Genomic DNA, 56,317 nt, shown 5'->3' on the forward strand with positions numbered 1-56,317 from the left:
CCGAGCCGAGGATCGTGCGGATGACGCCGTTCATGCGGTCCGACCAGGCTTTTTCCTGCTCCTTGTCGCCCAGCGCACCGTAGGCGAACGACATGAGGTTGAGGATTTTGGGGCTGAACGGATCGCGTTTCAGGGCGTCGTTTCCCACCGAGACCATCGTTTCCAGTGTGGCCCTGTCGGGTTTGTCGGGGTCGATGCCCGAGGCCAGCATCAGCATTTTGTCCAGATCGGGGTTCACGGCCAGCGGCTTGTATTCGTCGCGGTAGGCGTATCCGTAGTAGAGGTAGTGGTAATCCTCGTCGGTCAGCGTCTCGTCGCCCGCGTTGTAGCGCATCATCAGCGCGGGGTAGTAGAACGCGGACTGGGCGTCCATCGTCCGGTCGAGGATCATGTCCTCGTCGGGGACTCCGGCGGCGGCCAGCGCCGGAACCAGCAGTGAGAAAAGCAGCAATCGTTTCATAGCGGTCGTTTCCGGTACAAACGCAAAATCAGCGCAAATCGTATCTGGCGATCAGCTCTTCGAACTTCGCGCGGAGTTTTTCCGATCCGGCGACCAGCGGCAGGCGCATCGTGTCGCCGATGCGTCCCATCACCGAGAGGGCGCATTTCACGCCCACGGGGTTGCCCTCCTCGAAGAGCGCGTGCACGGCTTCGTCCAGCGCGGCATAAGCCTTTTCCGCCGCGTCGAAGTCGCCCGCCTTGGCATGGTTCACGCACTCCATGAACCGCTGCGGAAAGGCGTTCGCCGCCACGGAGATCACGCCGTCGCCTCCGCGGCGCATCAGCTCGATGGCCATGCCGTCGTCGCCCGACAGCACGAGAAATCCCTCGGGACGGTTGTCCAGGATGCGCTGCATCTGCCCGATGTCGCCCGACGCCTCCTTGATGCCGATGACGTTGCGGAAGTCGGCGGCGCAGCGGAGCGTGGTCTCGGCGGTCATGTTGACGCCCGAGCGGCCCGGGATGTTGTAGAGGATCACCGGCAGGGGCGAATGCTCCGAGACGGTGCGGAAATGCTGGTAGAGCCCCTCCTGCGAAGGTTTGTTGTAATAGGGCGTCACGCTCAAAATGGCGTCGGCGCCCCGCAGGTCAAATTCGCGCAGCTGGTCCAGCACCTCCGAGGTGGAGTTGCCGCCGCAGCCCATCACTAGCGGCACGCGGCCTGCGATCTGGTTGGTGATGAACATGGCGATCACGGCGCGTTCGGGCATGTAGAGCGTGGGGGTCTCGGCCGTGGTGCCGAGTGCGACGATGTAGTCCACGCCGCCGTCGATCACGTAGTCGATCATGCGGGCCAGCGCCTTGTAGTCGACGCGGCCGTCTGCCGTGAAAGGGGTGATCATCGCGGCGCCCACGCCGGAAAGTTTGTGTCGTAGCATAATGTCTCTGATTGTCGTTTTATCTGTTGTCGTTTTGCGTCAGTCCTCAAAGCAGGCGTCTTGCGCCTGTCAGAATAATTCCTGTTGTGCGGCCTTTTCCACCGGGCCTCCGCCTTCGATCATGGCGATGAACTCCTCCTCGGAGATGATCCTTACACCCAGCTTCTCGGCCTTCTTCAGCTTCGCCGGGCCCATCTTGTCGCCCGCCACGAGGTAGTCGACGCTGCCCGACACCGCCGCGAGGTTCCGGCCCCCGTGCAGTTCGATCAGCTCCTTCATTTCGTCGCGGCTCCGCGTGAACTTGCCCGAGACCACGAAACTCCGGCCCGCCAGCGCCTCCGACGCCAGGCGGCGCGCCTCGGCTTCGAATTGCAGCCCCGCGGCGCGCAGGCGGCGGATGATCCGCAGGTTGTCCTCCTCGGCGAAGTATTCGATGATGGCGTCGGCGATGCGTCCGCCCACCTCGTCGGCCTCGACCAGCTCCTCGCGCGTGGCCCGCATCACGGCGTCCAGCGAGCGGAAATGCTCGGCGAGGTATTTGGCCGTGGTCTCGCCCACGAAGCGGATTCCCAGCCCGAACAGCACGCGCTGGAAGGGAACCGCCTTCGAGCGTTCCACCGAGCGGATGATGTTGTCGGCCGACTTCTCGCCCAGCCGGGGCAGGGGGGCCAGCTGTTCGGCCCGCAGGTCGTAGAGGTCCGCCACGTCGCGCACGAGTCCGTTTTCGTAGAGCAGTTCGACGGTCTCCTCGCCCAGCCCCTCGATGTCGAGGGCCTTGCGGCGGATGAAGTGGATGATGCGCCCGATGATCTGGGGCCGGCATCCGCTCTGGTTGGGGCAGTAGTGCTTGGCCTCGCCTTCGTAGCGCACCAGCGGCGTCCCGCATTCGGGGCATACGGTGATGTACTCGAACGGACGGCTGTCGGCCGGGCGCTGCGCGAGGTCCACGCCGATGATCTTCGGGATGATCTCGCCGCCCTTCTCGACGTAGACCGTGTCGCCCGGGCGGATGTCCAGCTGGGCCATCTGCTCGGCGTTGTGCAGCGTCGCGCGCCGCACGGTGGTTCCGGCCAGCAGCACCGGTTCGAGGTTGGCGACGGGCGTGATAGCCCCGGTGCGTCCTACCTGGAACGACACGCTGTCGAGCCGCGTGGCGGCCCGTTCGGCCTTGAACTTGTAGGCCACGGCCCACTTGGGGGCCTTGGCTGTGAATCCCAGCTGGCGCCGGACGGCGAAGTCGTTGACCTTGATCACCACGCCGTCCGTCGGGAAGGGCAGGCGGCGCCGTGCGGTGTCCCAGTGTTCGATAAATGCGTCGATCTCGGCGACGCTGCGGCAGATGCGCGCCGCGTCCGAGACCTTGAACCCCCACTGGCGGGCCTTTTCGAGGCTCTCCCAATGGCTCGAGAAGGGCAGCTCGTCGCCCGCCAGCTGGTAGAGCGTGCAGTCCAGTCCGCGCCGGGCCACCACGGCCGACGACTGCTGCTTGAGCGTCCCGGCGGCGGCGTTGCGGGGGTTGGCGAAGAGCTGCTCGCCGTTGGCCTCGCGCTCGGCGTTGAGGCGGTCGAACGAGGCGTAGGGCATCAGGATCTCGCCGCGGATTTCGAAGAGGTCGGGCCAGTCCGTGCCCCGCAGGCGCAGGGGCACCGTGCGCACGGTGCGGACATTGGCCGTCACGTCGTCGCCCTCGACGCCGTCGCCGCGGGTCACGGCGCGCACGAGCCGTCCGTGCTCGTAGGTGAGCGAGATGGCCGTGCCGTCGAATTTCAGTTCGCAGACGTAGTCCGTGGCCCCGGCTTCGCGCTCGATGCGGCCGATGAACTCGTGCAGTTCGTCCAGCGAGTAGGTGTTGCCCAGCGACAGCATCGCGTAGCGGTGCTTCACGGTCCGGAACTCGGCCGTCAGGTCGCTTCCCACGCGCACCGAAGGCGAGTTGGGGTCGGCGTATTCGGGGTGTGCGCGCTCCAGATCCTGGAGTTCGCGCATCATTGCGTCGAACTCGAAATCCGAAATCTCGGGGGCGTTTTCGACGTAATATTTGAAGTTATGCAGTTCGAGCTGCCGGCGCAGCTCCTCGATCCGTTCGCGTACCATAATCCTTAAATAACGTGTGTAAAGTTACATATTTTGTCCTTAACAACGGGTGAATTTGGTGTAAAATCAAAAAAAATGCAAAAAAAAAATTGCAGATGTGGTGCGATATTCAAATTTTGCTTATAATTGCAAAAAATTTCGAGACACTACCATGACTAAACCGAATATCGTGAAGAAACATATTGCGACGAGTTTTCATAACCTCAGCCCCGAGTTGCAGGAGGCTGTGAAGGCGAAATACCCGCTGGGATTCACCGATGCGATGATCCGTGTCGACAAGCCCAACGGCGATTTTTTCTATGCCGTTCCCTATGATACGGACGAGATAGCCTACATGGTGAAGATCGACGTGAAGGTCGACGACAATTCGCACGACGACGACGACAAGGACTACTACGACGACGAGATCAAGGGGGCCGACGACATTCAGGGCGACGACGACAGCTCGGACGCTTCGGACGCCTCCGACGACGACGTGAACATCTGACGCCGCCTATGGTCCGCGCCCTTCCCGTCCTGCTCCTACTGCTCTCGGCGGCCTGCGGCCTTGCCGAGGACGAGCGCGACGAGAAGAACAGATACATCTACCTGACATTTTACGACAAGGCCTTCGAGGCCTACTGCCTGGGCGAATTCGACGTCGATGGCGACGGCCGCATCTCGCGCTACGAGGCGCAGCGTGTCCGCACGGTGGAGTGTCCGGAACGGGGTGTCGCGTCGCTCTCCGACCTGAAGGAGTTCACGCGTCTGGAACGGCTCGACTGCCGGGGCAACGCGCTCACGCGGCTGGACGTCACAATGACGCGCCTCGAATGGCTCGACTGCTCGGACAACGGCCTTGTGTCGCTCGACGTGAACGGCCTGCGCGGCCTCGCATACCTCGATTGCGGCGGCAACTCGCTGCCGCGCCTCGATTTGCAGTCGAACGCCTCGCTCGCAACGCTTCTTTGTCCGGACAATGCCCTCGCGGGGTCGCTGGACGTGACCTCCTGCGCCTCGGGGCTGCGTGCCGACGTGCGCGGCAACCCCTCCCTTGCCACGGTCTACTGCCTCGCCTCGCAAAGCGTCGACTTCAACGGACCGACGGAACTCGTCCGCAAGTGATTTCCGGCATGCAACGGCCCGCCGGGCCGTTGCGGGGATTTCGGTCCCGGGCGGAACGGCCCCGCTTCCGAGTGCGTTATTTCCCCCATTTACGACAAAAAACCGTCCGAAAAGGACGGTTTTTCTTCATAATTTGTTGAAAAGTCCGGCGGCGGCCTTGGGCTTTTCGGATAATAATTCGTACCTTTGGATGCAAAAAATGTCTTTTGCAAACATAAAACAGAACCGGATACAATGAAAAAAGTTGACGTTATCCTCGGCCTGCAATGGGGTGACGAGGGCAAAGGGAAGGTTGTGGACGTGCTGACGCCTCGTTACGAGGTGGTGGCCCGCTTCCAGGGCGGTCCCAATGCCGGTCACACGTTGGAATTCAACGGCGAGAAATACGTGCTCCGCTCGATTCCTTCGGGCATTTTCCAGGGCGGCAAGACCAACATCATCGGCAACGGCGTGGTGATCGACGCGGTGCTTTTCCGCGAGGAGGCCGAAGCGTTGGCTGCCAGCGGCCATGACCTGACCAAACAGCTCTGCATTTCGAAGAAGGCCCACCTGATTCTGCCCACGCACCGCATGCTCGACGCCGCGTACGAGGCGGCCAAGGGCAGCGCCAAGATCGGCACGACGGGCAAGGGCATCGGTCCCACCTATACCGACAAGGTAAGCCGCAACGGCATGCGCGTAGGGGATCTGTTGAGTCCCGATTTCGAAAGCATCTACGCTGCGGCCAAGGCGCGCCACGAGAAGATCCTGAAGAGTCTCGACTATCAATACGACATTGCCGAGCTGGAGAAGCAGTGGTTCGAGGCGGTCAAATACCTCCGCCGCTTCCACATCATCGACAGCGAATATTTCGTCAACGACTGCCTCTCGCAGGACAAGTCCGTTCTGGCCGAAGGCGCGCAGGGAACGCTTCTGGACGTGGACTTCGGCTCCTATCCGTTCGTCACCTCGTCGAACACCGTCTGCGCGGGCGTCTGCACCGGGCTGGGCGTCGCCCCGAACCGCATCGGCGAGGTCTTCGGCATTTTCAAGGCTTATTGCACGCGCGTGGGCAGCGGACCGTTCCCCACGGAGCTGTTCGACGAGACGGGCGAGCGGCTGTGCGACATCGGCCACGAGTTCGGCGCCGTCACGGGCCGCCGCCGCCGCTGCGGATGGCTCGATATGGTGGCCCTGAAATATTCGATCATGGTCAACGGCGTGACGCAGCTGATTATGATGAAATCCGACGTGATGAACGATTTCGACACGATCCGCGTGGCCACGGCCTACGAGATCGGCGGCCGCACCACCTCGGAGTTCCCCTACGAAATCACCGGCGACCTCTGTCCGGTCTACACCGAGTTCGAGGGCTGGAAATGCGACCTGCGCCGGTACGGCAGCTACGAGGAGTTCCCCGAGGCGTTCAAACGCTACGTGGAGTTCATCGAGCGGCAGACGGGCGTCCCCGTGAAGATCATCTCCGTAGGTCCCGACCGCGGCGAAACGATCGTCCGATAAGCAACCGCGCATCCCGGCTGCCCAGTGGCAGGTTAGGGATGCGTTTTTGTGTGATTTCCGCCCGTCCGCGTTTCGGTCGAAATCCCGGTTGACGACCCGGTCGCATTGCGACAACTGCGACAACTGCGGCGACAGGCGGGGGCAGTCGCTTACGGATTGCCGAACCGCCAAAGCAGAAACGGGGCGTGTTTTACGCCGTAAGTCCCTCCCGCGGGAGGGCTTGGGGCGGGGCAGATTCGCGAACGCGACGGAACGCCGCGACGACAGCGGTAAAAGAAGGAAAAGGATTCAATATATAACCATTACTTACTTATATGCAACAACAAAACCTCAAAATTCTTGTTTTGGCCAAGCAGGTTCCCGATACCCGCAACGTAGGCAAGGACGCGATGACTCCCGAAGGGACGGTCAACCGCGCGGCGCTTCCGGCCATCTTCAATCCCGAGGACCTCAATGCGCTCGAAGCCGCCCTGCGGCTCAAGGACCGTGTGGCGGGTTCCACGGTTCATATCCTTACGATGGGTCCGCAGCGCGCCGCCGACATCATCCGCGACGCGATGTTCCGCGGGGCCGACGGCGGCTACCTGCTTTCGGGCCGCGAGTTCGCCGGCTCGGACACGCTGGCCACCTCCTACGCCCTTTCGTGCGCGCTGAAGAAGATCGCCCCCGACGTGATTTTCGCAGGCCGTCAGGCCATCGACGGCGACACGGCGCAGGTGGGTCCGCAGGTCGCCGAGAAGCTCGGTCTTCCGCAGGTGACCTATGCCGAGGAGATTCTCGAAGTCCGTGAGGGCGCGCTGGTCATCAAGCGCCGTCTGGAGCACGGCACGGAGGTCGTCGAGTGCCCGATTCCGGCCGTTGTGACGGTCAACGCCTCGGCCGCCGAGTGCCGCCCGCGCAACGCCAAGCGCGTGATGAAGTACAAGGGCGCGCTGGCCGGTTCGGAGATCGCCGCTGCACCCGAATCGCCCGCCGCGCAGCGCGCCGCCGCGAAGGAGTACCTCCGCATCGTGGAGTGGGCCGCCGCCGATGTCGATCCCGATCCCGCGCAGCTCGGCCTCCAGGGTTCGCCCACGAAGGTCAAGAGGATCGAGAACGTGGTTTTCGCCGCCAAGGAGGCCAAGAAACTCACTGCCGCCGACAACGACATCAATGAACTTATGGTTGAACTCATCGCGAGCCACACGCTCGGTTAATGCGTTTTTTTGAGATGAACAATATATTCGTATATATCGAGATGGAGGGCGGCAAGGTCGCCGACGTGAGTCTCGAACTGCTGACCAAAGGCCGCGAACTGGCCACGACGCTCGGCGTGAAACTCGAAGCCGTCGTCCTGGGCCACAACCTCGCCGGCATCGAAAAGGAACTGGCCAAATACGGCGCCGATACGGTCTGGGTTGCCGATGATCCGTTATTTTCTCCGTTCCGCACGCTGCCCCACACGGCGGTCCTGTGCGGTCTGATCGGGCAGGAGAAGCCCCAGATCGCGCTGTTCGGCGCCACGCCCGTGGGCCGCGACTTCGCACCCCGCGTATCGTCGGCCCTGCACAGCGGTCTTACGGCCGACTGCACGCAGCTCGAAATCGGCGACCACAAGGACGCCAAGACGGGTACGGAGTATAAGAACCTCCTCTATCAGATCCGCCCGGCGTTCGGCGGAAACATCATCGCCACGATCGTCAACCCCGACCACCGTCCGCAGATGGCCACCGTCCGCGAGGGCGTCATGCGCAAGGAGTACGCCGCACAGCCCGGCGCGGGCGAGGTGAAGGCGATCGACTGGAAGAAGATGGTCACGGACGCGGACCTCGCGGTGAAGATCATCGACCGTCAGATCGAGGAGCGCAAGATCGACATCAAGGGTGCGGGCATCATCGTCGCCGGCGGCTACGGCATGGGTTCCAAAGAGAACTTCAGGCTGGTGCACGAACTGGCCGACGTTCTGGGAGGCGAAGTGGGCGCCAGCCGCGCCGCCGTCGATGCAGGTTTCACGGAGCATGCGCGTCAGGTGGGCCAGACGGGCGTCACGGTGCGTCCGAAGCTCTACATCGCCTGCGGCATCTCGGGTCAGATCCAGCACACGGCCGGCATGGACCAGTCGTCGATGGTCATCTCGATCAACTCGGACCCCGAAGCCCCGATCAACAAGATCGCCGACTACGCCATCACGGGCGATGTCAATGAGATTATCCCCAAGATGATCAAGTACTACAAACAAAACTCGAAATAGCGATGCGCAGGCTTCTGACGGTAATCTGTACGCTTCTCCTCTCTGCGTCCGTTTCCGGACAGCAGATCAAGAGCCGGCCTGTCGGGTTCGACGACTTCCGCTCCCTGCTGGAAGCTGCCGGTTACGAGGCGTTCGGTTTTGACCTGTCGGAATTGCTCGAAGGACCGGGCCGCTATGACATGACGGTATATATCAAGGAGTACGAATCGGGCGTGGAGATTCGTTCCCGGGAGTTTCCCTGCGGGCCGAACAAACTGCTCGTAAGCGATTTCCCCGAGAAGGTGCGCGGCGAAATCCTGCCCGGCGAGATGGCCGATCCGCAGGCGGGCATTTACATGCTGGCCAAAAAACTGACGATTGGATTCTATCCTTCGGGGACGGATTCGACGGCGATGCTGAATTTCAGTATCCCGGAGATGCGGGAGGCCAGTCAGCGGCTCAAGCTCCGCAGCGTGACTTCGTCGAGCGGTTATACGCTTACCAAGTACTGCACCCGTCCGTTCGGGATCGACTCGTTCGAGGCCGGAAAGTTCATTCCGCTGGTCTTTTACGGTTCGATGTGGTTCGATGCGGAGCACAATCTGTTCCGTTTCTGCGGCGAGAACGAGATCGCGCCCGACCTGTCGGGCGAAATTGTCGGCAACATTCCCCACTTCTATGTCATAGGTATTGAATTTACCCCAAAACAGGAGCCTACGAATCTTAAAAACAACTAATTATGGCTAATTTCTTTTCAGATAACAAGGATTTGCAGTTCCACCTCCAGCATCCGTTGATGCGCAAGATCGTGGAGCTGAAGGAGCGCGGTTTCGCGGAGAAGGACCTCTACGACTATGCGCCGCAGGATTTCGACGACGCGATGGACAACTACCGCCGCGTGCTGGAGATCGCCGGCGAGGTCTGCGGCGAGGTGATCGCCCCCAACGCCGAGGGTGTGGACCACGAGGGTCCGCGCGTGGTCGACGACCATGTGGAGTACGCTTCGGGTACGGTCGAGAACATGAAGGCGGTGGTTGACGCGGGGTTGAGCGGCATGACGCTTCCGCGCAAGTACGACGGACTGAACTTCCCGCTCATCTGCTTCGTGATGGCCAACGAGATGGTGGCCCGCGCCGACGCCAGTTTCGAGAACATCTGGGGGTTGCAGGACTGCGCCGAGACGTTGAACGAGTTCGCTTCGGAGGAGATCAAGCAGAAATACCTGCCGTGGGTTTCGGCGGGCGCGACGTGCGCCATGGACCTCACGGAGCCGGACGCCGGTTCGGACCTCGGAGCCGTGATGCTCAAGGCCACCTGGTCGGAGGAGCGGCAGACGTGGCTGCTGAACGGCGTGAAACGCTTCATCACCAACGGCGACGGCGAGGTTTCGCTCGTGCTGGCGCGTACCGAAGAGGGTACGACCGACGCCCGCGGCCTCTCGATGCTGGTCTACGACAAGCGCGACGGCGGCGTGAAGGTGCGCCGCATCGAGAATAAGCTCGGCATCAAGGGATCGCCGACGTGCGAGCTGGTCTTCACGAACGCCCCGGCGCAGCTGGTCGGCGACCGGAAGATGGGCCTGATCAAGTATGTGATGTCGCTGATGAACGCCGCACGCCTGGGCATCGGCGCACAGTCGGTGGGTCTCTGCGAGGCCGCTTACCGCGAGGGGCTGAAATACGCCCACGAGCGCGAGCAGTTCGGCAAGCCGATCATCCAGTTCGCCGCCGTTTCGGAGATGCTCTCGAACATGAAGGCCAAGGTGCAGGGCGTGCGCGCGCTGCTGTACGAAACGGCGCGTTTCGTCGAGGTCTACAAGCAGTACGGCCATATCTCCCACGAGCGTTCGCTCGAAGCGGAGGAGCGTCAGGAGATGAAGTTCTACAACCGCCTTGCCGACGGTTTCACGCCGCTGGTGAAGCTCTTCTCGTCGGAGTACGCCAACCAGCTGGCCTACGACGCCATCCAGATCCACGGCGGGTCGGGTTTTATGAAGGACTATCCCTGTGAGCGGTTGTACCGCGACGCACGCATTATGAACATCTACGAGGGAACCTCGCAGTTGCAGGTCGTTGCGGCGATCAACGCCGTGACGAAGGGCACGTTCCTGGAGCAGATCGGGCGCTATGCCGCCGAAAGCTACACGGAGGCGATGTGCCCCGTGGTGACGAAGCTCAAGGAGCTGACCGTCAAGTTCTCGGAGATGCAGGCCCGTGTCGAGGCCGGCGACAAGGAGGTCTGCGGATTCAAGGATTTCCATGCCCGCCGCCTGGTGGAGACCGCCGGACACATCATCATCACCTACCTGCTGGCCCGTCAGGCCGGTGAGGCGGAGGAGTATGCCGCTTCGGCGCGCGTGTTCTGCAAGCTTGCAGAGGCGAAGATCGCGGAGGCCTATACCTACGTGATGAACTCCACGACGGAGGACGTCGCGCTGTTCAAAGCTGTCGAAAACGAGGTTTAAACACACCGGACCGGATACGATGCGGGGGATCCTGAACAATCCTCCGCATCGTTTTTCATGCCGGGGCACAGCCTTGCTGTGCAGGGTCTTGCAGTCTGCTCCGGTATCCGGGTCCGATTGTCGGATCAACGTATGAAAGCGAGATTATTGGCATTGTATCTGCCTCAATTTCACCCCATCCCGGAGAACGACCTGTGGTGGGGAAAGGGTTTTACCGAATGGACGAACGTGGGTAAGGCCCGGCGGTATTTCAGAAATCACTATCAGCCCCGAGTTCCGGCCGATCTGGGGTATTACGACCTGCGGGTCGCCGAGACGCGGCAGGCGCAGGCGGATATGGCCCGCGAATACGGCGTCGAGGGCTTCGTCTACTGGCATTACTGGTTCGGCAACGGCAAGCGGTTGCTGGAACGTCCCTTCAACGAGGTGCTGGCCAGCGGCGAACCCGATTTTCCGTTCGCGCTGGCCTGGGCCAATGAGAGCTGGCGGGGCTTCGCCCACGGGATCACGAACCGGAACATGCTGATCGAACAGCTCTACGGAGGCGTCGAAGACTATACGGCGCATTTCCGGGCCGTGCTGCCCGCTTTCCGGGACCATCGTTACATTACGGTGGACGGCAAGCCGCTGTTTATGATCTACAGACCGCTGGCGGACCCCGAGGTGAAGGTTTTCATCGCCACGTGGCGGGAGCTGGCCGAAAAGAACGGCCTGCCGGGAATCTACTTCGTCGGGCACGAGAACGCCCCGGTTCCGAACGTCGGGGCCATTTTCTCTACGGGGGGCGACGCTGTCAATCCGCTGCGGCTGGTCGGGTATTTCAATGTAAGGCATTCGTTTTTCGAACGGCAGCGGGTAAAATTCGACCGCTGGCGGAAGATTCCGCTCAATTATCCCTATGAACGGATGGCCGCTTATTTTCTCAACGGGGACGAAGACACCCGGGAGAACGTGTTCCCCTCGGTCATTCCGAACTGGGACCACACGCCGCGCAGCGGGAAAGAGGGGTGGATCGTGACGGATTCCACGCCCGAGCTGTTCGGGAAACACCTCCGGGAGGCTGTGGAAATGGTCCGGGGAAAGGCTCCCGAACACCGGATCATCCTGCTGAAATCCTGGAACGAATGGGCCGAGGGAAATTATGTCGAGCCGGACCTGAAATGGGGTCGCGGGTATCTCGAAGCCATCCGGCGGGAGGTGATGGACGAGTGATTGTCCGTGATGCGTTGCCCGTTCCGCGCCCGTTCTGTGCCTGTCGCATGCTCGTTCCGCGCCTGTCGCGTGCCTGTTCCGCACCCGTCGCGTGCCTGTTCCGCGCCCGTCGCGCGCCTGTCCGCCGAACGGATTGATTTCGTTGCGTGATTTTTGCTATATTAGCAGTCGTAAAACCTGAAAAACAGAGAACAATGATCAAGAAATTGCTGATGGCGGCGGCCGTCGTCGTGATGGCCGTTCCCGCCGCCGCCCAGGGATCGCGCCGCAGCGAGGTTTCGGTGTCCTACGGCGTCGCTCCCGTCACCGATTGGATCGACTCGTACAGCGACATGCTGACCGGGCTTTTCACGAATGCGAATACCGATCTCAAGGGGTGGGGCGCCGTCACCGTGGGTTACAGTTTCCGCCTGATCGGCAGCCTGCGCCTCGGCGCGCAGGTCGTCTACTCCTCGAACACGCAGGAGGTCAGGGGCGCCGGCTCGGAGATCCGGAACCGCTACTGGTCGCTGCTGCCCAACGTGAAGTGGAACTGGATGAACCTCAAGGTGGTTTCGTTCTATTCGCGCCTCGGTGCGGGAGCCTCGTTCTCCAGATCCGAGGTCGGGGGCGAGAGCGGCAAATCCACGCAGTTCGCCTTCCAGGTGTCGCCCGTCGGCGTCGAAGTCGGGGGACGCGTCGCGGCCTATGCCGAGGCTGGTATCGGTACGTCGGGCTGCCTGCTGGTCGGCGTCCGCTACCGCTTCTGACACCCTGTCCGGATACGGAAAAGGGGCGCATTCCTCGCAGGATGCGCCCCTTTTCGTCGGCGGGTCTCCCCGCAGGGGAGTTCTTACGCCTTCACAGGCTCTTTTCCGGCCATCACGCAGCGCGTCGTGCCGAAGACGTTGAGGTTGAGGTGTCCGGCGATGAACGCCAGCGCCTTCTGGGCCTTCACCGAGTTGCCGGCCCCGTCGAGCGGGGGCGCGAACGCCGCAACGCCCATCACGCCCGGCACGACGCCCATGATGCCGCCGCCCACGCCCGTTTTGGCCGGAAGCCCCGTCGTGAAGAGCCAGTCGCCCGTGTGCTCGTAGAATCCCACGGTGGCCATCATCGAGGCGATCTTGGGCGTCAGCTCGGGCTTGAACACGGCCTTTCCGGTCACGGGGTTCACGCCGCTGTTGGCGATCGTCGCGGCCATCGTGGCCAGCTGCCGGGCCGTCACGCCGATCGAGCATTGGCGCGTGTAGATGTCCAGCGCCATGTCGGGATCGTCGTAGATGCGGTTGTAATTCTTCAGCAGCCACGCGATCGACTTGTTGTTGAAGTTGGTCGCCGTCTCCGATTTGTAGAGTTCGTCGATCACCGCGACGTCCGATCCCGCGAGGTCGGCGATGAACGAGACGATGGCTTTCCATTTGCCGTCGCTGTCGCCCACGGGCTTGATCATCGAGCAGGCCGAAATGGCTCCGGCGTTCACCAGTGGCGTCGAGGGGTGGTCGTTTTCGAGCAGGATGGCCATGATCGAGTTGAAGGGGAGTCCCGTGGCGTCGGCGCCGATCTTGCCGAGCACCTCCTGGCCGCCGTACTGGTTCATGGCGAGGATCGCCGTGGGGACCTTCGACACCGATTCGATGCCGAACTTGTAGTCCGTGTCGCCCACGGCCACCACGTCGCCGTCGGGAAGGCAGGCCGCGATGCCGAACAAGTTCGACGGCACATCGGCCAGATAGGGGATATAGTCGGCGTTTTTGCCGCCGGTTTCGTTTTTGCAGCGGTCGTATGCCATCTGCACGGCATCCTGAACCGCTTTTTTGTCGATCTTCTGAATCATGTTATGAAATTTGTAAAATGGTTTGTATCCTTTTTCCGCTGTGGCAGGCCGTAGTCACGGCGTTCCGCCGTGTTTGCAGGCCCGCCCCGTCCCCAAACCCCCGCCTCGACGGGGGTTTAAGGAGTTCGGAGGCATTTCTTCGGCTGTTATTTGTTGCTACCGGGTTTCTGCTGTGCAGGTGCGGCTGCCTCGGGGGCTGCGACCTTGGCCTGCGCTTCCCAGTGGAAGGGAGCGAAATCGGCGGCGGCCTCGGGGTCTTTCCACGACGGCTTGCGCATGGAGTAGATGACGAACGGGGCGCCCACGACCACCACGCAGCCGATGATCAGCACCGAGAACCAGACGGTGTTGCTGCCGGTCGAAATCTGACTGGGCGGCACGAAGCTCAAGACGAAGGCCAGCAGTGCGCCGCAGAAACCGAGGCATCCGAGGAACCACATCAGGCCGTTCTTTTTGCCCAGGCGGAACGGACGGGGCGTGCCCTTCATCTTGTAGCGCAGGACGATGGCGGCCGAGAACATCAGCATGTACATGATCAGGTACAGCAGCACGGTCAGCTGCGAGAGGATCTGGTAGAACGACTGCACCGAGGGCATCACGACGAACAGCAGCACCAGCAGCGTCACGACGCAGCCCTGGATCAGCAGGATGTTCTTCTGTACGCCGTTCTTGTTGGTCTTCTGGAAGAACGGGGGCAGGTAACCGGCCTTGCCCACGGCGAAGATACCCTTCGAGGGACCCGCCACCCACGTCAGCACGCCTGCCAGCACGCCGAACATCAGGGCGATGGCGATGATCGGGCCGGCCCACGAAATGTGGAGGTAGTGGAAGTAGTTGTCGAACCCGACTAACAGCGACTGCGTGAGGCTGATGTCCTTGGCGGGGATGATCAGGCCCAGCGAGAAGGTTCCCAGAATGAAGATCAGCACCGTGACCAGCGAACCGATGATGATGGCCTTGGGATAGTTTCGCGACGGGTTCTTCACGTCCATGACGTGAATGCCCATCATCTCCATACCCGCGTAGAACAGGAAGATACTGCTCGCCAGCACGAGGTTGTTGAATTTCGACAAGTCGGGGAAGAAGCCCTGCGACATGTCCATGTGGTTGTGTCCGCCGGTCGAAATGTAGATGATGCCCAGCACGATCAGCAGGCCCGCGGGAATGATCGTACCGATCATGCCGCCCCATTTGCTGATTTTCCCGACCCATCCGAGACCTTTCAGGGCGATCAGCGTGGCGATCCAGTAGATGGCCAGCACCATGCAGAGCGTGAAGACCTTGTTCGAGGCCAGCAGCGCGTCGTGCGTGTCGTTCATGCCGATGAACGCGATCGACACGGCGCCGAAGGTCAGCACCGTCGGATACCAGATCGTCGATTCGATCCATTGCAGCCAGATTGCGAGGAATCCCGTGCGTGCGCCGTAGGCTTCGCCGACCCAGCGGAATACGCCGCCCTGCTTGTCGGCGAACATCGCGGCCAGTTCGGCGGCGACCATCGCCGTCGGGATCAGGAACACGATGGCTGCAAACAGGTAGTAGAATGCCGACGAAAGTCCGTAGACCGCCTCGGCGGGCAGTCCGCGCAGACTCACTACGGCAGTCACGTTCATAATTGCCAGTGTCATAACACTCAATTTGAACCCTGTGCTTGTGGTAGTTTTCTTTACATCCATAATGAATTGATTTGGTTTTTTGTCGCTGTTGGGTGTTGCAACTACCGTGCAAAACCGCCGGGAAGTCGCCTTTGCAGCCTTCGGGTGTACGATTGTTGCCGGAAATTTCTATCTTTGCGTATAAATAATCTCCATGCCCATGCAACGCATCCTGATCATCCTCCTGGCAGCCCTGTGCGTCGCCGCGTGCGGCCGCCGCCGGAGCGCTCCCTCGCAGGAGACCGCGGTCTCCGCATCCCGTCCGCGGGTTTTTCTCCCGGCCATCGCCCCCGCGGGACTCTCTCCGGACGAGCAGCGCGACTATCTCCGCCGGCACTACTGGGACCGTTTCGACTTCACCGACACGCTTTTCGTCTCCGAGGCCGACACCGTGCAGATGATCGAGGCCTTTGCGCGCTACATTGCAGTGCTTTCCGACCGTCCGGCGGATTCCGCGCCGATGGATTCGCTGATGCGCCGGGCTTCGTCGTCGAAGCCGATGCTCGACTATTTCGCGATGCTCGCCGGGACGGTGCTGCACGACCCCAACTCGCCGCTGCGCAACGACGAGTTCTACATTCCCGTGCTCCGGGCGCAGCTCGCCAGCCCTTTCTACGACGAGTACGAACGCATCGCCCCGCAGTACGACCTCGAAATGGCCATGCAGAACCGCCTGGGCCAGCCTGCCAACGATTTCCGCTACACGCTCGCCTCGGGCGCCTCGGGGACGCTCTACGGACTGCAAGCCGAATACGTGCTGCTGTTCATCAACAATCCCGGCTGTGCGATGTGCCGTGAAATCCGCGAGGCGATCACCTCTTCGCCGATGCTTTCGGAGATGATCGAGCGGGGGCGGCTGAAGGTGCTGGCGCTCTATCCGGACGAGGACCTTACGGAGTGGCGCGACTACCGCGACCACATTCCGGCGTCGTGGATCAATGCCTACGACAAGGGGTGCGTCGTCCGCGAAAAGAGCCTGTACGACCTCCACGCCATTCCGGCCCTCTACCTGCTGGACAGCCGCAAGCGGGTGCTGGTGAAGGATTCGACCGACGTGGCGCAGATCGAAGAGATAATAGACCGCCGGGCGTAAAACGCTTGATAGACGGGCTTTATGGGCGATGGATGACCCGGCGCCTCTTGTCCTGTTCTGCGCTCCCCGGCTTAAAAAGCCGGTTTTGGGGGCGACCGGCGGTTCACACGCCTCCTGCCCGGTTCTGCGGTGCGGCTATAAGCGCAGCCTATCCCGCCATCAGAAAAGACAATCGGAAACCTATACGGATTCCGAACGGATTTGCTATCTTTGCACTACAAACAGAATACAATCACACACATTAAACAGTAGAAGATTATGGCAAAGAAATGGCGTTGTACCGTATGCGGTTACATTCACGAAGGTCCCGAGGCACCCGACCAGTGCCCGATGTGCAAGGTAGGCAAGGAGAAGTTCGTGGAACTCGTTGAGGCCGAGGGCGACCTCGATTTCGTAACGGTACACAAGATCGGCGACGGCAAGGGCGCCAGCAAGGAGCTTTGGGAAGGTCTCCAGAATCATTTCATGGGCGAGTGCACCGAGGTGGGCATGTATCTGGCTATGAGCCGTCAGGCCGACCGCGAGGGCTATCCCGAGATCGCCGAGGCTTACAAGCGTTACGCCTGGGAGGAGGCTGAGCACGCCTCGAAGTTCGCCGAGCTGATCGGCGAAGTGGTCTGGGACACCAAGACCAACCTCGAAAAGCGCATGAACGCCGAGTGCGGCGCCTGCGAGGACAAGATGCGCCTGGCCCGCATGGCGAAGGAGGAGAACCTCGACGCCGTTCACGACACCGTTCACGAGATGGCCAAGGACGAGGCCCGTCACGGCAAAGGTTTCGAAGGTCTTTACAAACGCTACTTTAAGTAGGTTTCGATTTTACAGGGCTTTTTGCCCTGACATGTCCGGCCCGAACGGGAATACGTTTGTATTTTTCGTCCGGGCCGGATTACGTTAGGCCGAAACACGAACCGCTGAAATCGGAAACGCAGTTCGGAGCAAGTTCGAAAGGCCCGTTCTGCGAAGGTCCGTGCGGAGATGGCGGCGCAACCCTTCGCGGAAGGCCTGAAAAAGCCGGAGCAGCTTGCTGCTCCGGCTTTTTTCATTTTTTCTGCAACTCCTCGCGGAGCTTCAGAAACAGAGAAACCTTTCCGGCGAGCCATTCGTAGCCCGTTTGCGCTGCATGGGCCACCTCGTAAACCGTTTCGGCCTGCCTGCGGATCTGTTCCACGGCGTCGCGGATCGCGAACAGGTAGACGAGGAGTGCGAGGACGGCGAAAAAGCCGCCTGCGATCAGCGCCGAGGCGATGAACGAACCCGTAACGGACGAAAGCCAGATAACCAGCGCCGTGAGCAGCAGCAGGATGGCAATGCCCGCAGTCGTTGCGAAAAACAGCAGCGCGGCTATGAAACGGCCGCCGGAAGGTTTATTCTCCATTGTTGCGTCGTGCCGGGAGGGTCATTTTTCGTCGCATTTGCAGCGGGCTTCCTCGATCTCCCTCTCGACTTTGCCGAGTTTGTCTTTCACCTTGTCGATCTCGTCATCGATCGAATCCTTGATTTTCTGGCGCAGTTCCGGACCGGACTGGGGCGTGAAGAGCATTGTGAGGGCCGAACCGATGATCATGCCGCCCACGAGCGATACGATGGCAATTCCTGTGTTTTTCATAGTTGCTGAAAGTTTTAATTCAGCAATGGGGCTTGCAAAGTCCGGGCCAAAGCCTTACCTTTGGACGCATGATCGCCGATCGCCGCACATCCGTCGCCTTTACCGGCCACCGCACCTATCGCGGCGTGGCTGCGGACGCCCTGCGCCGGACGGTGGGGGAGTTGTACGCGCTGGGTTTCCGGAACTTTTTGAGCGGCATGGCCGTGGGGTTCGATTTGGCGGCCGCCGAGGCGGTGCTGGAACTCCGGGAGCGTGCGCCCGGCGTGCGGCTCGTCGCTGCGGTTCCGTTCCGGGGGCAGGAGATGCGCTTCTCCCCGGCCGACCGCGAACGCTTCCGGCGCGTGCTGGCCGAGGCCGATTCCGTCGAAGTGCTTGCGCCGGCCTACCACCGGGGCTGCTATGCCGTGCGCAACGATTTTCTGGTGGACAACGCCCGCGTCCTGGTGGCGTGGTACGACGGTTCGCCCGGCGGCACCCGCTACACCGTCCGCCGCGCCCTCGGCCGGGGACTGGAGGTCGTCAACCTCTGTCCGGCGGCTCCCGTGCCGCCCGCTCCCGAACCGACGCTCTTCGGATAAAAAAGCGGCCCGGAGGCCTTGCGTGGTCGGCAGATTGTGACAAACTGTTACATTGAGTTTTACTCTTGAATAATCGCTCTGTTTTTCAACCCGAAGCCAGCGGAGTGGCTAAACATGTATGTTGCAGCCCTCCGCAGCCGGGGGCTTGCCTTCGGCTTCCTCCTTGCACCTCGGTAAAATCAGCGAGCTGTTTTACCCTCGGTCGCTGCGTCGGTTCGGGCTGCCGGACTTGCATTGCAAGAAAAAATAACAACCCCTCTGCCGGATTATTCTGAATATCTGTTGATTGCGATCTTTTGACCACTCATGGCCCGGAGGCTGCCCTTCTCTGTCGTGCGAATCATTTTTATTCTGCCGTTCCTGCCGTCTCCTCCGGCTGCGTCAGCTCAATGCCTCGGAGCAGTTCTTCGACGCGTCGGAGGGTACTCGTCTTGCCGTATTCCTTCGAGGGGTAGCTGATGCCGACGGTGATGAGCGACTGCCCCTGTTTGAGGTCGTAGGCCGTGAATACGAATCCCGGATATTCGGTCCGGCGGCCTTCGCTGTACAGCATGTCGGTGCCGTTCGATACGAGGGGGCGCGAGGCCTTGATGATCCCGCCGTCGTAGTAGGCCGAATCGCGGCTCGCGCAGTAGTCCGAGAGGTCGGCGATGCTCTTCGCCTCGGGATCGAAGACATCTTGCAGGGCGTCGATGTTGAATTCCCATTCGCCGTCGAGGACGTACATCGTGTAGCGGGCGTAGGTTGAGTCGGTTTCGGGTTCAATGCTCTCTTCGAGGGCGGAGTATCCGGCCGGAATCCGGATTCGCAGCCCGAGGTCCGTGCAATCATAGGTCTGTTCGGTGTCGAGCAGCGGCAGCTCGCCGCCTTCGTCCACCAGCTGCGTGGAGAGCACCGTGAGGTATCCGATGAGCAGGGCGGTGCAGACGGCTGTTGCGAGCATGCGCCAAAAGGCGGCGTATTCGCCGGCTCCATGCTTGATTTTCAGCCAGACGTATAATCCCATGATTGCCTGCCAGACACCCCAGAGGATGGCTCCCGTGGCGATGACGTAACGGCCTCCGGCTTCGGTGAAATAGTAGGAGATGAAACTGAAAGCCAGTCCGCCGACGCACCACAGCAGTCCGACGAGGATGTTCTTTTTCGCTTCGGCGAGCGATGCCGCCGGCTGTCCGGCGGATTCGGAGACCGTGGATGCCGGCTCCGCAGGTGTTTCGGGCATCGGCTCGAACACCGGTTTTTCGGTCTTTTCCATGATGAATTGGGTTATTCTGGGATGCAAATATACGAAATCCCCCCCCCGAGCAAATATTTTGCGAAAAAAATCCCCGCCCGCGATGGGCGGGGATCAGAGTATGGGATTGCGACCGGATTATTTCCAGTTCAGGATCTTGTGGAAGTCGTACTCCTCGGGATTGGGAACGTAAGCCTTGGCGGCTTCGTAGTCGGCCGGGGTGATGGCGTTGAGAATGGTCTCCACCACCGACGTGAACTTGTCCGACTTGATGTCCACCAGACGGGGCGGAATCTTGCCCGTCGTGGGGTCCTGCAAGTCCTTGAGGTAGAGCGGCGAGACGTTGCCCTCCGAATCCACGTAAACCATGCAGCCCGTCTTGCCCTCGGCGAAGAGCTTGTGCACGCCGATACCCAGCTCCGAGCAGTAGGTCAGGTCGTAGGCGATCGGGGTCTGGCAGCGGATTTCGTAGCCCAGCTCCACCGGACGGCTCTTGACCTTGAGACCCAGCTCCTTGAGCTTCATCTCGATCATCTCGTTGAAGATGTGCGCCTTCGACACCTTGCCCAGCTCGGGATGTCCGTGCTCGTCGTAGGTGAAGTGGATGCCGCTCTTGCGGATCTCCTCGTCCGACAGCGCGTGGAACACGCCTTCGGAAATCACCGCTGCGCCGTAGTCCATGCCCATGATCTTACGCTTGATGATCGACGAAATCACCAGGTTGACGATCTTCTCGACGGTGATTTCCGTCTTGTCGAACATCTCGGGAATGACGATCATCGGGTAGTGGCAGGCCTCGCCGATGCCGAATGCCAGGTGGCCGGCCGAACGGCCCATGGCAGCCAGCACGAACCAGTTGCCGCTCGTGCGTGCGTCGACATAGACGGCGCGGGCGATGACTGCGCCCTTGTCCTTGGCCGACTCGTAGCCGAACGTCGGCGTGCCCTTCGGAAGCGGCAGGTCGTTGTCGATGGTCTTCGGCACGTGGATGTTGGCGATGGGGTATTTCTTGGCCTCGAGGAACTTGGCGATACGGTTGGCGGTCGAAGCCGTGTCGTCGCCGCCGACGGTCACCAGCAGTTTGATGTTGTTGTCGGTGAAGAACTTGAGGTTGAAGTTGTTCTCGAAATCCGAGTCCTTGGGTTTGAAACGGCTCATCTGCAGGAACGAACCTCCCTGGTTGAAGATGCCGTCGGCCATCGGGTAGTCGATGTCTACGGTGCGGGGCGAGGGGTTGAACAGGCCCGTGTAACCTTCGTGCAGGCCGATGACGCGATAGCCCTGGCGCAGGAACGTTTTGGCGACACTGCCCACTACGGTATTCATGCCGGGAGCCGGTCCGCCGCCGGTCAGAATTGCGATTGCTTCTTTCATGGTTTTGATAGGGTTTTTATGTTTTGAGAACCTTTTTTTCGGTTTCGGACGCCCAAAAGTACTGCTTTTTTTTCAAACGGGCAAGAAAAAAGGAGGCCTCCGGTTCGAGGGGACCTCCTTTTTTGCTCTCTGTAATTATAGTTTGCGCGATTACTCAACTACAGTTACGTTAATAGCCTGTTCTCCCTTGGCACCGGAGCCAACTTCGAACTCGACTGCCTGACCTTCGTTGAGCGACTTGAAGCCGTCCTTTGCGATGCCCGAGAAGTGTACGAAAATCTCTTTTCCGTTCTCCGCCGTAATGAATCCGTAGCCTTTCTTGCCATCGAACCATTTTACCTTACCTGTCATAAAAATAGAGAATTAAAGTGTTAATGTGTTCGGCAAAGTAAAATAAAAAACATTGGCTTTCAAAACTTTTTGGCATGTTTTTTCGTCTTGTGCGGAAAATTCTTATCTTTGCATTGAGAATGTTAAACCTCATGGCGTTATGAACAGAAATCTGAAACTCGCGCTGGCAGCCCTTCTGGGCTTCTCCGCAGCCTGTACGTCGGTGAAAAACGCTCCCAAGGAGGACACCGCGAAGACGCAGGGCGCCGATACGACGGCCGTAAAGGGATACCCCGAATTTCCCCGCCGCGTGGTGGTCATGTACGGCGTGCGGACGCCCCGGCAGGACAGCGTCCGCAACGAGCGGCTCAAACGCCTGGAACGCGAACGTCCCGATTCGCTGCCTCCCGTGGCCGAACGTCCGCAGGAGGAGGACCCTTCCGTCGGCAGAAAATAAGCCATGTCACGCCGCCGGCTGGGGCTTCGCAAACGACTGGCCCTCAATATTTTTTCCGAACTCTATGCTTCGACGGTGCGCGAACACCGTCTCGATACGCTATTCTGGGAGTGCACGCTGCGCTGCAACCTCTCGTGCCGCCATTGCGGCAGCGACTGCCGGGTGGACCCCGGCGTGGCGGACATGCCGCTGGCTGATTTTCTGAAGGTGCTCGACGAGGAGGTGACGCCCCACGTCGATCCCGCCGACGTGCTGGTCATCTTCTCGGGCGGCGAGGTGCTCGTCCGCGCGGACCTGGAGGAGGCGGGCGCCGAGGTCACGCGCCGCGGCTATCCGTGGGGCATGGTGACCAACGGCATGGCCCTGACCCCGGAACGTTTCGGCCGTCTGCTCGACGCGGGGCTGAAATCGGTTTCGGTGAGCCTCGACGGTTTCGAGCGCGAACACAACTATATCCGCGGGAATCCCCGCAGTTACGACCGCGCGCTGGAGGCCGTGCGGATGATCGTGCGCGAACCCTCGCTGTCGTACGACGTGGTCACCTGCGTCACGGGGGCGATGGTCCCGCAGCTGGAGGCCTTCCGCGACATGCTCCTTTCGGAGGGGGTGCGCCGCTGGCGGCTCTTCTCGATTTTCCCGATGGGGCGTGCCAAGAACGACCCGACGCTGCGGATGACCGACGCCCAGTTCCGGGAGATGCTGGAGTTCATCCGCCGCACGCGGCAGGAGGGCCGGATCGAGGTCAGCTATGCCTGCGAAGGCTTCCTGGGCGGTTACGAGGCCGAGGTCCGCGACCATTTCTACCAATGCGCCGCGGGTGTTTCGGTGGCTTCGATCCGTGTCGACGGGGCCATTTCGGGGTGCACGTCGATCCGCGCCAACTACCATCAGGGAAACATCTACCGGGATCGGTTCTGGGACGTGTGGCAGAACCGCTTCGAGCCGTTCCGCGACCGTGAATGGGCGCGCAGGGGCGAATGCGCCGATTGCTCGATGTTCCGCTACTGCCAGGGCGGCGGCATGCACCTGCGGGGCGACGACGGCGAATTGCTCTACTGCCACTACCGCCGGCTGTGACCGTTCAGAGATGGTTCAGATAGCCCCGCCGGACCAGGTCTTCGTCGTTTTCGCACGGATAGGCCTGCCCGTCGGCCATTACGTACAGCCGGTCGGCAATGCCGGTCACGTGGCGGTACATGTGGTCGGTGAGCAAAATCCCTTTCGTGGCCTTTTCCTGCCGAATGAGTGTTTGGAGCGTTGCAACGTGCAGGGGTGCAATCTGCGAGAACGGCTCGTCGAGCAGGATGAACCGGGCCGGGCTGCGCAGGATGATGAAACATTCCAGAATCCGCTGTTCCCCGCCCGACAGCTCCCCGATGCGGGTTCCGCGCAGGGAAATGAACTCCGGAAACCACCGTTCCAGGTCTTCCCTTTGCAGCCCGAAATCGCCGAGCGCGCGTTCCAGCCGCAACCATCCGGGAATGAACGGATGCTGCGGAAGGTAGCGAATCTCCTTTTCGGTAAACCGTCTGTGCCATTTCCCGTCGATGCGCATTGAGCAGAATCCCGCTTTCAGCGACCCCGACAGAATCTTCATCAGACAGCTTTTTCCGCATCCGTTGCGCCCGAGCACAGCCGTCACGCCGCCTGTTTCGACGAGCAGGTAAACACCCGAGAGAATGCGCCGTTCGCCGAACGCCAGCTCTGCGGAGTCGATTTCGAGAATATGTTTTTCAGCGGGCGGCATGCAGCAGGGCGGCGGAATAGTTCAGCAAAAGACAGCATAACCCGAAATCCACCGCGCAGCTTACGCCCAGCAGTGTTCGGCGGCGGATGCCGAGGTTGCGGTAATAGTAGAATTCATCGGAATAGCGCGGGATGATCCACACGTAGAGGAAAAGCGGGTAAATCAAAGCCTTTCCCAACAGCAGGGCCGGGACGATCGGCGTTCCGTGGACCTTGGCGACCCATGCCAGAGCGAGGCTCGCCGCTCCGCAGAAGAGGAGCATCGCCGAGCGGTAGAAGCGGAGTATGAGCAGCAGTTTGGCGGTCATTGTCTGTAAACATGAAAAAACGGGCGGCCGCAAAACTGGATTGCATCCGGGGCGGTTGCGCCTCCTGGCCCGTGAAAGCGTCGTTGCGGCATCAATATACGAAAAAAATCGGTCTCTTGTTCCGGAAGCCGGGATTTTCCGCCGCCGGGGCGGACCGGGCGCTGCGAGGCGGCCGCGATCGTCCGCTGCGGGGCTTTTGAGTCCGGTCCGTTATTTTTGAAGAATGTTTTTTCGGAAATAATTTTGTCTTTTCGGATTTTAAACTTATCTTTGTGCGCTCTTAAAACGATAAGGGCACTTGTTCGGGGTGTAGCGCAGTCCGGTTAGCGCGCCAGCTTCGGGAGTTGGAGGTCGCTGGTTCGAATCCAGTCTCCCCGACAAATCGGCAGACTGCTCGATAGGGTGGTCTGCTTTTTTATTGAAATTCCGGCGGAAGCCGCGGCGTTCGGAGTGTAGCGCAGTCCGGTAGCGTATCTGGTTTGGGACCAGAGGGTCGCAGGTTCGAATCCTGTCACTCCGACAGACGATGTATGAAATGAGGCAACCCCTCCGGTCGCAGGACCGGAGGGGTTGCTTTGTTTTGTTCCTGTCTTTGCCGGATCGGCGGGCTTTCGGCTGGCGGCGCGGTTTCTGCGTATGACGCGGATGATGCGCTCCCTGCCGACGATGCGGTTTCCGTTGCGTCCGGCGACGGACCCGTGCCGTCGGCCTGCGCGATTTTACAGGATCTCTTCGTAACGGTTGAGATTGTCGAGTATGTGGCCGAAATCCTCCCCCGGACCGGGCATGTAGACCGCGAATCCGAGTCTCTGCGCAGCGTCGACGTTCTTCTGTCCGTCGTCGATGAAAAGCGTCTCTTCGGGGCGCATGCCGCCTGCGGCGATCATCTTGCGGAAAATCGCCTCCGAGGGCTTCAGCTCGTGCAGTTCGTAGGAGAGGAAAACGGCATCGAAATAGTCGTCCATCGTCTTGCCGTCGGCCGTGAACATCCGTCGGATGTATTTCATCGACGCGGGGTTGTTGTTCGAGAGCACGCAGGTCCGGATTCCGCGCTCGCGCAGGGCGTCTATCTGGCGGAGTTTCGCGACCGGGATGCGCACGAGAAATTGGCCGTAGGCCCAGGCGATCTGCGCGTCGGTTATCTCGGGCGTGCCCGACAGGCGGCGCATTTCGTCGCAGGCTTCGTGGAACGAAATGACGCCGTGTTCCAGCCGTCCGATCATCTCGGCGGGGTAGTAGGGGTTGATCAGATCGGCCACGGCATCCATTCCGAGGCTCCGGAAGGCTCCGGTGCAGCGGTCTATGTCCAGATCGACCAGCACGCCTCCGAGGTCGAAGACGACGGTTTTGATTGTGTTCATAATTTATTGTTTTTTTCGTGCTCGAAGAGCCTATTTCTGAAACTTCATCGTGAACCTGCGGACCGGACGCAGCACCCACATCGGCAGTATCTTGCAGAGGGGAATCCACACGCGGTTCCACCAGTCGGGGACGATGCACCGGCGTCCCCGCCACAGGGCGCGCAGTCCGCGCCGGGCGCACGAGTCGGCCGTGATAAGCACCCCGAGGCGCGTGCCGATGCGCTGCCAGCGGGGAGTCAGTCCGTAGAGGTCGGTCGCCACACCCGCCGGGCAGACCGCCGTGACGCGGATGCCGTGCTCGCGGACCTCCTTTGCGAAGGCCACCGAGAACGACCGCAGGTAGGCCTTCGACGCGCTGTACAGGGCCAGTCCCGGAAAGGGCATCCACAGCGAGTAGGAGGACATGTTGAGAATGTGCCCCCGGCAGCCGCGGCGCACCATGTCGGCCGCCGCCATCCGGCACAGTTGGGTGTTCGTCAGGTCATGCAGCAGGATGATGCGCTCGATGCGCTCGGCGGGGGTTTGCAGGATGTCGCGGAACGAGAATATCCCGGCGTTGTTCACCAGTACGTCGATGGCGGCTCCTTCGCGTCGCACGGCCTCCCACAGCTCCGCAGCGGCTTCGATGCGCGCCAGGTCGATCTCCACGATCCGCACCTCGGGCCGGAACCCGGCGGCGGGGGATGCCGCTTTCCGGACGCCGCCATCCGGACCCGCTCCGGCGGCGAGTATTTCGCTGCATACCGTCTCCAGCGGTTCGCGGCGGTTGCCCGCCAGCACCAGGTTGTAGCCCAGCGCCGCCAGCCGCAGGGCGTAACAGCGTCCGATGCCCGACCCGGCTCCCGTGACCAGCGCCCAGGCGCTTCCCGGGGCGACGGCTCCCCGCCGGCCGACGCTGCGGCCGCTTCCGGAAACGGCTGCGGGCGAGGCGCTGCGCTCCCCGCACGGTGTGATTGCTTCGCGTTTCATCACGGCAGGCGTTTGAGTTCTTCGACGATCCGTCGCGGGAGGTTGTCGCAATGCTTGCAGCACTTCATGTCCACGGAGTACATCCGCGCGATGCAGTAGTTGCGGTGGTCGCAGGCGCTTCGCGTCGCCGCGTCGCCCTCGCGGAGCTTTGCGACGAACGCCGGGTCGTTGACGAGCGCCCGGGCCATCTGAACCAGCTCGAATCCCGAGTCCAGCGCCCGGTCGATGCCCTCGCGGCTGACGAGTCCCCCGACGTAGATCAGCGGACCTTTCAGGGCGGCCTGGAATTTCTTGGCGTCTTCGAGGAAATAACACTCCTCGAAGGGGAACTGTTTTATCATAAAGGGACCGCACCAGCGGATGAAGTAGCGCAGCCACAGCGGCGAGTAGTAGCTCATGGTGTAGATCGGGATCAGCCCCCGCATGACGGCCATCGGGGCCTTCGAGACGAATCCGCCCGAGAGGACGATGCCGTCCACGCCGAACGATTCGATGACTTTGGCGATCTCGATGCTCTCGGGGATTTCAATGCCCCCTTTGAAGCCGTCGTACATGTTGTGCTTCACGGTGATCGCCATGCCGCACGCCCGGGCCGCCTCCACGGCCTCGCCCAGACACATGCGCATGAAGCGCATGCGGTTTTCGAGCGAGCCGCCGTATTCGTCGTGCCGGTGGTTGGTGTAGGGCGACAGGAACTGCGAAATGAGGTAGCCGTGCCCGGCGTGCACCTCCACCGAGTCGAATCCGGCGTCGCGGGCCGTGCGCACCGCCGTGCCGAAGTCGCGGGCCACCTGTTCGATCTCGCGTCTCTTCATGCCCCGCACGGGCGTGTAGGCGTAGAGGTTGAATCCCGTCGAGGCGCCGATGGGCATCTGCCCGGCGGTGGTCCAGTGGGTCATGTTGCCGCAATGTCCGATCTGGATGGCCGCGGCGGCCCCTTCGCGGTGCACGGCGTCGGTGATTTCGCGCAGTCCGGGGACGATCTCGGGACGCAGCCACAGCTGCTTGTTGAACGACAGTCCGCTGCGGCACACGGCGGCATAGGCCAGCGTGGTCATGCCCACGCCGCCGCGGGCTACGGCGACGTGGTAGTCCTTGAGCTGCCGGGTGGGACCGAAGTCCTTGCCCATGGATTCGAAGGCCGCCGAACGGATCGTGCGGTTGCGCAGCGTGACGGGGCCTAATTTATAAGGGGTGAAAAGTGTAGAGGACATTGAATTGAAAGTTGAGAGTTAGAAGTTGAGGGTTGAAAGTCGGATGCGCAGACCTCGTTCCGAAACGTGAAATTCTTGCGTCGTCCCTGAAGTCGTCTTCTTAATCCGGCGGGCGCAGAACTGGGTGAAAAACGTTGTAACGGACCATCCGCAACCTGAACCCCGCCTTTTAGGCGGGTCAATAGATGAAGGGGATGATCCGTTTGCGGCGAAGGCGCGAAAACTCTTCGCCGAACTCCTGCTCGTAGCGGCGGCGCAGCGATGCGGCGCGCGGTGCGAGGTTGGCGAAGGTCCACCATGCGAAGACCGTTCCGGCCCACGACCACGAGGCTACGGCGAATCCCACCCATTCGAGCAGTTCGCCGAAGTAGTTGGCCGACGAGACGTAGCGGAACATGCCCCCGCGGGGGATGTAGTGGCGCGTGTCGCCCGGGCGGCGGAGGTGGCGGATGATGTGGTCCGAATGGAGGTTTACGGCCATTCCGGCCACGAACAACGCCCCGCCGATATAGATATAGGGCTGTGCGAACCATCCGGCGTAGTAGTCAGCGGGCGAGACGTAGAAAATCCAGCCTCCCTGCATCAGGGCGTTGAGCGTGTTGAAGACCATGCCCATCACGACGATGCCGAGGGGCATGCGGCCCTTGCCGCGGATCAGCAGCGGGAAGATGAAGGCCCGCTGGAGGTAGTGGGCCTGGAACAGGCAGAACAGCGCCAGCGGCCCGGCCTGCCACATCCTTTCGGACGAGGCCCACAGCACGCACATGAGGATGAAAACCGGAGATTCCATCACCATCCAGCCCACGCGGTTGGGCACGGGAGGTCCGTAGCGGCGGTCGAAGAGATAGCCGTAACCCGCCTCGAAGAAGTGCAGCGCGGCGTAGACCACGGCGGCCAGAAGGGCCATGACGATCAGGAAAATGTCGAAATTCTCTTTCATAGACGTTGGGGATAAAACGCACGAAAGATACGTATTTTTTCCGGTCCCGGCAAGTCCTTTGCGCCCTATGTTTTGTTCGTTGCGTCGTGTCGCTGCGGGGGCGTTTTTCCGGTCCGTGGCGGCAGCGCCGGGCTTGCGTAGGCCGCCGCCGAAGGTCCGGAAGAGCCTCCCGCCGCAAACGAAAAAGACGGCTCCGCTTCGGGGGTGAAGCGTGAGCCGTCCGGCGTTCTGCCGCCCGGAGGGGGCGCGTGTCGCGGGGAAGGTCCCTGAATGTTCGGTCAGCCGTTGCCGGCCGCGAGAAAGCGCCCTTCAGGGGCGGCTTGAGAAGCCTCTTTTGGATGCTATGGCCGAAATTGCGGTCCGAAGGCCGCTTTTCCCGCCAGCGTTCCGGCAGTCGGAGGTCCGGTGATCTCCGGCCGCATCAATGCGTGTAGACCTTGCCTTTCTGGCGCTCCTTGTTCTCGTACTTGATGCGCGAGGGGGTGGGGTACCGGAGTTTCTCGAACTCGGCCACGGCGTTGCGGATGTCTCCCAGAAGCATGTCTGCCATGTCGCGCGACATGCCCTGGCGAACCACGATGCGCATGACGATCATCTCGTCGATGTTCTTGGGCATGGTGTATGCCGGGACCATCCAGCCGCTCTGCTGCAAGGCGGCCTGCAGGTCGAACAGCGTCCATTTGGCCTTCTTGTCGTATTCGGGGTCCATCATCCAGATGAACAGCGGGTTGACGACCTCTTTGGCGTAGTTCCGGAAGCACGGCATCTTGCCGATCTGCTCGTGGCAGTACTTGGCGATGTCCATCGAGTTCTGCTGCACCTCCTTGTACCCCTCGAATCCCAGCCGGATGAAGTTGTAGTACTGGCCGAGAATCTGCGCCGCCGGCCGCGAAAAGTTCAGGCCCACCTGCGTGATGTTCGCGCCGAGGTAGTTGACCGAGAACGACATTTCGTCGGGCAGGTACTTCTTGTCCTTCCATACGACCCATCCCAGTCCGGGGTACACCAGTCCGTACTTGTGGCCCGACGTGGAGATCGACAGCACCCATTTGAGGCGGAAGTCCCACTTCTTCTCGGGGTGCAGGAACGGCAGGATGAAACCGCCGGAAGCCGCGTCGACGTGGATCGGGATTTCGTAGCCCGTCTTGGCGTTGTAGGCGTCGAGCGCCTTGTCGAGACCCTCGATGTCGTCGTCGAGACCCGTCCACGTCACGCCGGCGATGGGCACGATGCAGATGGTGTTCTCGTCGCAGGCCTTCAGCGCCTCGCCGATGTCGAGCGTCGGGTGGTCGAGCGTCAGGGGCACGGTGCGCATCTCGATCTGCCACAGCTGGCAGAACTTCTCCCACACGACCTGGAATCCGGTGCTCATCACCAGGTTGGGTTTGTCGAATGGTTTGCCTGCGGCCTTGCGGCGCGCCCGCCAGCGCAGCCATGCGGCCACTCCGCCCAGCATGCATGCTTCGGACGATCCGATGCCCAGCGCGCCGGTTTTCCACTCGGCCTTTTCGGGCGAGTTCCACATGTTGGCCACGATATTGAGGCAACGGCCGCACATCACCGCGACGCGCGGATACTCCGTCTCGTCGATGTAGTTGATGTTGATGGCTTCGTTCATCAGCCGTGTGGCGTAGTCGTCCATGTAGGTGGTCACGAACGTCGCCAGGTTGAGCCTCGGCTGGGTCTGGGGATAGGTCTCGTCCTTGACCAGCTGATAGGCGATTTCGGGTGCTGTCTTGTTCTTGGGAATGAATTCCGTGGGAGCGGGCGAACGCATCTCTTTCGAGCCGAAAATGTCGGTCAGGGTGTCTTCGGTGGTGTGTTTCTGTTGATCCATAGCGTAAAAATATTTATTTGGTTTACATCGGACCGATCTTGCACGAACTATGCCATAAATTTGTTACCTTTACCGGGCGAAACTACATCATGCAATGAAAAAACTTGTTGTCTTCACCGGCGCCGGCGTCAGCGCCGACAGCGGTTTGGCGACGTTCCGCGACTCCGACGGAACATGGGGGAATTACCGGATCGAGGAGGTCTGCATTCCCGAAGCGCTTGATTTCAATCGTCGGGGCGTCATCCGTTTCTACAACGAGCGGCGTGCCGAAATGCTCAAGGCCGAGCCGAACGCCGCCCACCGGGCGATTGCCGGTCTGGAACGCGATTTCGACGTCCGGGTCATCACCCAGAATGTCGACAATCTGCACGAAAGGGCGGGTTCGACGCATATTCTCCACCTGCACGGGGAGCTTACCAAACTTCGTTCGACGGACGATCCGTCGCTCATCCTGCCGTTCGACGGCGTCGAGCAGGGTTTCGACGACCGCGCTCCCGACGGTTCGCTGCTGCGTCCGCATATCGTCTTCTTCGGCGAGCCGGTTCCCGAATTCGACCGTGCGGCGGAACTTGCCGCCGGGGCCGACATCCTGATGGTGGTCGGAACGTCGCTGGCGGTCTATCCTGCGGCGTCGCTGGTGCGCTGCGTGCGTCCCGACATTCCGGTTTACGTGGTCGACCCGGGACGGCCGGCGATTCGCGGCGTGCGCAATCCGCTGGAGGTGATCCGCAAACGTGCCGCCGAGGGAGTTCCCGAACTGGCCGACCGCCTGCGCGCGGCCTGTGCGGAAGGGCGGTCCGAATCGCTTTTGCCCGGAAAAGCCTGATCCGCCCTTCCCGGCGGTTCCCCGCTTCCGGCCCATCCCGGTTTGCTCTCCGTTCTCGTTTTCCCGCTTTCGGCCCTCCCTCTGTCTTTCGCTTTCCGTTTCCGGCTTTTCCCGGCCGCACGCTGCGGTTCCGGTTGGCTCTTGCTCGGATTCACCCATATTCCGATCCGGCTCACTCCATCTCCGGCCCGTTTCGCACCGCCTCGTCTGGTCGCGCTCTGCGACCCATTACGCGGTTGCGCGTCTGTCCGTTCCGTGTAACGATGCGGTTACGTAATGCTGTCGGCTTCGGTCCGGTCGGTGTGCCTGCGGCCGTTCCTGCATGAAAATCCCCGCCCTCTCGAAAAGAGGGCGGGGCTGTTTTGCCGGAGATCGGTGTCAGTGTTTGTAGGTTGTTTCAGATATGGTTATAATATCCGTGCCATAATGCTCCTCCCGGTTTTCGCAAGTGAGGGATTTGTTCCCATATACGTAGTTGCGGGTCTCCCAGACGAGCTTACCTTCCGCTTCGTACGTAATTCCGTTGAGGCGTCCCCGGTAATCGTAACTGTAATGTCTTACCCAATCCCATGGGCGTTCGGCCGTTTCTTCGGCAGCCAGACAGCCGTGAATAAGCGGTTTCGTCAGTTCATCGTCGGAGTATGTGATTATGTATTTGCTTACAGCCGATACTTCGCCTGTATTCTTGAGCCAATATTTGTCACAGATTACCAGTTTTCCGTCGTAGGTGTATTTTGTTTCGGATACTTTACTATTCCCTCTGGAATATTCCAAACTGTGGACCAGCCGTTCCTGCTGGTCGTATTCGTTGCAAATCCGTTGGATGATATGGTCGTCCTTGTCCGTTATCCGTTCTTCCAAAACCTTTTCGAGAGCGTCATCCAGATAAGTGCGTTTGAATTTTTGCGAATTCCACAGGGTTTCACCGGCCCATGTTTTTTCCGTGTATGTCACCGTTTTGCCGTCATATACGTAGTCCGAAGTTGTCGTTTCCGTAACGCCGTCTCTCGAGTTCCGGGTTCCGGTCAGCCGATCTTTTGCGTCGTAGGTGTACGTTATCACATATGTACTCTACTCTCCTCCGGGATCGGTTCTGTGAAGGGTCGTTGTCAGCGGGTGTGTCCATTTAGAGTCGCCTGTGTTCTCTCCGTCCTCTTTTTCACAACCTGAAGCGAGCAGCAATATCGCCGCAGCCAGGTAAAAGCGTCCTTGTTTCATGGCTCGAAATTTTAACGATTATAAGGGCTGTATTATGGGCATATCCACCTGCCGGCAACCCGCCCGCCGGACTGTGACACGGGTCATTCCAGCGTCCGGGCGTCCTTGAAATAGATCTCCAGCAACTCCTTGGCGGCGATGAACGACGAGATTTTGTCCTCCAGCACGCGTTTCTCGTACGCTCCGATGCACGCCTCCACGGCCGGGTCGCGGTAGAAACTTCCGCGCAGCGCCTCGTTGATCGACTCGTACATCCAGTATTTGTTCTGCCGGTTGCGGTTGTGCTGGAAATAGCCGTTTTTCTGAATGTGGTCGAGGTACTCCTCCACGCCTTTCCAGACCTCCTCCAGCCCCGTCCGGGCCACCGCCGACGAGGTGTAGACCTTGGGCCGCCATCCCGATTCGGGCACGGGGAAAAGCCGCAAGGCCCCCTGGAACTGGGTCTGTGCCAGTTCGGCCTTGTGTATGTTCTCTCCGTCGGCCTTGGTGATGACCATCAGGTCGGCCATCTCCATGATGCCGCGCTTGATGCCTTGCAGTTCGTCTCCCGCACCGGAAATCTGCAACAGCATGAAGAGGTCCACCATCGAGTGCACGGCGGTTTCCGACTGTCCGACGCCCACCGTTTCGATGAAGATGACGTCGAATCCCGCGGCCTCGCACAGCACGATCGTCTCGCGAGTCTTTCGGGCCACTCCGCCGAGCGATCCCGCCGAGGGCGAGGGCCTCACGAAGACCGAAGGGTTGTTGCAGATGCTCTCCATGCGGGTTTTGTCGCCGAGAATCGAGCCGCCGCTGCGCTCCGACGAAGGGTCTATGGCCAGCACCGCCAGCTTGTGGCGCAGCCCCGCGACCATGTTGCCGATGGCTTCGATGAAGGTCGATTTGCCGGCTCCCGGGACGCCCGTGATGCCGATGCGGACCGATTTCCCGGCGTGCGGGAGGCACGCTTCGATGATCTCCTGCGCCTGTGCATAGTGGTCGGGGTTCGACGATTCGACGAGCGTGATGGCCTGCGAGAGGGTGGTGATGTTGCCCGCGAGAATGCCCTCGACGTACTCTCCGGTGGAGAGAGCGCGCTTCTTGCGCCGCTTGAAGTAAGGGCTTACTATCGGTTGTTCTTCAACGCCTTGCGTGACGTTGAGGGCTGTGTCGTGATGCGTGTCTGCGTACTCTTTTTCGTAATGGTCTATCCTGGTGAACGACATGGTGTGTCAGCGTGTTGATTGTTCGATCAGTTTTTCGTTGATTTGCAGGGAATTGCCCATCCAGAGGGTGCGGTTCTTGGCGTCGGTCAGCACGCCGAACGGCAGGTAGCTGACGCCGAACGCCGTGAAACTCTTTTCGGCGTTGAGGCCCACGGAGATCCGTTCCGAGAGGTAGGGGCGCAGCAGCGGGGCTATTTTCGCGGGGTCCTCCTTCGTCACGACGATCACGCGCAGTTTGGTACCCGATTTGCCCGTGATTTCCTTCAGGCGTTCGAGCGAGGTTTTGCACGCGGGATTCGTCGAATGGAAAAATTCGATGTAGGTCGTCGGGGCCGGTTCGGGCTGGCGGTTGTCGAGCCACGTCTGGATTTTGAGTTCGGGAACGCGTTCGCCGAGGGCGATGTTCTGGGCCGTGGCTCCCGCGGACGCGAAACCCGCGGCCAACAGCCATATAAGCAGCATTTTCTTCATAAGAGAGCCTTGTTTTATTCGATAAAGATAACAATTATTTGGCATATGGACCAATTTTTTAGAATCAAGTTATGAAAATAGGACTCGACACGGCTCCCGCCGCACTCCGCGGGACTTACTTCCAGCACCTCGCCAGCGTGCTGGCGCGCTACGCTCCGGAGCATGAATATATCATTGGCGCAGAGGTGAATGATGGTGTTGACCTCTACCACGGCTTTAGGTCGTCGCTGCCGTTGTCCGTGCATCTGCGGCGCGTGCCTTCGGTGATGACGGTCCCGAATCTCAATTTCCTGCGCTATCCGCATCTCTATACGTTTGCCGAACGGCTTTTCGTCCTGACGCTCTACCGCCGTGCGCTCCGGCGGGCCGGCCGGGTCATCACGGTCAGCACTCCGGCCCGCGAGGAGCTGTCGGAACGCCTCAATATCGACCCTTCGAAGATCGAGGTCATGGTGCCGCTGGCGGTTCCGGCTCCGCGCGGAAATCCATCTCAAGCGGAACTTGAACACGTGCGCCGCAAGTATGCTCTTCCAGAGCATTTTATATTGATGATAGGGACCGTCGAGCCGCGGCACAACCATCAGGCGGTTTTCGCGGCTCTGGCCGACGCTGCGTCCCCGGCCGGGGTGGTCGTCTGCGGCCGCCGCACGGCCTGGTCCGACTATCTGCTGGGCTATGCCCGCGCCCGCCGCATCGCCGCACGGGTGGATTTCATCTACGAACTGACCCCTTCGGACCTTCCGGCGCTGTTCCGTCTGGCGCGGGTCTTCGCCTATCTGCCCGACGCCGATGCCGAGGCGTCGGTCGTCCCCGTGGTCGAGGCCCTGCGGGCGGGTTTGCCGATGGTCTTGAGCGACACGCAGGTCAACCGCGAAGCCGCCGGAGAGGCCGCCGCCTATGTGCGTCCGGAGGCGCGGGGCGAGGTTCTCGCGGCGCTCGAAAACGCGTTGGAAGACGTGTCGTGGCGCCGCACGATGCAGGAGCGCGAACGCCGCCGCGCCGAACTGTTCTCCGAATACGCCGTGGCGGAACGGCTGATGCAGATTTACACGTCGCTGTAACCCCGGCTTTCAAACCGCAGGCCGCCGGAGGCTCCGCCGGAACGAATCGCCTTTCCGGACATTTCCTGCGAATTTCGAACCCGAAGTTATTGCCAAAAAAAGTACTCCGAATTTTGGCGGTTCTGAAAGATTCGTCTATCTTTGTGTTCGCAAAATAACAACGAACGAAACAACATACGAATATCCACTAACTTAAATTTAAATTTTGCTATGAAAGTTTCTCATATCGAGCATCTTGGCGTTGCCGTGAAGAGTCTCGACGAGGCGATTCCCTACTGGGAGAACGTATTGGGTCTGAAGTGCTATGCCATCGAGGAGGTCGCCGACCAGAAGGTCCGCACGGCGTTCTTCATGCTGGGGCAGACCAAGATCGAATTGCTGGAGCCGACTTCGGAGGATTCGACGATCGCAAAGTACATCGAGAACCGCGGCGTCGGCATTCACCACATGGCGCTGGCCTGCGAAAACATCGAGGAGCAGCTCGCCGACGCGGAGGCCAAGGGCATCCGTCTGATCGACAAGACCCCCCGCAAGGGCGCCGAGGGCATGACCATCGCCTTCCTGCACCCGAAATCGACCCAGGGCATTCTGACGGAGCTTTGCGAAAACAAAAACAAATAGGATTATGAGCCAGATACAGGAAAAGATCAACAAACTGATCGAGAACCGCGAAACCGCGCGTCTCGGCGGCGGCCAGAAGGCGATCGACAAACAGCACGATAAGGGCAAGTACACGGCCCGCGAGCGTATTCAGATGCTCCTCGACGAAGGTTCGTTCGAGGAGTTCGATATGTTTGTGACCCATCGCTGCTACGATTTCGGCATGGATCGCAAGCACACCTTCGGCGACGGCGTGGTGACGGGTTACGGCACGATCGACGGACGTCTGGTCTATGTCTTCGCACAGGATTTCACCGTGACGGCCGGTTCGCTGTCGCTGTCGATGTCCGACAAGATCTGCAAGGTGATGGACATGGCCATGCGCAACGGCGCGCCCTGCATCGGCATGAACGACTCGGGCGGCGCGCGTATCCAGGAGGGCGTCAACGCCCTGGCCGGTTACGCCAACATCTTCCAGCGCAACGTGATGTCGTCGGGCGTCATTCCGCAGATTTCGGCCATCTTCGGCCCCTGCGCAGGCGGTGCGGTCTATTCGCCCGCGCTGACCGACTTCATCATTATGAAGAAGGAGACCTCGAACATGTTCCTCACCGGCCCGAAGGTCGTGAAGACCGTGACGGGCGAGGACGTGACGCAGGAGCAGCTGGGCGGCGCCCTGATGCACACCACCAAGTCGGGCGTGGCGCAGTTCGCCGTCGACACCGAGGAGGAGGGTATCGGGCTGATCAAGAAGCTGATCTCCTACATGCCGCAGAACAACATGGAGGACGCTCCGCTGGCCGTCTGCACCGATAAGATCACCCGTCTGGAGGATTCGCTCAACGAGATCATTCCCGACAGCGCCAACAAGCCCTACGACATGACCGAGGTGATCAAGGCCATCGTCGACAACGGCGAGTTCCTCGAATCGGCCGCAGGCTATGCCAAGAACATCATCACCTGCTTCGCGCGTTTCAACGGCCAGTCGGTGGGCATCATCGCCAACCAGCCCAAGTTCATGGCCGGCGTGCTGGACATCAACGCCAGCCGCAAGGCTGCGCGCTTCGTGCGTTTCTGCGACGCGTTCAACATCCCGATCGTGACGCTGGTGGACGTTCCGGGCTTCCTGCCGGGTACGACCCAGGAGTACGGCGGCGTGATCACCCACGGCGCGAAGCTGCTGTTCGCCTACTGCGAGGCCACCGTGCCGAAGATCACTGTGACGCTGCGCAAGGCTTACGGAGGCGCATACATCGTCATGTCGTCGAAGCACATCCGCGGCGACATCAACTACGCATGGCCGACGGCCGAGATCGCCGTGATGGGCGCCAGCGGCGCCGTCGAGGTGCTCTACGGCAAGGAGCTGAAGGAGCTGGCCGACAAACCGGAGGAGAAGGCGAAGTTCATCGCCGAGAAGGAGCAGGAGTACAACGACAAGTTCTCCAACCCCTACAACGCCGCACGCTACGGCTATATCGACGACGTGATCGAGCCGCGCAACACGCGTTTCCGTGTGATCCGCGCCTTGCAGTCGCTGGCTACGAAGCGTTTGCAGAACCCCGCGAAGAAACATTCGAACATTCCTCTCTAACAGACTGAAAAGATGACAATACTGACAGTTATGAACTGGGGATGGTCCGAGATACTCTGGGTGTCGCTGATCGGGTTCAGCCTGGTGTTTATCCTGCTAGTGGCGCTGATCTTCATTATGAAGGCCTTCGGGGCCTGCTTCCGGGTCCGTCCGGCGAGCGGCAGGAAGGTCGACGCCCAGCCGATGATCAGCGAGGAGGAGATCGCAGCCATCGCTACGGCGCTCAAGATCTACAAGGGCGCCCTGCACGACCGCGAGTCCGAGGTGCTGACCATTCTCAACATCAAGCGGGCCTATTCGCCCTGGAATTCGAAAATTCACGGTTTAACCCAGCTTCCCGACCGGAGATAGGACCCTGCGTCGGAACAAGACAACCCAAAAAAGAAAATGAAAGATTACTCTTTGAAAATCAACGGACATAATTACAACGTCCAGATCGACGACGTGAACGAGGCCTCGACGGTAGCGCACGTCGTGGTCAACGGCGTGGATTACGAAGTCGAGATCGAGGGCGCGAAAGCCTCGACGGTCTCCAAACCCCAGGTGTCCCCGGCCCCCAAGTCGGCCAACAGCGCCATGATCACTCCCTCGACGGCCACTCCTTCGCCGCGCATCGCTCCCGCGCCTTCGACGTCGGGTTCCAGCGTGAAATGCCCGCTGCCGGGCACCGTGTTGAGCGTAAAGGTGGCTGTGGGCGATACCGTCGCGGCAGGACAGACGCTCGTCGTGCTCGAAGCCATGAAGATGGAGAACAACATCGACGCCGACCGCGCCGGTGTCGTGAAGCAGATTCTCGTGCAGCAGGGCGCTACGGTCATGGAAGGCGACGTTTTAATCGTAATCGGGTAGGACTATGTGGAATGCATTGACTTCCAGCTCCAATTTCGTGCTGGAAAGCCTTGAAACCTTTGCCGAATCGACGGGCGTGGCCGGTCTTTTCGCCAATATGGGGTGGGGCAGTCTGATTATGATCTGTGTGGCCTTCTTTCTGCTGTACCTGGCCATCAAACATAAGTTCGAACCGCTGCTGCTGCTGACCATCGCGTTCGGCATGCTGCTGACGAACCTTCCCGGAGCGAACCTCTACCATACGGAACTTTTTGCCGGGGGGCACGTCCACTGGGATATTTTCGTCGCCCAGGCGGGACTCCTCGATTACCTCTATCTGGGCGTGAAGCTCGGCATCTATCCCTGCCTTATCTTCGTGGGCGTGGGCGCCATGACCGACTTCGGCCCGCTGATCGCCAACCCCAAGAGCTTCCTGCTGGGAGCCGCGGCGCAGATCGGTATTTTCCTCACGTTCATCGGCGCTTATGCGCTCGGGTTCTCGCCCGCCGAGGCCGGTTCGATCGGCATCATCGGCGGCGCCGACGGTCCCACGTCGATCTACCTGACCGCGATTCTGGCTCCCGAGCTGCTCGGCCCGATCGCCGTGGCCGCCTACTCCTACATGGCCCTCGTGCCGGTGATTCAGCCGCCGATCATGCGCATGCTGACCACCGAGAAGGAGCGTAAGATCAAGATGCGCCAGCTGCGTCCGGTGTCGAAGACCGAGAAGATCCTCTTCCCGCTGATCATCACCGTGATCATCGCGCTGCTGCTGCCGTCGGCCGCTCCGCTCGTCGGCTGTCTCATGCTGGGCAACCTGATGAAGGAGTGCGGCGTGGTGGACCGTCTGTCGAAGACGGTGCAGAACGAACTGATGAACATTGTCGTCATCTTCCTGGGTCTCACGGTGGGAGCTACGGCTACGGCCGAGGCGTTCCTCAATCCGCGGACGCTGTTCATCCTCGTGCTGGGCGTGATCGCCTTCGCGATGGGAACCGCCGGCGGCGTGCTGCTCGCCAAGGTGATGAACTTCTTCTCGAAGGGCGACAACAAGATCAATCCGCTGATCGGTTCGGCCGGCGTTTCGGCCGTCCCGATGGCCGCCCGCGTGTCGCAGACCGAGGGCCAGAAGGCCGATCCCTCGAACTTCCTGCTGATGCACGCCATGGGTCCCAACGTGGCCGGCGTGGTCGGTTCGGCGGTCGCCGCGGGCATTCTGCTTTCGTTCCTCGGATAGGGAATCGCGTTCCGGGCCGCACGGCCCGATACGGTTGCAAGAGGGTTTCGGTTCGCCGGACCCTCTTTTTTGCGCCCGTGCCGTTGCAAGTCTCGCATTTTTCGCTATATTTATGAAACCTAAAACTCCTGCCTTATTATGAAACGCTTGTTTATGGTGCTTTTCGGCCTTGCGTCGCTGCATGCGGCTGCGACCGCCGCGAAAACCGCCGGAGAGGAAAAGATCCCCGGAAAAAACGCCGGTGCGGCGGCCAGCCTTTGGCCCGAAAAGATGGACCCCTCTTTTCAGGGAAGCCGTCCGGAATGCTTCAAAATCTGGGTGATCCGCAACCTGCGGTTTCCGGCCGATCGCTACGATGTCGGGGATGAGGCGAAGGTCGAAGTTGTGTTCGCCATCGACAAAAAAGGGACGCTGACCGATCTGAAGGTCACGCATTGCGAGGAGCGGCATTTTGCCGACCGGCTCTGCAAGACGATCGCCCTGTCGCCGAAATGGTCGCCCGGACGGACGAAGGGGAAACCCGTAAAAACGGAGCTGGAGATGCGATTCGTCTTCCGGTTGGTCGCCCCTCCTGCGGGACAGGAGGAGCTGGGGCTTTGCGCCGAGGAGTGCGACATCCATACGACGGCCGATAGGATGCCCCTGTTCTGCGGCGGCGGTCCGGACGGGTTTCGTGCGTGGGTGCAGCGGCAGGTCGACAGCCTGATGGGTCCGGGTGCGCTCACGGAGCCGCGGAAACTGATCCTGCGGTTTGTCGTCGGAAAGGACGGGCGGGTGACTCCTGCCCCCAAACCGAAATATCGGGACGAGGATGCTTTGGAACAGACGGTGCGTCAGGCCATTGCCGCGGCTCCTGCGTGGACTCCGGCGACGATTGACGGAGAGCGGGTTCGTTTCGGGGTCTCGATGCCGGTAGCCTTCGGTCCCGGGGCCGCCGGAGCGGAATACAGCGATAAAGACGCTTACCGGGTGGTCGAGGTCATGCCGAAGTTCTTCGGAGGCGGGCTGGATAAATTCCGGAGTTGGGTGATGGCTGAAGTGAGGTACCCGTCGGACATGCTGAAACGGGGTGTGCAGGGGCGTGTGGTCGCGGCATTCGTCGTCGACAAGGAGGGGCGGATTACGATGGTGGAGATTCTCGAGTCGCCGCATCCGCAATTTTCGGAAGCGGTCGCTCGTGTGCTTGGACGTGCGTCGCGGTGGACGCCGGGCAGGCAGGACGGTGCGCTCGTCCGGGTGGAATACACGCTGCCGGTCGATTTCAAAATTCGCTCGGAACTGCGGTTCCCGAGCGGCGCCGCCGGCCGGAACCGGGGTTCATCCCGTTCGTATTGACACAGCCGCCCGCCTGCCGCCTGCCTGCCAAGGGCGCCCGCTAACGCCGCGCTCCTGCTTCGGAATGCCGCAACTCTCCTGAATACGGGGCCGTTGCGGTTTTTTTGCGCGGTTTTCGATTTTGATTTTCATTTGTTTTTGCAGATCAGAAACTTTTTCGTACCTTTGCGCACCCGCAATGTGCGGGGAACGGATTACAATAAGTTAAATTAAACGTAAAAACAGTGGATTCATTAAGCTACAAGACTATCTCGGCGAACGCTGCGACCGTCACCAAGGAATGGGTGGTGATCGACGCTACGAACGAGGTATTGGGACGTCTTGCATCGCAGGTCGCGAAGATCCTCCGAGGCAAGAACAAGCCCAGCTACACACCCCACGTCGACTGTGGTGACTACGTCATCGTCATCAACGCGGAGAAGGTGAAGCTCACGGGCAACAAAATGACCGACAAGGTCTACACGCGTCACACCGGATACCCCGGCGGCCAGCGTTTCGCTACGCCTGCCGACTATCTGGCAAAGAAACCGACCTTCCTCATCGAGAAGGCCGTCAAAGGCATGCTGCCCAAGACCCGTCTGGGCGACAAGCTGCTGTCGAACCTGAAGGTCTATGCCGGCGCAGAGCATCCCCACGCCGCACAGAACCCGAAGACTATTAAATTAAACGAGATTAAGTAAGAGTTATGGAAGTTGTAAACACCGTAGGTCGTCGTAAGGCCGCTGTGGCTCGCGTATACGTGAAGCCGGGTAAGGGTCAGATTACAATCAACCGCAAAGCGCTTGAAGTTTACTTCCCGCTCGAAATTCTCCAGATTACGACATCGTCATCAACCTCGATGGCGGTGGTATTACGGGACAGGCTTCGGCCGCTCGTCTGGGCATCGCACGCGCACTGTGCGAAATCGACGCGGAGATGCGTCCGGTGCTGAAGAAGGCCGGATTCCTCACGCGCGATTCCCGCGAGGTTGAGCGTAAGAAGCCCGGTCAGCCCGGTGCACGCCGCAAGTTCCAGTTCAGCAAGCGTTAATACGCACGACCGGAATTTCGGCAACGCACGGCGACGGTTCTCAAACCACATGGATACTTATTATATATTGGGAATTTTTCATTTTTAATTCTTAATTTTTAATTAGTCTACTATCTGGTTGCCGCGCCGCGGAAAACTCCCCGGGACCGGCCAGGCCGCTACCCGGAGGGTTGAAGAAAAGAGAATTAAAATTAATCAACGAATTGAATTAAAATGTCACGTACAGATTTTAATACATTATTGGAAGCCGGTGCGCACTTCGGTCACCTGAAGCGCAAATGGAACCCCAAAATGGCTCCTTACATCTTCATGGAGAAGAACGGCATCCACATCATCGACCTGCACAAAACCGTCCTGAAGATCGATGAGGCTGCTGCGGCCATCAAGCAGATCGCCAAGAGCGGTCGCCGCGTGCTGTTCGTAGCGACCAAGAAACAGGCCAAGGACATTGTTGCCGAAAAGGTGGCAGCCGTCGGTATGCCTTACGTCACCGAGCGTTGGGCCGGCGGTATGCTGACAAACTTCCCCACCATACGTAAAGCCGTCAAGAAAATGTCCACCATCGACAAGATGGCGACCGACGGCACGTTCGATAATTTCTCCAAGCGCGAAAAACTCCAGATCTCCCGCCAGCGTGCGAAACTGGAGAAGAACCTCGGCTCGATCGCCGACCTGACGCGTCTTCCGGCGGCTCTGTTCGTCGTCGACGTACAGAAGGAGGCCAACGCCGTGAAGGAGGCCAAACGCCTCAGCATCCCCGTATTTGCAATGGTAGACACTTGTTGTGATCCGACCGACATTGATTACGTTATCCCTGCAAATGACGATGCCACCAAGTCGATCGCCGTGGTTCTCGAAGCCATGTGCGCCGCTATCGCCGAGGGCACCGAGGAGCGCAAGCTCGAAAAGGAGAAGGAGGCACAGGAGGCTGACGCCGAGGGTGCAACCGTTAAGAAGGAGGGCAAGCCCCGCATCAAGAAGGCCGTGAAGGCTGCGATCGATGCCGAGGAGGCTGCCGTGGCAGAGGTTGTCGCCGCTGTCGAGACTCCCTACGAGGAGCCTGCTGCCGCTCCCGCAGAAGCAGCCGAAGTTGTTGCTGAAGCAGCCGAGACCGCCGAGGAAAAGGCAGAATAATTGTATTTACGAACCTTATAGAGAAAGGACAAGATTATGGAAATCAAAGCTGCTGATGTAATGAAGCTCCGCAAGATGACCGGCGCCGGTATGATGGACTGCAAGAAGGCCCTCATCGAAGCTGAAGGTGATTTTGCCCGCGCTCAGGACATTATCCGCGAGAAAGGTAAGCTCATCGTCGCCAAGCGCGCCGACCGCACCGCTACCGAGGGTGTCGTCGTTACGAAGATCGTAGGCCAGAAGGCTTACATCCTCTGCCTGGCGTGCGAGACCGACTTCGTGGCCCAGAACTCCGAGTATTCGGCTTCGGCCGAGGCCATGCTGGAGGTCGCCGTGAAGAACGACGCTGCCGACCGCGATGCGCTGATGGCTGCGAAAAACGCAGAGGGCCGCACCGTCGAGGAGATGGTGACCGAGAAATCGGGTCAGACGGGCGAGAAGATCGAGCTGGCTTACTACGGCCGCATCGAGGCTCCCTACTGCGCCGCTTACGTGCACTTCAACAAGAAGCTGGGTACGATCCTGGGCTTCAACAAGGAGATTCCCGCCGAGGTCGCACACACCGTGACCATGCAGGCTACGGCCATGGCTCCCGTTTCGATCTCGGAGGCGGACTGCCCCGCAGAGGTTGTGGAGCACGAGCGCAAGATCGCCGTGGAGGCCATGAAGCAGGACCCCAAGAACGCCAACAAACCCGAGGCCATTCTGGAGAAGATCGCCGAAGGCAAGATGCGCAAGTTCTTCGAGGAGAACACGCTGCTGGCCCAGCCGGTGGTAGGCGAGAAGGAGTCGATCGCCGACTACATCCACAAGGCCGACAAGGATGCCACGGTCGTGGCTTACAAGCGGTTCGCTCTGGGCGAATAGTCCAGGCCGATTTATGTGAAAACAGACCGGAGCGATCCGGTCTGTTTTTTTTGTTGCCATTTGCGGCTCTCCGCAGGAACCACGGCGGATATTTCCGCACATCCCTCGAAATCCCCGGACGGGACGCACTCCGGCGCTACCCGTCCGGGGATTTTCTCTCCCGGTCTCTTCCGTGGGCTGCCGTAAAAAAGCAGGGCTGTCGAAAGCCCTGCCTTTTTCATTTCCAGCCCGAATACCAGAGCACGCGCAGCACCTGCCGTCGCAGCCAGGGCGGGATCGCGAGCCAGAGGCGCGATCGGAGCTGCCAGCCGGGGGAGTCGCAGCCGACGACGCGGCCCGAGGCGCGGATGACCCGGACGGCGATGCCGGCGACGTCGCGTGTCGTGCACTGTTCCGTGATGCGGTAGTTCCCGTCGCCCGCGAGTGTGAGGCGCTCGCCGTCGCGGCGGACGATGCGGTGGAGGATGTGGCGGCCGCAGCAGCGGAACAGCACCACGTCGCCCGGTTGCAGGCGCGCGGGGTCGGCGCAGGGCGTCAGCACGACCTGGTCGCGCTCGCTGCGCAGCAGGGGCCGCATGCTGTGGCCCTTCATGCGGATCTGAACCTCGCGGCCTTCGGCGAGCATCGCCTCGACCTCGGCGAAGAAGAGTTGGTTGGGGAGCAGGATCATAGCGTCGCGTCGTTGAAAACCGTTCGGCAGGCGAGCTGCGCCGCCGCCGCGTCGGGCAGGCACTCCAGGTGGTAGACGGGAACCTGTGCGATCAGCCGGGAGAGCAGGCCGCAGGTGTCGTCCGAAAGCCGTTCGTCGCGGGCGAAGGCCGGGGGTGCGGAGGGGAGCAACGCTCCGATGGACTCGATCGGCCGCAGGCGGCGGATGCGGTTGTGCGAGGCTTGCGAGAGCCGTACGACGGCGGCTATCGGGCAGCTCTCGTTGCGGTAGCAGGGCGTTTTGCCGCTCCACGGCGATCCGTGGACGAGGGCTTCGCTGTCCGTGGCCCGGATGATCGGACTGTCGTCGTTGAGCAGTTCCGCACCCGGGATATGCTCCCGCCACAGCCGCGTGTGGGTGCTTTTGCCTGTTCCCGATTCGCCGAGGAACAGCACTCCCCGGCCGCGGTAGCGGATCACCGAGGAGTGGAAGGCCACGGCTCCGAGGGGCAGCGCCGCGATGTTGAAAAGAATCCAGACCCCGAACCGGAACAGCGCGGGATTGTGTCCGGGGGTGATGTCGCTACGGGCCGCCGCCGCGCCGTAGGCCATGCGGTAGCGGGCCGGGGCGCTGCCGTCGCGGGGCGTCATTTCGAGCAGGTAGCCCGCCGCGTCGGTCCCGAAACGGCAGTCGGCGTCGGCGTCGGGAAACTCGAAGATGTCGAGTTCGCGGTAATCGGCTTCGGCCGGAATCCGGGGGACGATTTCCAGCGCGAGGTCCGCAGGGCCGGCGCCGAGTGTCAGGAACGGGCGCAGGGCCCGGGTGAAATGCTCTCCCGTGCAGGCGTCGGGCAGGGAGACGCGGATATTGGCGATCGTATAATTCATAAAGCGGTTGTTAGCGTTCATTTTTTTTCGCGCCGGCGGTGCAAGGATATACTCTGCCGTACGAGCCGGGTGAATCGTAGGCCCTCTCCCTCGCTGGGAGAGGGTCGCAGCTGGCGGATGGGAATAAGGGACGGCTTCCGATTCTTCATCTTATTTTTCCAGCGTTATGATTCGGTCGCAGTATTCGAGCGAGGTTTCGCGGTGGGCGATCACCAGCAGCGTAAGGCCCGGATTCCGCGCGGCGATCGCGGCGATCGAACGGTTGATCTCCCCTTCGGTGCGGCTGTCGAGCGCCGAGGTCGCCTCGTCGAAGAAAAGCACGTCGGCGCGGCGGTAGAGGGCGCGTGCGATGCCGATGCGCTGCCGCTGTCCGCCCGAGAGGCGGCTGCCGCATTCGCCGACGGGGGTGTCGATCCCCAGGGGCAGCGAAGCGATGAATTCGCCCAGCTGGGCCGCTTCGAGGGCTTCGGTGACCCGGCGGCGGTCGATTTCGGCGTCCGGGACGCCCGGTGCGACGTTGGCCGCGAATGTTCCGTCGGTGAGGAACAGACGCTGCGAGACATAGCCGATGCGGTTCTGCCATGCCCGGCGGTTTGCGGCGGTGAGGGGCGTGCCGTCGACGGCGATTTCTCCCGACGTGGGTTCGTAAAGGCCCAGCAGGAGGTTGAAAAGGGTGGTCTTGCCTGCGCCCGACGCTCCGCGGATGCCGATGCGTTCGCCCTTGCGGATGGTGAGCGTGAGGCCGTGGAAAAGTTCCCGGCTCTCTTCGGTGAAGCGGAACGAGAGGTTGCGGACCGAGATTTCGCGCTCGAAGGGCAGCGTTTCGCGCGTCGGGACCCCGGGGTGCGCGGAGGCCGGCTCGTGGAGGGCCGCTTCGCGCAGGATGGGGATGGTGTAGCGGTTGTAGCGGATCGTGGCCCAGCCCGACATGATGCCGCGCACGGAGGGCATCAGCCGCAGGGCCGCCACGGCGAAGACGCCGAACAGCAGCTGCGACTGCCCGCCGCCGAAGCTCACGGCCGCCAGCAGGGCCATGCCCACGGCAAGCCCGATCTCGGTGAAGAGTTGGGGCAGCTGGCCGATGTCGGCCTCGCGCGAGCGGGTGCGCACCACTTCGTCCATCGTGCGGTCGAAGGCGCGGAGCATCCCCGGGAAGGCGTCGCTCAACTCGATGTCGGCGTATCCCCGGAAGGTCTCGGCCACGAGGCGCGACTTCTCGCGCTGGGCGCGGTTCTCCTGTTCGCCGTAACGGTTGATGCGGTTGCGGACCAGCGCGTAGTAGAGCCACACCGCGGGGAGGAAGATCACGACGGAGAGCAGCGCCGCGAGGGGCGTGTAGAGAGCCAGCGAGGCGAACAGCAGGACGAAGAGCATCGCCTCGGCGATCATCGCGGCGGCGGGGCGCAGGACCCCGGCGGCGAATGCCAGGCAGACGACGTTGACGTTGCGCGCCAGCACCGAGGAGTTCGAATTGTTGATGAAGGCCAGACCCCGGTCGTGGTAGGCGATGTAGAGGCGGCGCGAAAGGGTGCGGTAGAGGTCGTAGATGTAGCGGCGTTCGGCGCGTGCCAGCAGGAAGTTGACGCCGCATTTGAGGACGATGAACCCCACGACGGCCCCGCAGACCGCGAGTGCGAACGTGCGCGGCGAGGCGACGCCCGACCAGACGTAGACCGTCGCCAGCGGCCCGTCGCCCTCGAATCCCGCGGGGTCGAGCACCAGCGTCAGCACCGGCAGCAGGGCCGCGAGTCCCGCCAGGTTCAGCACGGCGCGCAGCACGAGGGTCGCGGCGATGCGGAGACCCCGGCGGCGGAATGCGGCGGGAAGGCTTCGGAGGATGCTTCTCATGGCTCCACTTTTTCGATTTTACCCAGTTTCACATACCACAGATACCCCTCGGCCGGGGCATAACCCATTTCGCCCAGCAGGCGGAGGTATTCGCGCATCTGCCGGCGGTGGCGTTCGGCGTCGCGCAGGCCGAACTTGTAGTCGACGACGACGACCCGGCGTCCGTCGATCATCACGCGGTCGGGACGCCGCGTCGACCCTCTGCCGGGGATGATGATTTCGTTTTCGTTGCGCACGCGCTCCCAGCCTCCGCCGAACCATTCGCGCACCTCGGGGTGTTCCAAGGCCCGGGCGATCATCTGCCGCAGGGTCGCGGCATCGGCTTCGGACAGCGTGCCGTCGGCCTGCATGCCGCGCACGGCCTCGTGGATTCCGGCCTCGTCGTCGGCCTGCTCGAAGGCCCTGTGCATCAGGATGCCGAGGTTCCGGGGCGAGAGCTCGACCTCGCCGCCGTCCTCGAAATAGCGTTGCGAGGGGAGCCGCAGCCGCAGGTCAGCCTGCGCCGTGGGGTACTCCTCCAGAATGACGTGCTCGGCCTCGGAGTGTTTCGAACCGCCCGCGACGGGGCCCGCGAACTCCCCGAAAGCGAAGTGTTCGCCCGCTTCGTCGATGGTGCAGCTGCCTTCGAAGTCGCCCAGCAGGGCCTTGTCGCCGTCGGTTGCGATGCTCTGGAGCAGCAGCCCCCCGACCGTGCGGCCGCCCTTCTGCGGGATGAAGATGTGCAGCGACTCGGCGGCGCGCGTGAGGGCCACGTACAGCAGGTTGACGTTGTCGACGTGGGCGTAGACCAGCTCGCGGTAGTACTCCGACGAGAAGCCCGATTCGGCCATCGCCTTCTTGTACCTCACCGGGAAGCGGCCGATCGCTTCGGCCCCGTCGCCGCGGGCCTCGGCCCAGACGATGTTCTGCACCGTGCCGCTCGACTTGGGGTCCGGCGACCACGAGCAGTAGGGGATGAGCACGGCCCGCTTTTCAAGCCCCTTGGCCTTGTGGATGGTGGTGATCTCGACCGTCGTGGCGCTCTCCTCGACCGACAGCGAGCGGTTTTTGCCCGTCTCCTCCCACCAGCGGAGGAACAGCGCTATGTCGGCGATTTTCGTCGCGCAGAACGAGATGATCTGCTCGTGGATGGCCTGGAGGTAGGCCGTCTGCCGACGGTCGCCTTGCAGGGCGTGCCGCATGACGATCCGCTCGAACGCCTCCTCGGGCGACAGGAGCCGCACCGAGCGGAAAAAATCGCGTTCCGAATCGTCGAGCGGCCGGTCGAACGGGCGGCCGAGGTAGTGGTTGTAGACGGCGCGCGAGAGCGAGTCGTCGGGGTTGAGCGCCAGCCGCAGGGCCGCGGCGATGAACGAGCTGACGGGGGCGTTGCCCACGATCAGAGCCTCCTGGGTCATCACGTCGAAACGGTAGCGCGGGTCCTCGTTGCGGCGTTTGAAGTCGAGCAGTTCGGCGGCGACCTTCGCGCCGTCGGTGGCCCCGCGCACGAGGATCATAATGTCGCACGGCCGGAATCCCTTGTCGATCAGCGCGCAGATGCGCTCCACGACGGGCGGCCGCTCGGCGAAGGTCTCGACCGAGACGTAGCCCGGGTGTTCGGCCTTGCGGCGCGGGAGCTGGGCATGTCCGCGGTAGGCGTCGGCGAGGGTGTCGCGCAGCGCGGCGGCCTCCGCGGGATCGACGGAACCCTCCTCGGAGGCCTTTGCGAGGGTTTCGTTCAGCGCACGGTTGTCCGCGGCGACGATCCGTTCGATGATGCGGTTGTTGAAGGCGACCACCGCGGGGAGGCTCCGCCAGTTCTCCCGCAGCACCTCGACTTGGGTGTCGCCCGCGCCCAGCGCCTGCTGGGCCTCGCCGTGGAGGATTTTCCAGTCGCCGCCCCGCCAGCGGTAGATCGACTGCTTGATGTCGCCCACGATCAGCACCGAGGTCTCCTCCGACTGCGCCATGGCGTTTTGCAGCAGGGGCAGGAAGTTTTCCCACTCCTTCAGGGAGGTGTCCTGGAATTCGTCGATCATAAAACGCTCGAAACGGTTGCCCACCTTCTCGTAGATGAACGGCGCGTCGTTGTGGCCGATGAACTCCGAGAGGACGTATTTGGTTTCCGAGAGGAGCATCATGTTCTGCTCGTCGCACAGCTGCTGCACCCGCTTGTAGAGGTCCGACAGCAGGGCGAAGCTGCGGTAGTTCTCCTTCAGCAGGTCGCAGGTGTTCCAGCTCTTGCGGTTGGCGTCGTAGATGTCGCACATTTCGCGCAGCAGGGGTTGCAGCTCGGGGGCCAGCGCCTGCGCGGGCGATCCCTTGGCGCCCCAGCCCTCGGGCGCGGCGGCCATCTTGGCCACCGTCGCGCCGTAGGGTTTCAGTTCGCCCGCGGCGACGGTGAAGAAATAATTGGCGAAGCTGCGGCTCTTGCCCGAAAAGTCGGCGGCCGTAAGTCCGGCCCGGGAGATGATCGCAACGGCCCGGGCGGCGGTCTGCTGCAATTGCTTTTTGGTCGCCTCGGCCTGCGCCGCGGCGCGCGATACGATCCGGCCCAGTTCCTCGCGCGACCGCGGCACCGACAGCGCGTCCTTGTTCTTCTCCTTGAACAACTCGCCGCCGAGCGAAAGGATGCCGTCGCGGATGTCCCATTTGCGGCCCTCGTCGATGCGCTCCTGCACGAACTCCGTGAGCCAGCGTTGCAGGTCGCGGTCGACGGTGATCTGCTCGATGAGCGTGTCGGCGCCCTTCGACAGCACCGAAGCCGTCTCGATCTCGACATTGTAATTGAGGTCGATGCCCAGCTCCTTGATGAAGGCCCGCAGGATGCGCTGGAAGAAGGTGTCGATCGTCAGCACCGTGAAGCGCGAGTAGTCGTGCAGGATTTTCGAACGCACCTCGGCGGCGCGTTTGCGCACCGAACGCTCGTCGAGCGACAGCTCGCGGCAGAGGTTTCCCAGATAGGGGCTTGCGCCTCCCGAGGCCAGACGGTGGATCTCCTTCAGGATGCGCGATTTCATCTCCTCGGTGGCCTTGTTCGTGAAGGTCACGGCGAGGATGTGGCGGTAGAGGCCCGGCTGGTCGATCACGTCGCGGACGTACTTGTAGGCCAGCTGGTAGGTTTTTCCCGATCCGGCGCTTGCATTCAGAATCTTCGCTCTCACTGTCCGAAATTTCGTTTTAATGGGTAAAAATACAAAACAAATCCCGAACTTCGCAATAATTTTGTAATTTAGCGGAGCTAAAACAAGATCTTGTTATGAAGAAAATGATTCTGACGGCCGTGATGCTGGCCGCCGCAGCGCTCTGCCGGGCGCAGCAGCCCGCCGAAACCGGGGAACGCCGCGAATGGCTCACGTCGTTTACAGCCGTCGAAGTGTCGGCGCCGCTCGACGTCAAATTCGTGCAGGTTCCCGACACCGAAGCCCCCAAGATCGTCTACGACACCAAAGGTTCCTATACGACCAAATTCCGCGCCGAGGTGAAGGACAAGGTGCTGCGCATCACGGAACGCTCCGACGCCCGCCGGCCCGACCGCACTTCGGTGACGGTTTATTACAATTCGCTGGAGCGCGTCGCCATTGCCGACGCCGTGGCGACGTTCGACAGCACGCTGGTGGCCACGGTCCTCGACCTGACCGTGGGCGGCATGGCGCAGGTGACGGCCCGGATGGATGTCAAGGACCTGAAAATGGAGCTTACGGGCAAGAGCACGGCGACGCTGACGGGCGCGGTGCGCTACCTTTCGCTGTTCGTCTCGACCGGAAAACTCGAAGCAGCGGGGCTGGAGGTGATGGCCGCCGAGGCCAACGTCACCAGTTCGGGCGTTGCTGCGCTGTGGGTGACCGACCGTTTCCAGGGCAAAACCTCGACCGGGGGCAAGATCACCTACAAGGGCGCTCCGCCCATTGTGCGCAGCGGCGCGAAGTTCATGGGCGGCGACATCACAAGGGTGGAGTGATTCGCAATTCATAATTCATAATTCACAATTTTGACTTTGCTGAAGTCGGTTTTAAACGTCTGCAAACTAAATTATTGTGAATTGTGAATTTTGCATTATATGAAAACCTTTCTCCACGAAGTTGCCGAAGACCTCTATGCCCGTTACGGCGAAGGGCTTTCCGAAAGGGCGATCCTCTTTCCGTCGCGTCGTGCGCGGCTGTTCTTCGTCGACGCCCTGACGGGCATCGCCGGGCGTCCGATGTGGCAGCCCCGGTGGGTGACGGTCGACGATCTGACGACCGAGATTTCGGGACTCCGCACCGGGGACCGCGTGCGGCTGATCACCGAACTCTACAAAATCTATTCGGAATACCACGCCGAGCCGTTCGACAAGTTCTATTTCTGGGGCGACATGCTCCTGACGGATTTCGACACCATCGACAAATACCGGATCGACGCCGCGATGCTGTTCCGCAACATCTCGGAGATCAAGGAGATCGAGGCCGACATTTCGTACCTTACTCCCGCGCAGCTGCAAATCCTGCGTTTCTGGTCGACGCTCGCCGACGAAACCGATCTCTCGGAGGAGAAGCGCCGCTTCCTGGCGATCTGGAAGACCCTGGGGCCGGTTTACGCCCGCTTCCGCGAACGGCTCTCCGAGCTGGGCATCGCCTACAACGGCATGGTCCAGCGGGCCGCCGCCGACCGCATCCGCGGCGAGGGGTATGCCTTTCCCGAGGCGCGGCAATATGTCGTGGCGGGATTCAACGCCCTGTCGGAGTGCGAGAAACAGCTATTCCGCTTCCTCTCGACGGCTGCCGAGACCGATTTCTACTGGGATTACGACTCCTATTATAAAGACCGCCCCGAGCAGGAGGCCGGGATGTTCGTGCGCGAGAACGTCGTGCAGTTCCCGCCGCGCGGGGACGTGTCGCACGACAACATGGAGCGTCCGAAGGAGCTGACCGCCGTGGCCGCCGTGTCGAACGCCGTGCAGTGCAAGCACGCCGCCGCGATCCTGCGGGAACTGGCCGCACGGGGGCCGCTGGACAAGCGCACCGCCGTGGTGCTGACCGATGAAAACCTGCTCCTGCCGCTGCTCTACGCCCTGCCGCCCGAGATCGGGAAGGTCAACGTCACGATGGGCTATCCGCTGCGGGCCAGCCTGGCCTACACCTTCGTCGAACGCCTCGTGGAGTTGCAGGCCCACCGCCGCACGAAGGGCGCAGGATGCACGTTCTACCATGCCGACGCCGTGGGCATTCTCGCGCACCCCTACGTCGCGGACAGCGATGCTCGCGAGACCCGCGCCATGCAGGACGAGATCGTGCGCGAACGGCGCATTTCGGTCGACGCCGCATGGCTGGGACGCAACGACCTGCTGCGGATGATCTTTTCGCCCGCCGCCGCGTGGCGCGAGCTGTCCGACTGGCTGCTGCGGGTCGTCGCCGCCGTGGCCCGGACGCCCTACGAGGGCGACGACCGGCGTCAGCGCGTGGAGTTTCTGGCCGTGATTTCGGAGGAGATTTCCAAACTTCGCAATTCGCTGGACGAGTGCGACATCGAGTTGACGACGGAGGTTTACACCTCGCTGCTGCGTCGCCATTTGCAGACCGTGCGCATCCCCTACGAGGGCGAGCCGCTCGAAGGGGTGCAGGTCATGGGCATCCTCGAAACCCGCAACCTCGATTTCGAAAACGTCGTTCTGCTCTCGATGAACGACGACAACTTCCCGGGCAACCACATGGCGCAGGCGTCGTTCGTGCCCTACAACCTGCGGGCGGCCTACGGACTGCCCACGCCCGAGCACCACGAGGGAGTTTACGCCTACTATTTCTACCGCCTCGTGCAGCGCGCCCGGCGGGTGTGGATGCTCTACTGCTCGCACGCCGACGACAAATCGACGGGCGAACCGAGCCGCTACATCTACCAGCTCGACTACGAGAGCGGATTTCCCGTCCGGAAGGTCGAGGTGGGTGTGGATGTCAACCTCGCCGAGACCGATCCGATCGAGGTGGCCAAGGACGAGGGGATCATGCAGCGTCTCGGACGCTTCACCGACCCAGAATCGAAGGCCACGCTCTCGCCGACGGCTTTCTTCCGCTATGTGGCCTGTCCCCTGCGGTTCTATTTTCACTCCGTGGCGCGTCTCCAGGCCGACGACGAGATCGCCGAGGAGGTCGACGCCCCGATGTTCGGCACGATCCTTCACGCCGCGGTGCAGAAACTCTATGCCCGGATCGTGGGCGAGGCGCACCCCGGCGAGACCCTGCGGGCGATGATCCGCACGGGTGAGATCGCCGCGGCGGTCGAAGCGGCGATCAACGAGAATTATTTGCAGGACCCCGCGGCCACGACCGACGACTATACGGGCAACCTGCTGCTGGTCAAAGACATCGTTACGCGCTATCTGCGGGGCGGGGTGATGCCCTACGATGCGGCGCACGACGGTTTCACGGTCACGGGGCTGGAGCAGGAAGTGGCATACGGATTCGATTTCACGGCGGCGGGCCGCCCCCTTTGCATGAAGTTCGCGGGCATCGCCGACCGCATCGACGCGCTGGACGACGGAACGCTGCGCGTGGTGGACTACAAGACCGGGGCGCCGCACCTGGAGTTCGCCGGGGTGGAGAGCCTTTTCCGCGGCGAAGGCAAACAGCGGCTTTCGAACATCCTCCAGACCTTGCTCTACGCCATGATGCTCTACCGTACGCGGGGCGTCGACGCCGAACCCGCGCTCTACTACGTGCGGGCGATGAACCGTCCCGACTACCTGCCGACGCTCGACGACCGGGAAACGGGCGTCCGCGGCGGACGTTACACGCTTTATGCCGAACGGTTCGAGGAGTTGGTGCGCCAAACGCTGGCGGAACTCTACGATCCCTCGGTGTCCTTCCGCCAGTGCGAGGACGCCGACACCTGCAAGTTCTGCGATTTCAACGTGATTTGCAAGAGGTAGTTTTTGCGGCCTGCGGCCGCGGGATTTCATGTACTTTTTTCCGCAAAAAGTACCAAAAACTCCCCGACGGATGCCTTTGCCTGCGACGAACCGGCTAACGCTGGCTCCGGGCGACTATTCGCGGGGGCGCACGCGCCCCGTCCCCTCCGCTTGCGCTTTTAGCCGGTCCGTCGCTTAACGGCCCCGGCATCGAGTCGGGATCGGATTGTCTCCAAGATTTAAGTCTACAATTTCACCACGAAATAGGACGCTCCGCTGCGGCGTGCCGCCTCGATGCCGATTGCGGAATCCTCGAAGATCAGCGTCTCGCGCGGCGTGCAGCCTTCGCGGCGCATGGCCTCCAGAAAACAGTCCGGAGCGGGTTTTGGACGCTCCACGTCGGCGCCCGAGAGAATGCCGTCGACACGGCCCAGCGGCGCTGCGGGGTCCGTTACGCCGGAATGGAAGCCCGTTTCGGAGACCCCGACCTCTGCCGCGGGGCCGCCGATTCCCAGGTGGCGCATCACGTTGTCGATGTTGGCCCGGCTGCCCGTCGAGACCACCCACACGCGGCCGCCGCCGGCGCGGAACTGCCGGCAGAACGTCCACAGGGGTTCGTTGAGCCGCACGGTGTCGAAAAACGTGGGGTAGAGGGCGATCTTGCGAAGCCGCAGCCGCTCGCGTTCGGCGGGGTCGGCGATTCCGAAGCGTGTGAGAAACTCGTTGCACCGCATTCCGAAGTAATTGGCGGCGTACTCCTCCTCGGTGAGCGTGTAGCCCGCCTCGCCGAGGGCCGCGACGTAGGAGAGCGTGTTGGCCCGCCGGGTGTCGGCCAGCGTGCCGTCGAAATCGAGCAGAAGAAGGCGGATTTCAGAATTTTCCATTTTTCGGTTTGCTATTCGGTCGAAGGCGTGTATCGGCTATGACTCGTTCCAAAGGCTCGTTGCCGCCTGAATCCCGGCTCTTGGCCGGGTCAGTCGAACGACTGCATGCCGGTCTGGGCGATGCGCATCAGGCGTTGGTACTCGGTGGGGGTCAGCTCCATGAAGAAATAGTGGATCGGGTCGACGCGCATGCCGTCGAGCCGCACTTCGTAGTGGAGGTGGGGGGCCAGCGAAAGGCCCGTGTCGCCCGAGAGGGCGATGATGTCGCCCCGCCGCACGGTCTGGCCCTTGCGGACGTTGATCTTCGAGAGGTGGCTGTACGAGGTTTCGTAGCCGTTGCCGTGGTCGATCACCACGGTCTGGCCCTGCGTCGAGTTGCGCTGCGCCGCGTCGCGCACCACGCCGTCGGCCGTGGCGAAGACGCGCGAACCCTCGGGGATGGTGTAATCCACGCCCTGATGCGATTGCAGCGTCTTGTAGAAGGGGTGGATGCGCATGCCGTAGGAGGCTGTGAGCAGCGTCAGCTGCTTGTTGATCACGGGCTGGATCGAGGGGATGTTGTCGCACCTGCGGCCCGCCGTGTCGATGCGCGCCTGCAGTTCGAGGTACGAGGCGTTGAGCGTTTCGAGCTGTCGTTCCATCTCGCTCACCCTCTCGCGCAGTTCGCGTTTGAGCTGACGCGTCGAGCGGCCCACGATCTTTTCGTAGGTCGAACTCTGCCGCTGTTCGTGCTCCGAGTCGAAATCGTACGGCTCCGACTCGAAGAGGATGCGGAAAACGTTGCGGTCGCGTTCCGAAAGGTTTCCCAGAACGGTCGAGAGCGAGTCGTACCGGGTGGACAGCGCCTCGTATTCGCGGCGCAGGCGGTCGGTCGAGTGCTTCATCTGGTATTCGAACGGCGTGTCGAAGAAGACCGAGAAGCCCACGTAGTAGAGCACCGCCATCCCCAGCCACACGAAAAGGTGGACCGTGGCGCGGATGATCCGCTGCTTGCGCCGCCTGCGCCTGCGCAGACGCTCTAAATCCTTTTTACCTGCCATGTCAGAGCTTTTCGAAGTTGGTCTCGCGCATGTTCTCCATCAGGCGTTCGTACTCCTCGGGGGTCATGTTGCGGTTGAAATAGTTGATCGGGTTGACGGGCACGCCCTTGTGGATCACCTCGTAGTGGAGGTGGGGGCCCGTCGAACGCCCCGTGTTGCCCGTCCGGGCGATGATCTGGCCGCGCGTGACGCGCTCGCCGGGTTTCACGAGCACCTCGTTCAGGTGGGCGTAGCGCGTCTTGTAACCGAATTCGTGGTTGAG

The 56,317-nt window shown here is 61.4% G+C and carries 54 protein-coding genes, 2 tRNA genes and 1 pseudogene (2 of these 57 only partly in view); 30 read left to right on the forward strand and 27 right to left on the reverse strand.

Annotated elements, in window-relative coordinates:
- The 3 genes from BHV64_RS10960 to ligA all read right to left on the reverse strand — a co-directional run.
- Positions 1-460: the 5' portion of a DUF4919 domain-containing protein gene (locus BHV64_RS10960; protein ID WP_288115942.1), read on the reverse strand. Its footprint begins 278 nt before the window's first position; 460 of the gene's 738 nt are visible here — the first part of the coding sequence; it begins with the start codon at positions 458-460; its stop codon lies beyond the left edge, outside the window.
- A 28-nt stretch (positions 461-488) separates the two neighbouring features.
- Positions 489-1,379, reverse strand: a complete 891-nt coding sequence (gene dapA, locus BHV64_RS10965; RefSeq protein WP_147620153.1) for a 4-hydroxy-tetrahydrodipicolinate synthase — start codon at positions 1,377-1,379, stop codon at positions 489-491.
- A gap of 69 nt (positions 1,380-1,448) precedes the next feature.
- Positions 1,449-3,473: an NAD-dependent DNA ligase LigA gene (gene ligA / locus BHV64_RS10970; RefSeq protein ID WP_195635840.1), complete on the reverse strand. Its 2,025-nt coding sequence runs from the start codon at positions 3,471-3,473 to the stop codon at positions 1,449-1,451.
- Positions 3,474-3,624: 151 nt separating this feature from the next.
- Here ligA and BHV64_RS10975 point away from each other — a divergent pair, with 151 nt between their 5' ends.
- The 9 genes from BHV64_RS10975 (at position 3,625) to BHV64_RS11015 (ending at position 12,711) form a co-directional block, all read left to right on the forward strand.
- Positions 3,625-3,960: a hypothetical protein gene (locus BHV64_RS10975; protein WP_022062293.1), complete on the forward strand. Its 336-nt coding sequence runs from the start codon at positions 3,625-3,627 to the stop codon at positions 3,958-3,960.
- Positions 3,961-3,968: 8 nt separating this feature from the next.
- On the forward strand, positions 3,969-4,577 hold the full coding sequence (locus tag BHV64_RS10980; protein ID WP_015545933.1) for a leucine-rich repeat domain-containing protein: 609 nt from the start codon (positions 3,969-3,971) through the stop codon (positions 4,575-4,577).
- Positions 4,578-4,811: 234 nt separating this feature from the next.
- The gene (locus tag BHV64_RS10985) at positions 4,812-6,077 is read left to right on the forward strand and encodes an adenylosuccinate synthase (RefSeq protein WP_217727049.1); all 1,266 of its coding nucleotides are present in this window, start codon (positions 4,812-4,814) and stop codon (positions 6,075-6,077) included.
- Between the two features lie 314 nt (positions 6,078-6,391).
- Positions 6,392-7,273: an electron transfer flavoprotein subunit beta/FixA family protein gene (locus BHV64_RS10990; protein WP_022062296.1), complete on the forward strand. Its 882-nt coding sequence runs from the start codon at positions 6,392-6,394 to the stop codon at positions 7,271-7,273.
- 14 nt (positions 7,274-7,287) lie between these two features.
- Positions 7,288-8,307, forward strand: coding sequence for an electron transfer flavoprotein subunit alpha/FixB family protein (locus tag BHV64_RS10995; RefSeq protein ID WP_044054661.1), 1,020 nt, complete (start codon positions 7,288-7,290; stop codon positions 8,305-8,307).
- A 2-nt stretch (positions 8,308-8,309) separates the two neighbouring features.
- Positions 8,310-9,023 (forward strand): DUF5041 domain-containing protein, encoded by a 714-nt coding sequence (locus BHV64_RS11000; protein WP_022062297.1) that lies wholly within the window; start codon positions 8,310-8,312, stop codon positions 9,021-9,023.
- Positions 9,024-9,025: 2 nt separating this feature from the next.
- Positions 9,026-10,750, forward strand: a complete 1,725-nt coding sequence (locus tag BHV64_RS11005; protein ID WP_022062298.1) for an acyl-CoA dehydrogenase family protein — start codon at positions 9,026-9,028, stop codon at positions 10,748-10,750.
- Positions 10,751-10,882: 132 nt separating this feature from the next.
- On the forward strand, positions 10,883-11,962 hold the full coding sequence (locus BHV64_RS11010; RefSeq protein ID WP_288115948.1) for a glycosyltransferase WbsX family protein: 1,080 nt from the start codon (positions 10,883-10,885) through the stop codon (positions 11,960-11,962).
- 194 nt (positions 11,963-12,156) lie between these two features.
- Positions 12,157-12,711 (forward strand): outer membrane beta-barrel protein, encoded by a 555-nt coding sequence (locus tag BHV64_RS11015; RefSeq protein WP_195635842.1) that lies wholly within the window; start codon positions 12,157-12,159, stop codon positions 12,709-12,711.
- A gap of 83 nt (positions 12,712-12,794) precedes the next feature.
- On the opposite strand, the gene glsA is transcribed toward BHV64_RS11015, so the two are convergent.
- Together glsA and gadC are read right to left on the reverse strand one after the other, a co-directional pair.
- Positions 12,795-13,778, reverse strand: coding sequence for a glutaminase A (gene glsA, locus BHV64_RS11020; RefSeq protein WP_015545939.1), 984 nt, complete (start codon positions 13,776-13,778; stop codon positions 12,795-12,797).
- Between the two features lie 146 nt (positions 13,779-13,924).
- A complete protein-coding gene (gene gadC / locus BHV64_RS11025) occupies positions 13,925-15,454 on the reverse strand; it encodes a putative glutamine/gamma-aminobutyrate antiporter GadC (RefSeq protein WP_353744053.1) in 1,530 nt (509 codons plus the stop codon).
- A gap of 139 nt (positions 15,455-15,593) precedes the next feature.
- On the opposite strand from gadC, the gene BHV64_RS11030 reads away from it, so the two are divergent.
- Together BHV64_RS11030 and BHV64_RS11035 are read left to right on the forward strand one after the other, a co-directional pair.
- Positions 15,594-16,526, forward strand: coding sequence for a DUF5106 domain-containing protein (locus BHV64_RS11030; RefSeq protein WP_138265539.1), 933 nt, complete (start codon positions 15,594-15,596; stop codon positions 16,524-16,526).
- A 258-nt stretch (positions 16,527-16,784) separates the two neighbouring features.
- Complete coding sequence (locus BHV64_RS11035) at positions 16,785-17,336, forward strand: NADH peroxidase (RefSeq protein WP_044053933.1); 552 nt, start codon at positions 16,785-16,787, stop codon at positions 17,334-17,336.
- Between the two features lie 232 nt (positions 17,337-17,568).
- Here BHV64_RS11035 and BHV64_RS11040 read toward each other — a convergent pair whose 3' ends face one another.
- Entirely contained in the window at positions 17,569-17,904 is a 336-nt protein-coding gene (locus BHV64_RS11040) for a DUF1469 domain-containing protein (RefSeq protein ID WP_015545943.1), read from the reverse strand.
- A gap of 21 nt (positions 17,905-17,925) precedes the next feature.
- Positions 17,926-18,135: a YtxH domain-containing protein gene (locus BHV64_RS11045; RefSeq protein ID WP_015545944.1), complete on the reverse strand. Its 210-nt coding sequence runs from the start codon at positions 18,133-18,135 to the stop codon at positions 17,926-17,928.
- A gap of 68 nt (positions 18,136-18,203) precedes the next feature.
- Between BHV64_RS11045 and BHV64_RS11050 the strand changes: the two genes are divergently transcribed.
- A complete protein-coding gene (locus BHV64_RS11050) occupies positions 18,204-18,713 on the forward strand; it encodes an SLOG family protein (RefSeq protein WP_217727047.1) in 510 nt (169 codons plus the stop codon).
- Positions 18,714-19,059: 346 nt separating this feature from the next.
- On the opposite strand, the gene BHV64_RS11055 is transcribed toward BHV64_RS11050, so the two are convergent.
- From BHV64_RS11055 to BHV64_RS11065, 3 genes are all read right to left on the reverse strand, one after another.
- Complete coding sequence (locus tag BHV64_RS11055) at positions 19,060-19,968, reverse strand: hypothetical protein (RefSeq protein ID WP_217727045.1); 909 nt, start codon at positions 19,966-19,968, stop codon at positions 19,060-19,062.
- A gap of 117 nt (positions 19,969-20,085) precedes the next feature.
- Entirely contained in the window at positions 20,086-21,321 is a 1,236-nt protein-coding gene (locus tag BHV64_RS11060; RefSeq protein ID WP_015545947.1) for a 6-phosphofructokinase, read from the reverse strand.
- A 150-nt stretch (positions 21,322-21,471) separates the two neighbouring features.
- Positions 21,472-21,672 carry a cold-shock protein gene (locus BHV64_RS11065; RefSeq protein ID WP_015545948.1) on the reverse strand — a complete coding sequence of 67 codons (201 nt, stop codon included), beginning with the start codon at positions 21,670-21,672 and terminating at the stop codon, positions 21,472-21,474.
- Positions 21,673-21,811: 139 nt separating this feature from the next.
- On the opposite strand from BHV64_RS11065, the gene BHV64_RS11070 reads away from it, so the two are divergent.
- Positions 21,812-22,108, forward strand: coding sequence for a hypothetical protein (locus BHV64_RS11070; protein ID WP_015545949.1), 297 nt, complete (start codon positions 21,812-21,814; stop codon positions 22,106-22,108).
- 3 nt (positions 22,109-22,111) lie between these two features.
- Complete coding sequence (locus BHV64_RS11075; RefSeq protein ID WP_217727044.1) at positions 22,112-23,185, forward strand: TIGR04133 family radical SAM/SPASM protein; 1,074 nt, start codon at positions 22,112-22,114, stop codon at positions 23,183-23,185.
- Between the two features lie 4 nt (positions 23,186-23,189).
- Here BHV64_RS11075 and BHV64_RS11080 read toward each other — a convergent pair whose 3' ends face one another.
- Entirely contained in the window at positions 23,190-23,855 is a 666-nt protein-coding gene (locus tag BHV64_RS11080) for an ATP-binding cassette domain-containing protein (protein ID WP_015545951.1), read from the reverse strand.
- Positions 23,842-24,162 (reverse strand): hypothetical protein, encoded by a 321-nt coding sequence (locus tag BHV64_RS11085; RefSeq protein WP_168949170.1) that lies wholly within the window; start codon positions 24,160-24,162, stop codon positions 23,842-23,844. Before BHV64_RS11085 ends, BHV64_RS11080 begins: the two co-directional genes overlap by 14 nt.
- Positions 24,163-24,465: 303 nt before the next feature.
- Here BHV64_RS11085 and BHV64_RS11090 point away from each other — a divergent pair.
- Both BHV64_RS11090 and BHV64_RS11095 read left to right on the forward strand, forming a co-directional pair.
- A tRNA-Pro gene (locus BHV64_RS11090) sits at positions 24,466-24,540 on the forward strand.
- A gap of 68 nt (positions 24,541-24,608) precedes the next feature.
- Positions 24,609-24,682: transfer RNA gene (locus BHV64_RS11095), tRNA-Pro, on the forward strand.
- Positions 24,683-24,881: 199 nt separating this feature from the next.
- On the opposite strand, the gene BHV64_RS11100 is transcribed toward BHV64_RS11095, so the two are convergent.
- The 5 genes from BHV64_RS11100 to BHV64_RS11120 form a co-directional block, all read right to left on the reverse strand.
- Positions 24,882-25,523 (reverse strand): HAD family hydrolase, encoded by a 642-nt coding sequence (locus BHV64_RS11100; protein WP_217727042.1) that lies wholly within the window; start codon positions 25,521-25,523, stop codon positions 24,882-24,884.
- Positions 25,524-25,553: 30 nt separating this feature from the next.
- On the reverse strand, positions 25,554-26,492 hold the full coding sequence (locus BHV64_RS11105; protein WP_288115956.1) for an SDR family NAD(P)-dependent oxidoreductase: 939 nt from the start codon (positions 26,490-26,492) through the stop codon (positions 25,554-25,556).
- Positions 26,492-27,706: an NADH:flavin oxidoreductase gene (locus BHV64_RS11110; RefSeq protein ID WP_288115957.1), complete on the reverse strand. Its 1,215-nt coding sequence runs from the start codon at positions 27,704-27,706 to the stop codon at positions 26,492-26,494. Before BHV64_RS11110 ends, BHV64_RS11105 begins: the two co-directional genes overlap by 1 nt.
- Positions 27,707-27,884: 178 nt before the next feature.
- Positions 27,885-28,646: a DUF1295 domain-containing protein gene (locus BHV64_RS11115; protein WP_015545955.1), complete on the reverse strand. Its 762-nt coding sequence runs from the start codon at positions 28,644-28,646 to the stop codon at positions 27,885-27,887.
- Between the two features lie 421 nt (positions 28,647-29,067).
- Positions 29,068-30,483: a glutamate decarboxylase gene (locus tag BHV64_RS11120; RefSeq protein ID WP_288115959.1), complete on the reverse strand. Its 1,416-nt coding sequence runs from the start codon at positions 30,481-30,483 to the stop codon at positions 29,068-29,070.
- Between the two features lie 94 nt (positions 30,484-30,577).
- On the opposite strand from BHV64_RS11120, the gene BHV64_RS11125 reads away from it, so the two are divergent.
- Positions 30,578-31,309: an SIR2 family NAD-dependent protein deacylase gene (locus tag BHV64_RS11125; protein WP_015545957.1), complete on the forward strand. Its 732-nt coding sequence runs from the start codon at positions 30,578-30,580 to the stop codon at positions 31,307-31,309.
- A 378-nt stretch (positions 31,310-31,687) separates the two neighbouring features.
- On the opposite strand, the gene BHV64_RS11130 is transcribed toward BHV64_RS11125, so the two are convergent.
- The 3 genes from BHV64_RS11130 to BHV64_RS11140 form a co-directional block, all read right to left on the reverse strand.
- Entirely contained in the window at positions 31,688-32,263 is a 576-nt protein-coding gene (locus BHV64_RS11130) for a hypothetical protein (protein WP_217727040.1), read from the reverse strand.
- A gap of 347 nt (positions 32,264-32,610) precedes the next feature.
- On the reverse strand, positions 32,611-33,735 hold the full coding sequence (meaB, locus tag BHV64_RS11135) for a methylmalonyl Co-A mutase-associated GTPase MeaB (protein WP_015545982.1): 1,125 nt from the start codon (positions 33,733-33,735) through the stop codon (positions 32,611-32,613).
- Between the two features lie 6 nt (positions 33,736-33,741).
- Positions 33,742-34,206 carry a hypothetical protein gene (locus BHV64_RS11140; RefSeq protein WP_217727039.1) on the reverse strand — a complete coding sequence of 155 codons (465 nt, stop codon included), beginning with the start codon at positions 34,204-34,206 and terminating at the stop codon, positions 33,742-33,744.
- 71 nt (positions 34,207-34,277) lie between these two features.
- Here BHV64_RS11140 and BHV64_RS11145 point away from each other — a divergent pair, with 71 nt between their 5' ends.
- The 11 genes and pseudogenes from BHV64_RS11145 to tsf all read left to right on the forward strand — a co-directional run bounded on the left by BHV64_RS11145 (position 34,278) and on the right by tsf (position 43,888).
- Positions 34,278-35,267: a glycosyltransferase gene (locus BHV64_RS11145; protein WP_217727038.1), complete on the forward strand. Its 990-nt coding sequence runs from the start codon at positions 34,278-34,280 to the stop codon at positions 35,265-35,267.
- A gap of 210 nt (positions 35,268-35,477) precedes the next feature.
- Positions 35,478-35,888: a methylmalonyl-CoA epimerase gene (gene mce, locus BHV64_RS11150; RefSeq protein ID WP_022061034.1), complete on the forward strand. Its 411-nt coding sequence runs from the start codon at positions 35,478-35,480 to the stop codon at positions 35,886-35,888.
- A 4-nt stretch (positions 35,889-35,892) separates the two neighbouring features.
- Positions 35,893-37,458: an acyl-CoA carboxylase subunit beta gene (locus tag BHV64_RS11155; RefSeq protein ID WP_015545985.1), complete on the forward strand. Its 1,566-nt coding sequence runs from the start codon at positions 35,893-35,895 to the stop codon at positions 37,456-37,458.
- Between the two features lie 12 nt (positions 37,459-37,470).
- Positions 37,471-37,809, forward strand: coding sequence for an OadG family protein (locus BHV64_RS11160; protein ID WP_229028689.1), 339 nt, complete (start codon positions 37,471-37,473; stop codon positions 37,807-37,809).
- A gap of 36 nt (positions 37,810-37,845) precedes the next feature.
- The gene (locus BHV64_RS11165; protein WP_015545987.1) at positions 37,846-38,307 is read left to right on the forward strand and encodes a biotin/lipoyl-containing protein; all 462 of its coding nucleotides are present in this window, start codon (positions 37,846-37,848) and stop codon (positions 38,305-38,307) included.
- A 4-nt stretch (positions 38,308-38,311) separates the two neighbouring features.
- Positions 38,312-39,523 (forward strand): sodium ion-translocating decarboxylase subunit beta, encoded by a 1,212-nt coding sequence (locus BHV64_RS11170; protein ID WP_205760775.1) that lies wholly within the window; start codon positions 38,312-38,314, stop codon positions 39,521-39,523.
- Positions 39,524-39,661: 138 nt separating this feature from the next.
- Complete coding sequence (locus BHV64_RS11175; protein ID WP_217727036.1) at positions 39,662-40,858, forward strand: energy transducer TonB; 1,197 nt, start codon at positions 39,662-39,664, stop codon at positions 40,856-40,858.
- 224 nt (positions 40,859-41,082) lie between these two features.
- A complete protein-coding gene (rplM, locus tag BHV64_RS11180; protein ID WP_022061030.1) occupies positions 41,083-41,538 on the forward strand; it encodes a 50S ribosomal protein L13 in 456 nt (151 codons plus the stop codon).
- A 5-nt stretch (positions 41,539-41,543) separates the two neighbouring features.
- Positions 41,544-41,887, forward strand: a pseudogene (gene rpsI / locus BHV64_RS11185) (30S ribosomal protein S9).
- 213 nt (positions 41,888-42,100) lie between these two features.
- Positions 42,101-43,021, forward strand: coding sequence for a 30S ribosomal protein S2 (rpsB, locus tag BHV64_RS11190; RefSeq protein ID WP_022061028.1), 921 nt, complete (start codon positions 42,101-42,103; stop codon positions 43,019-43,021).
- Between the two features lie 36 nt (positions 43,022-43,057).
- Positions 43,058-43,888 carry a translation elongation factor Ts gene (gene tsf, locus BHV64_RS11195; RefSeq protein ID WP_118406845.1) on the forward strand — a complete coding sequence of 277 codons (831 nt, stop codon included), beginning with the start codon at positions 43,058-43,060 and terminating at the stop codon, positions 43,886-43,888.
- Positions 43,889-44,105: 217 nt separating this feature from the next.
- Here tsf and BHV64_RS11200 read toward each other — a convergent pair whose 3' ends face one another.
- The 4 genes from BHV64_RS11200 to BHV64_RS11215 form a co-directional block, all read right to left on the reverse strand.
- Positions 44,106-44,558 carry a S24/S26 family peptidase gene (locus tag BHV64_RS11200; protein ID WP_254886345.1) on the reverse strand — a complete coding sequence of 151 codons (453 nt, stop codon included), beginning with the start codon at positions 44,556-44,558 and terminating at the stop codon, positions 44,106-44,108.
- Positions 44,555-45,424, reverse strand: coding sequence for a hypothetical protein (locus BHV64_RS11205; RefSeq protein WP_217727094.1), 870 nt, complete (start codon positions 45,422-45,424; stop codon positions 44,555-44,557). Before BHV64_RS11205 ends, BHV64_RS11200 begins: the two co-directional genes overlap by 4 nt.
- Positions 45,425-45,574: 150 nt before the next feature.
- Positions 45,575-47,272 (reverse strand): ABC transporter ATP-binding protein, encoded by a 1,698-nt coding sequence (locus BHV64_RS11210; protein ID WP_217727035.1) that lies wholly within the window; start codon positions 47,270-47,272, stop codon positions 45,575-45,577.
- The gene (locus BHV64_RS11215) at positions 47,269-50,415 is read right to left on the reverse strand and encodes a UvrD-helicase domain-containing protein (protein WP_288115964.1); all 3,147 of its coding nucleotides are present in this window, start codon (positions 50,413-50,415) and stop codon (positions 47,269-47,271) included. Before BHV64_RS11215 ends, BHV64_RS11210 begins: the two co-directional genes overlap by 4 nt.
- 95 nt (positions 50,416-50,510) lie before the next feature.
- Between BHV64_RS11215 and BHV64_RS11220 the strand changes: the two genes are divergently transcribed.
- Both BHV64_RS11220 and BHV64_RS11225 read left to right on the forward strand, forming a co-directional pair.
- A complete protein-coding gene (locus BHV64_RS11220) occupies positions 50,511-51,212 on the forward strand; it encodes a GIN domain-containing protein (protein WP_015545995.1) in 702 nt (233 codons plus the stop codon).
- A 99-nt stretch (positions 51,213-51,311) separates the two neighbouring features.
- The gene (locus BHV64_RS11225; RefSeq protein ID WP_217727031.1) at positions 51,312-54,152 is read left to right on the forward strand and encodes a PD-(D/E)XK nuclease family protein; all 2,841 of its coding nucleotides are present in this window, start codon (positions 51,312-51,314) and stop codon (positions 54,150-54,152) included.
- A 224-nt stretch (positions 54,153-54,376) separates the two neighbouring features.
- On the opposite strand, the gene BHV64_RS11230 is transcribed toward BHV64_RS11225, so the two are convergent.
- The 3 genes from BHV64_RS11230 to BHV64_RS11240 form a co-directional block, all read right to left on the reverse strand.
- The gene (locus BHV64_RS11230; RefSeq protein ID WP_217727030.1) at positions 54,377-55,015 is read right to left on the reverse strand and encodes an HAD family hydrolase; all 639 of its coding nucleotides are present in this window, start codon (positions 55,013-55,015) and stop codon (positions 54,377-54,379) included.
- 89 nt (positions 55,016-55,104) lie between these two features.
- Positions 55,105-56,055 (reverse strand): M23 family metallopeptidase, encoded by a 951-nt coding sequence (locus tag BHV64_RS11235; RefSeq protein WP_217727028.1) that lies wholly within the window; start codon positions 56,053-56,055, stop codon positions 55,105-55,107.
- A gap of 1 nt (position 56,056) precedes the next feature.
- On the reverse strand, positions 56,057-56,317 hold the final stretch of the coding sequence (locus BHV64_RS11240; protein WP_149886066.1) for a M23 family metallopeptidase. The gene runs 762 nt beyond the window's last position; the window shows 261 of its 1,023 coding nt (coding positions 763-1,023); the start codon falls outside the window, past its right edge; its stop codon occupies positions 56,057-56,059.

Origin of the sequence: Alistipes sp. 56_sp_Nov_56_25 (assembly GCF_001915285.1) — a bacterium.
Taxonomy (GTDB): Bacteria; Bacteroidota; Bacteroidia; order Bacteroidales; family Rikenellaceae; genus Alistipes; species Alistipes shahii.

Coding starts and splice junctions, on each gene's coding strand:
- dapA (WP_147620153.1), bottom strand. CDS start 1,379: ATGCTACGACACAAACTTTCCGGCGTGGGCGCCGCGATGATCACCCCT.
- ligA (WP_195635840.1), bottom strand. CDS start 3,473: ATGGTACGCGAACGGATCGAGGAGCTGCGCCGGCAGCTCGAACTGCAT.
- BHV64_RS10975 (WP_022062293.1), top strand. CDS start 3,625: ATGACTAAACCGAATATCGTGAAGAAACATATTGCGACGAGTTTTCAT.
- BHV64_RS10980 (WP_015545933.1), top strand. CDS start 3,969: ATGGTCCGCGCCCTTCCCGTCCTGCTCCTACTGCTCTCGGCGGCCTGC.
- BHV64_RS10985 (WP_217727049.1), top strand. CDS start 4,812: ATGAAAAAAGTTGACGTTATCCTCGGCCTGCAATGGGGTGACGAGGGC.
- BHV64_RS10990 (WP_022062296.1), top strand. CDS start 6,392: ATGCAACAACAAAACCTCAAAATTCTTGTTTTGGCCAAGCAGGTTCCC.
- BHV64_RS10995 (WP_044054661.1), top strand. CDS start 7,288: ATGAACAATATATTCGTATATATCGAGATGGAGGGCGGCAAGGTCGCC.
- BHV64_RS11000 (WP_022062297.1), top strand. CDS start 8,310: ATGCGCAGGCTTCTGACGGTAATCTGTACGCTTCTCCTCTCTGCGTCC.
- BHV64_RS11005 (WP_022062298.1), top strand. CDS start 9,026: ATGGCTAATTTCTTTTCAGATAACAAGGATTTGCAGTTCCACCTCCAG.
- BHV64_RS11010 (WP_288115948.1), top strand. CDS start 10,883: ATGAAAGCGAGATTATTGGCATTGTATCTGCCTCAATTTCACCCCATC.
- BHV64_RS11015 (WP_195635842.1), top strand. CDS start 12,157: ATGATCAAGAAATTGCTGATGGCGGCGGCCGTCGTCGTGATGGCCGTT.
- glsA (WP_015545939.1), bottom strand. CDS start 13,778: ATGATTCAGAAGATCGACAAAAAAGCGGTTCAGGATGCCGTGCAGATG.
- gadC (WP_353744053.1), bottom strand. CDS start 15,454: ATGGATGTAAAGAAAACTACCACAAGCACAGGGTTCAAATTGAGTGTT.
- BHV64_RS11030 (WP_138265539.1), top strand. CDS start 15,594: ATGCAACGCATCCTGATCATCCTCCTGGCAGCCCTGTGCGTCGCCGCG.
- BHV64_RS11035 (WP_044053933.1), top strand. CDS start 16,785: ATGGCAAAGAAATGGCGTTGTACCGTATGCGGTTACATTCACGAAGGT.
- BHV64_RS11040 (WP_015545943.1), bottom strand. CDS start 17,904: ATGGAGAATAAACCTTCCGGCGGCCGTTTCATAGCCGCGCTGCTGTTT.
- BHV64_RS11045 (WP_015545944.1), bottom strand. CDS start 18,135: ATGAAAAACACAGGAATTGCCATCGTATCGCTCGTGGGCGGCATGATC.
- BHV64_RS11050 (WP_217727047.1), top strand. CDS start 18,204: ATGATCGCCGATCGCCGCACATCCGTCGCCTTTACCGGCCACCGCACC.
- BHV64_RS11055 (WP_217727045.1), bottom strand. CDS start 19,968: ATGGAAAAGACCGAAAAACCGGTGTTCGAGCCGATGCCCGAAACACCT.
- BHV64_RS11060 (WP_015545947.1), bottom strand. CDS start 21,321: ATGAAAGAAGCAATCGCAATTCTGACCGGCGGCGGACCGGCTCCCGGC.
- BHV64_RS11065 (WP_015545948.1), bottom strand. CDS start 21,672: ATGACAGGTAAGGTAAAATGGTTCGATGGCAAGAAAGGCTACGGATTC.
- BHV64_RS11070 (WP_015545949.1), top strand. CDS start 21,812: ATGAACAGAAATCTGAAACTCGCGCTGGCAGCCCTTCTGGGCTTCTCC.
- BHV64_RS11075 (WP_217727044.1), top strand. CDS start 22,112: ATGTCACGCCGCCGGCTGGGGCTTCGCAAACGACTGGCCCTCAATATT.
- BHV64_RS11080 (WP_015545951.1), bottom strand. CDS start 23,855: ATGCCGCCCGCTGAAAAACATATTCTCGAAATCGACTCCGCAGAGCTG.
- BHV64_RS11085 (WP_168949170.1), bottom strand. CDS start 24,162: ATGACCGCCAAACTGCTGCTCATACTCCGCTTCTACCGCTCGGCGATG.
- BHV64_RS11100 (WP_217727042.1), bottom strand. CDS start 25,523: ATGAACACAATCAAAACCGTCGTCTTCGACCTCGGAGGCGTGCTGGTC.
- BHV64_RS11105 (WP_288115956.1), bottom strand. CDS start 26,492: ATGAAACGCGAAGCAATCACACCGTGCGGGGAGCGCAGCGCCTCGCCC.
- BHV64_RS11110 (WP_288115957.1), bottom strand. CDS start 27,706: ATGTCCTCTACACTTTTCACCCCTTATAAATTAGGCCCCGTCACGCTG.
- BHV64_RS11115 (WP_015545955.1), bottom strand. CDS start 28,646: ATGAAAGAGAATTTCGACATTTTCCTGATCGTCATGGCCCTTCTGGCC.
- BHV64_RS11120 (WP_288115959.1), bottom strand. CDS start 30,483: ATGGATCAACAGAAACACACCACCGAAGACACCCTGACCGACATTTTC.
- BHV64_RS11125 (WP_015545957.1), top strand. CDS start 30,578: ATGAAAAAACTTGTTGTCTTCACCGGCGCCGGCGTCAGCGCCGACAGC.
- meaB (WP_015545982.1), bottom strand. CDS start 33,735: ATGTCGTTCACCAGGATAGACCATTACGAAAAAGAGTACGCAGACACG.
- BHV64_RS11140 (WP_217727039.1), bottom strand. CDS start 34,206: ATGAAGAAAATGCTGCTTATATGGCTGTTGGCCGCGGGTTTCGCGTCC.
- BHV64_RS11145 (WP_217727038.1), top strand. CDS start 34,278: ATGAAAATAGGACTCGACACGGCTCCCGCCGCACTCCGCGGGACTTAC.
- mce (WP_022061034.1), top strand. CDS start 35,478: ATGAAAGTTTCTCATATCGAGCATCTTGGCGTTGCCGTGAAGAGTCTC.
- BHV64_RS11155 (WP_015545985.1), top strand. CDS start 35,893: ATGAGCCAGATACAGGAAAAGATCAACAAACTGATCGAGAACCGCGAA.
- BHV64_RS11160 (WP_229028689.1), top strand. CDS start 37,471: ATGACAATACTGACAGTTATGAACTGGGGATGGTCCGAGATACTCTGG.
- BHV64_RS11165 (WP_015545987.1), top strand. CDS start 37,846: ATGAAAGATTACTCTTTGAAAATCAACGGACATAATTACAACGTCCAG.
- BHV64_RS11170 (WP_205760775.1), top strand. CDS start 38,312: ATGTGGAATGCATTGACTTCCAGCTCCAATTTCGTGCTGGAAAGCCTT.
- BHV64_RS11175 (WP_217727036.1), top strand. CDS start 39,662: ATGAAACGCTTGTTTATGGTGCTTTTCGGCCTTGCGTCGCTGCATGCG.
- rpsB (WP_022061028.1), top strand. CDS start 42,101: ATGTCACGTACAGATTTTAATACATTATTGGAAGCCGGTGCGCACTTC.
- tsf (WP_118406845.1), top strand. CDS start 43,058: ATGGAAATCAAAGCTGCTGATGTAATGAAGCTCCGCAAGATGACCGGC.
- BHV64_RS11200 (WP_254886345.1), bottom strand. CDS start 44,558: ATGATCCTGCTCCCCAACCAACTCTTCTTCGCCGAGGTCGAGGCGATG.
- BHV64_RS11205 (WP_217727094.1), bottom strand. CDS start 45,424: ATGAATTATACGATCGCCAATATCCGCGTCTCCCTGCCCGACGCCTGC.
- BHV64_RS11210 (WP_217727035.1), bottom strand. CDS start 47,272: ATGAGAAGCATCCTCCGAAGCCTTCCCGCCGCATTCCGCCGCCGGGGT.
- BHV64_RS11220 (WP_015545995.1), top strand. CDS start 50,511: ATGAAGAAAATGATTCTGACGGCCGTGATGCTGGCCGCCGCAGCGCTC.
- BHV64_RS11225 (WP_217727031.1), top strand. CDS start 51,312: ATGAAAACCTTTCTCCACGAAGTTGCCGAAGACCTCTATGCCCGTTAC.
- BHV64_RS11230 (WP_217727030.1), bottom strand. CDS start 55,015: ATGGAAAATTCTGAAATCCGCCTTCTTCTGCTCGATTTCGACGGCACG.
- BHV64_RS11235 (WP_217727028.1), bottom strand. CDS start 56,055: ATGGCAGGTAAAAAGGATTTAGAGCGTCTGCGCAGGCGCAGGCGGCGC.